The organism is Wolbachia endosymbiont (group B) of Philonthus cognatus (assembly GCF_947179345.1).
Taxonomy (GTDB): Bacteria; Pseudomonadota; Alphaproteobacteria; order Rickettsiales; family Anaplasmataceae; genus Wolbachia.
Window position 1 is genome coordinate 1,211,101 of the sequence record NZ_CAMXBG010000002.1, and the last position, 57,671, is coordinate 1,268,771.

Here is a 57,671-nt window from a genome sequence, read left to right on the forward strand (position 1 = left end):
GTAAGAGTGAAAATAGGAGATATTGTAACAGATTATCTGCCATGGATAACAAGCAAAGCAGGAAAAGATAGAGATTGGTCTCCTCCAGATATCGATGAACAAGTAATGGTATTTTCTCCTCTTGGTGAACTATCATTAGGAGTGGTATTAGGAGGAATATATCAGGAAAAATACTCTGCACCAGAGAATAAAAAAGAAATAAATAGTGTGAAGTTTCAGGATGGAACAAGATTGTTATATGATAAAGAGAAGCATCATTTAGAGATTGAAGTAGTAGACAAAATAACATTGAAAGCTGGAGGATCGAGTATAGAGATGACAAAGAGTGAAATAAAACTGAAAGCAGATAAAATAGAACTTAATTAATTGGAAAAATGAATAAATCAGTTGTGCGAGTAGGAGATTATTGTGCAGAAGCAACACCACATTTTTGCATTAGCGGCAGTAATAATGTTTTTGTGAATGGTAAGCCAGTTTGCCGTAAAGGAGATAATTTTACAGAAGGAAGAGTATTAACTGAAGGATCAAAAACAGTGTTTGCAAATGGTCTTGGTATAGGAAGAGTAGAAGATATAGTTTCATGTGGATTTAAAGTAATAAAAGGCAGTGAAACCGTGTTTGCAGGCTAAAAATGAAAGGAATGGATGCTAAAAGAGGGAAAGAATTAAAAGGAATAGAGCACTTGAAGCAATCAATAGTTGATATTTTGACTACTCCGAAAGGTAGTAGAATTATGAGAAGAGATTATGGCTCAAGATTATTTGAATTGGTGGATAAGCCAATAAATAGAGATTTAACTTTGGAAATCTATGCAGCAACAGCAGAAGCACTGGGGAAATTTGAGAAGAGATTTAAGTTAGAAAAAGTAAAGATTGCTGAAGCTAAAGAAGGAAAAATGACTCTTGTACTTGAAGGTATGTATCTTTCAGAAGGCAAATTCATAGGTATTAGTGGAGTAGTTGTTTAGAAATGCAGACATCTAATATTATTGAAAAACTAAGCTATGAGGAAATCTTTTCGAGAATGAAGGAAGAATTGGTCCGTAGAGATGAAACCTTTTCAGCGTTAGTAGAATCCGATCCAGCAATAAAGATTCTGGAGGTAGCAGCATGGCGAGAACTTCTGCTCAGAGAAAGAATAAACGAAGCAATAAAAAGTAATTTATTTAAATTTGCGACAGGAGAAGATCTTGATAATTTGGCTGAATTTTATGGAGTAGAGAGAGAAAAAGAAGAAGATGATGAACGATTTAGAAAAAGAATCAAAGCAAAAATAAAGGGGTGGTCAACAGGAGGAAATTATCGTTATCATGCACTTTCGGCAGATAGAAGAGTAAAGGATGCGCTAGTAGAATCACCTATACCAGGGAAAGTACAAATTTCAATCTTATCAACAGAATTATCCACAACTGGCATAGTGTTAGAAGAGCTACTAGAAATTGTAAAAAAGCAGGTTACTAGGGATGATATAAGTGTTTTAACAGATACGATAACAGTAATTGGTTGCAATATTACGGAAATAGATATTCACAGCAGAATGAGCATAAATCCTGTAATATCAGAGGAAGAAATCAAGAAGCAGTTTATTAAGAAGTTTGAAGCAAATAGAAGACTGGGATGGAATGTTACAAGATCATGGATAATAGCAAATCTATTTGTAGAGGGTGTAGAAAATGTGGAATTAATCGAGCCAAGAGAGGATGTTATGGTGCTAGGTAACGAGTGTGCAAATTTGAGAAATTTAAAGATTGAGTTGAATTAATGTTACTGCCACCAAACGCAACAAAGCAAGAGCAAGCATTGGTTGATGCAACAGATTATAAGGTTGATCCAAGCTGTATAAGAGGGTTTAAATTTAGATTAGAAGAAGAAACATTGCCGTGGTTGATTGAGGAATATGGTTTAGAAGAGATACTGCGTTGGGTAAAAGATAGAAGAAAAGCCGTAATAGAAGGAGTAAAATTTCAAAGACTGAGAGGAACTCCAGCATCACTAAAAATAGCACTAAAATGGGCAAATATAGAAGATATTAAAATTATCGAAGAACCACCTGGTAAACATTTTTTTGAGTTGCAAGTAGGGATAAAAGATGTTCCAAATGACTTCTTCGTAGATGCAGTAGTAGAGCTGGCAAAACTATCACTGCCTGTAAGATCCAGATTGATGAGGATTTTTAACGATTATTATAATGCGCAGAGATTTATATTGGATGAGAGTTTATTTGGAGATCTTCTTTCTGATTATTCAGGGGTAAAAATAGAAAAAGATGGACCAGTGTTATCATTTGGAAGAGTAAATTTTTTCAGGTCTAGTGGTCCAGTTATTAGGATTATAGAAAACTATCTACGCGATCATTATGAACGAGCTTTAAGCAATGATATATATCGCCTAGATGTAGCAATCCTTGGAGAAACCGAGCCTCACACAAAGAATTATAACGGTATTTATGAAAGAAATCATTTGTGGTACAACTTAAAAGCACTATATCCATTACCACAGAGTTTATTACCATCGATTAAATTTGCAAAAGCGCAGATAGTATTATCAGACAGTTGGGATTTAGGAGACATAAATACGTGCTTTCCAGTTAGTAGCGTAGAAGAAAGAGGAAATAAATTTGTATTGGGAAGCGATAAACTTTCAGGGCAATATTGGAATTTAAAACACAAGCCAATTTTAGAAAGATTTAGCGTTACTCACAACTATAAAGTAGAAAATTATACAGATCAGAAGGTCAGAAAATATGTTTTAGCAGAACACAACATTTACTATAAAAACGATTTAGAGCAAAAAGATTCAATACACGAATTAGAAAATTACATTTTAGTATTTTATCCAGGAGTACTGAAGTGGCACGAACATCGACATTTGCACAGAAGTTGGAAAAGTAGTCAAGTAATATCTCTAATAAGCTAAGCATTTATATTTAGATCCTCATATATTATATTAATAATAGGTAAAAGTGTATGAAATAAAAAGAAAAAGACTTGCTTTCTTATGCTAAAATAGACATGACTTGAATAGCAGCAGGTAAATATAAGAAATTTATCTGACGCTAGAAAAGCTAATTTTGTGAGGTATGAAATGAGTTTTAGCAAGAGTAAGTTTTTTAAAGAAGTATCAAGTAACGATATTAATAAAAGAAATGAAGAAGGAGAGACGATATTGCACCAAGCAGTAGAAATCTCCGATTACACAACAGTGAGGTTATTAATAAAAAAAGGGGCAGAGGTTAATGCAAGAGATAAAAATGGTTATACACCTCTGCACTGTGCAGTATTCGCAAAAAGTTTAGAAAATGTAAAAGTGCTGCTAAGAGAAGGAGCAGAAGTAAATGCCACTCAATATGTCACTGGATGTACGCCACTCCACTCTGCGTGCAAAGGAGCAGGAGTTGAAATAATAAAAGAGCTAGTAAAAGCAGGAGCTGAAGTTAATCAACTGAATAAGTACGGCGCAACGCCAATGTATTACATCTGGGAAAGTGAAAAGTATCGTCTATGTGATAGCAAAGAGAGTGAAAAGGCGAGTAAATTTTTGAGAGAAAAAGGAGGAATAACAAAAAGTAGAGAACTGACGTGCTATGGAATAGAGGGGCTAGTGGGAGAAATAGCAGACATGTTGAATGGAAGCTACATGCCGGAGCTAAAAATAATAGAGATAGGAGAAATAAGGAAGAGAGACAAATCGCTAATAAAGAAAGAATGTCAAAATTTAGCAAGCAAGATAATCAGCCAAGTGAATGCAATGATAGATGAGGTGGTAAAAAGGAAGGCTTAGGTTTAAAGAAAAGGTGGGGTAAGTTATGGTAAAGCTGGGTAAAAAAGATGAGTCACTATTAGAGAACTCGTTTAAAAATATTTATGAAAGAGACGAAAAAGGAAGAACAGCTCTACATTATGCAGTAGAGGTAAAAATAGTGAGGTTATTAATCGAAAAAGGAGTAGATGTGAATGCAGCAGATGTAAGAGGACATACAGCACTGCATCTAGCGATAACGGAGAAGCGTCTAGAAACAGTTAGAGAATTGATAAAATCAGGAGGGAATGTAAATGCTGAAGAGTATGGCAATAAATGCACTCCGCTGCATCTTGCATGTATGGTAGGAGAAAAAGAAATAGTGGAGGAGCTAGTAAAAGCAGGGGCTGAAATAGAGCAAGCAGATAAATTTGGAATAACAGCGATGGATTATGCAAAAAATAGCAAAGAAATAGCCGAGGTATTAAAGAAGGAAACAGAGAAAATGGAAAGTTTGTTAAAAAAATAAGAGTCGTATCAGAAAGCGCAACAGCAGTTGGCAAAGGAAGGGCTAGACCAAATTTGAAGGCTGTAGCTGATAAAAGTTGGTCTTTTTCATAAGAATAAATGGATTGATGGAAAAAAGGAGTGGTAAGGCTCCTTGCACTACAAAAACATTTGCAGGAGAAACTATGAGAAAAAGAACATTAACTTGCCGATACGAGCCAGATGAATTAGCGGAACAACATCTAGCAGACGCCTATGAGCTGTTACTAAGGTATGCGGTAAAAAGAAACAATGAAAAGGAGATAAAGAAAAATGATAACAGTGGCCTTATATGCAAGAGTTTCATCGAAGAGTCAAGCGCAGAACAATACAATAGAGAGTCAAATTGCCGAGCTCAAGCATAGAATTGCTGCAGATAAGCATGAGTTATTGAATGAGTATGAATTTAAGGATGATGGGCTTAGTGGGTGGAGTTTAGAACGTGAAGGTTTAGATGCATTACGTGATAAAGTAGGAGAAGATCAAATTGATAAAATTTATATTCATTCACCTGACCGACTATCAAGAAAATCTGCACATCAAATGATACTACTTGATGAATTTGAAAAAGCAGGAGTAGAAGTAATATTCTTAAATCATAAGACTGAAAATAATCCAGAGTCTAAATTGTTATTGGGAATGCAAGGATTAGTGGCAGAATATGAGTGTACAAAGATTATGGAACGTAGTCGTAGGGGAAAACTCCATAGAGCAAAAAAAGGCTGTGTAAGTGTAATTGGTATTGCACCTTTTGGTTATAATCGTATAAAGCATGTAGATAGAGAAAAGACAAAGTTTGAAATAAATGAAGAGGAAGCAAAAATAGTAAAGCAGATATTCATGTGGGTAGGGCAAGAGAGAATAAGTATAAGGGAAGTGATACGTAGACTAAGAGATAAGTCAATTAGAACAAGAACTGGAAAGAAGGTGTGGTGTCCAATAATAATTTGGAAGGTATTAAGAAATCCAGCATATAAAGGACAAGCAGCGTTTGGTAAATTAAAGAGGGTTGAAAAAAGAGAAAGAAATAAACAAAAGGTTTCTATCTGTCGCACAGATGAGGACAGCTGGATTTATATACCAGTACCAAAAATAGTTGATGAAGGGTTATTTAATAAAGTACAAAAGCAACTGGATGAAAATAGAAAAAGAGCAAGGATGCAGAGAGAGGGAGGAAAAAAGAAATATCTATTACAAGGTCTAGTTGTGTGTCAAAACTGTGGATATGCGTATAGTGGTGCACAATGTGGAGTTGAGGGAAAAAAGTTTAGCTATTATCGCTGTAGTAGTACTATACGTATTACTGATGGTAGGGAGAAGTGTACTAATAAATTGGTCCGTACAGATATGTTAGAAACAGCTATATGGGAAAAGGTGAAAAATTTACTAAAAAACCCAGAGATAATAAAAAATGAGTATCACCGTAGAATTGCAGAAAATAAAAATGATGAATCATCAGATAAGAAGCTTGCAAGAAGAGAAAATCAAATAAAACAAGGCATCGAAAAGTTAATGGAAGACTATTATAGTCAAGAAAATGTAGGAGATAAAGGATATATAAGTGAGGAAGAATTTAAACAGACGATGAAAAGAATGAGGGAACGCTTAAGAGGGATAGAAGAAGAGAAGAAAAAGGTAGTTGATCAAAAAGCGATAGAGAAGGGAATGAACCTTATCATCAACAGTATAAAGAGTCTTTATTCCAGTGTAAAATCTAATTTGGAACAGCTAGATTGGCAAACTAAGCGTGGCATCATTAAAGCATTAGTAGAACGAATTCAGATTGGTTATGATCAGGTAGAAGTGGCGTTTAGAATAGAAGAACCAGCACAGGATGGAGAGATTTTTAATTTGCAACATTGTACTGGACGTCATGGCAAGGGAGTTGGGACAATTTGTAAAGGAATTTCTGTTGTCAACAAGCTGCTAAATTTATTATATGGTTTCAAAGGAAACATATTGTCTATGGGAAATCTGCGTTTATTAGCGTATTATCTTAGAGTACTTAAAAATTAATTTCTTAATTTTAGTTAAAATTTTCATTGACATTAACATGCAGGAACAATCATAATAGCATTTTATTAAGATTTTAAATATAATCATGTCTATATTAAGTAGATTATTTGGAGTTAATACAACTATACTGAAAGTTAAAGAAGCGATAGGTTTTAACCCAGCAAATGTAGGGTTGATTGAAGGAAATGGAGTTGCTTATGGACTCAGCTATCAAGATAACGGCAATGGAAGCAGTAGAGTAAAGTTACTTATTAGTCCATTATATCAATCGAAAACATACGAGTGTGATACATGTGTCAACGTAGCAAATGAATTCAAGGGCCAATTATCTCCCACACTAATAGAAAATTCAGCTGAAATAGATAAAGTTGGAGTTATCTTTCCTACAGAAGAAACTAACAAAGAAAGAAAGTGCATCAAAGGCTTAACATTCAACACTTACGAAATCAAGCATTCAACTAATGCTCCCTTAGTTGAATACGTAGGAAAAGTAAAATTATACAAGAACATTGATATAAATAATCTTGCAAATGAAGACAATAGTTACTTTTTACCAAAAGCAGTAAAAGTTGATCATGGTAATATTGTTGTAATTGCTCATAACTTAAAGGATCAAGCTTTAGTTTCTTGGTACTTAGAATTAAAAGTAGATGGAAAGTTCAGAGTTTTACCTGGAGCAAACGGCATCATAGAAAGAAAATTATTCAAATTTGATAATCCAGGGCAATTGGCATTAGATGAAAATACGATGCTTTATGCACAGATGAGAAAAGAGATTATTGGGAAGCCAGAAGCAAGAACAAATATTTTTAAGTTCGATATGGCTAAAGTGGTTAAGGATCTAAAAAGTGGAAAGAAAGATGAATGTTTGCTTAAGAAAAATTGTCAAATAGATAGAGCATCATTTATTATCTCTAGTCCAGAAAAAATAAATTTTCTACAGTATGTGAAACGAACTGAAGGAGATGACCAGATTGCTTTTCTTGCAAAAAAACAATCTTCTAATACGCAAGAATTGCATTTAGCAAGTCTTGTTAAGAGTAGATCAAAATTGAACTTTCCTATTTGTGAATGTGAGGATCCTATAGAACAATTGTATGTTAAAGACAATGGCCAAGGAGGTTTTATCGTCACTGCGGTAAGTGGAGAGAGTATTATAACTTTTAATAGAGAGAGCTCTGGAAAATCTTCTGAAGCAACGATAATACCGACAAGCAGTATCAAAGCTCTCAGTGATTTTGTTAATATCATTAACGGCCAATTGATGCCTAGTATTATTTCCAGCAGTACTGTGGCTCCTATAACTGTTACAGAGACGGTTGTGACTTCTAAGAAAACGACGACTGCTGCAATTACTAGCACAACAGAAACCGACACTGTAAAGACTACCAAATTAACAACAGAAGCATCAACTATCATTGTACCAACTTCCACAATGAGTAAATCTTCAACAGAGTCAACAACTCAGGCAAGTACAGTAACAGTGGAGTCAACAACAGTAGCATCAACTACCACTGCACCTACTTCTACAACGAGTAGGCCTTCAACAGAGTCAACAATTCAAACAAGTACAGTAACAGTGGGGCCAACAACAGTAGCAAAAACAACTTCTACTTCACAAACGACCACGGTTGCTAAAACGTCAACTAGTGTGCCTTCGGAAACTGAGACAAGTACTGTAAAATCTACAGCAGCGACTGTTGAGTCAACTTTTACAGCAAGCAGTACTACGATGAGTAAGCCTTTAACAGAATTAACAACTAAGATGAGTACGTCATCAGAACCAACAACAGTAGCTGAAACTATTGCGACTTCACAAGCAACTATGATTACTACAATGCCAACTAATGCGCCAACAACAAACTCAGAGAAAACTATACAAACAGTGTCCACTATATCAAATACTGGAACAAAGGTAACAATTCCTCTGTTCACTACAACTTTACTTCCTCAAACTACTCCTTCACCACAGCCCACTCAGCTTGCTATAGAGTCTAATAGGGCAGGAATGATAGGTGGGTCTTTGGTTGGAGCGATAATAAGTATTGCTGGAATTATAGGATTCATAGCATACAAATATGTTAAGGGTCGTAATGCTGCTCCTGTGTTAGAACTAACTAATTTCAATGATAGAAGGCGATCATCTTCAAGTGGCAATAGCGATGAAGAAATTTTTATCGCTAATAACAGAATGAGACATATATCTATGCGAACTATGGATCAATCTGAAACAGTGCTAAACAGTATATCGGTGGAGAGTAGTAGTCGGTCAAGAAGTAGCTCATCGTCTTCAAGCGGTGGACCAGGATCTTGACTGACTGAGCTAGAGTCTAAAAGTGAAAAAAGCTTATCTTGGGATAGCGATGATGTACCGGAATATCACCTTTAGCTATTTGTCTGAATGTTTTTAGTATGTAGACTGTTAGGAAATTTTCTTTTGCTTTTGTGATTTTAATGTTAAAGTATAATTTCTAGGTGAAATAAGTAGCTGCTGTTGTGTGATAAACACAGCAGAGGAAAGTCCGAGCTCCAAGAAAAGTTAGTGACGGGTAACGCCCGCCGGAGGTAACTCCAGTTATAGGGCTACAGAAAATTACCGCCTAAAATATTATTAGGCAAGGGTGAAAAGGTGTGGTAAGAGCGCACCATAACAATGGCAACATTGGTAGTCAAGTAACCAACACTAGGAGCAAGATTAAATAGAAGTAGATTTTATGTTTTTCTCATATCTACTCGGGTAAATCGCATGAAGTAAATGGTAACATTTACTCCAGATAAATAGCTACATAAACAGAACTCGGCTTATATTTCACCTAGGCAATGCATGAATGTCAGCCATACTATGTAAATGTATCAAACATTTCACATATCCTGTACGCTCAATTTGACTACCTATATTCCTTTTACTTCTTGGCTTATCTCTTTTTTTATTTCCTTTTGAACTTAACAAAGCTTGAATTTTAACCGAGCTTTTCCTTTAACTCGTCATTCTCTATCTCTAAAGCCTTACTTTCTTACCTATAACTTTTTAGCTCCGCTTCCAACTTTTCTATTTTTTGCTGCAAGTCTTTGTAAAGTTCTAAAAGACTAACCATGTTACCTCACTTTTACGATTGGTTTTTATCTTATTTCATCTACCTATTTTGTTGCTTCAATGAATGGGTGAATAAAGCATTTCATGCGTTGTCCTTCACTTGTTCTGCTTGATAGTCACTACTGCTTTCGCTTATATTAACACTAGAGTATTCTTCATCGTCAACATACTCTTTTAGAACATATCCTCTACCCCAAACGGTTTCTATGTGGCTTATTCCATCATTTGCACTTTCAAGTTTTTTACGTAATTTACACATAAAAACATCAACTATTTTGTTGTCTGAAGGTTCGTCCAAGCCATTGTAAAGATGGTTTAAAAACATTTCTTTTGTCAACACTGCTCCTTTACGCAATGCCAGCAATTCTATCATGGAATACTCTTTGTTAGTAAGGTGAACTGTTTTGCCTTTTACCTCAACAATCCTGTGATCAAAATTGATATTCATATTACCAATCTTTATCACTGATTCGGGATGGCCTTTAGTACGTCGGACTATGGCCTTAATTCGAGCTAATAATTCGCTCTTGTGAAATGGCTTGGTTAAGTAATCGTCGGCACCATACCCAAGTCCTTTAGCTTTATGGTTGGCAGCGGAGATACACGAAAGTATTAAAACAGGAACTTTGATTTTTGCACTTCTTAATCTTAACAGTATATCATATCCATCAATATCACCAGGCAGGTGTATATCTAGAATAACTAGATCGTAACAGTCTCCACCCGAGGAAACCATATTATTGTTATAATCTTGTGCAGAAGTAACAACGTCGCAAAAATGTCCATCAGAAGTTAAGGCATTAACTACAGTCCTTGCACTTACTTGATCATCTTCAATTAATAATATACGCATATTTTACACCCCATAAATAATTTATAATTTTAGTAATATATATAACCAAGGAAAGTAACAAATCAAATTTTTATTAATGAATAATAGAAATTACACTTATTAATTAATAGTTAATGTGTCGTTCCAAAATTATACAAATAGATCTAAAATACAATAGATATACTATAATAATACTATTTTTAGTAAATATTGAATAGAAGCTATTTTTATTAAAAGAATACTTAGGTTAATAGATATTTAAACTATTTTATACTTTTATGTTATATTTTTAATTTACTTATTCTACAGTTTTAAATTATAAGTAATACTTTCAGGAATATTGAGTGGTAATATCAGTTTTAGGTGCTGGCGCATGGGGTACAGCAATTGCGATTTCATTAAGTAGTAAGAAAAATGTAATTTTGTGGACTCGCAATAAGGCCATATTTGAATCAATTAAAGAGAAAAGAGAAAGTGACAAGCTACCTGATTGTCCAATTTCTGATAATGTATCAGTAAAATTAGCTATTGAAGATGCAGTTAATGCTTCAGTAATAATTCTAGCTGTTCCCACTCAGTCTCTAAGGGAGATATGTCATCAATTGAATGATTGTAACCTAAAAAAAAATGTAGCAATAATTTTGGCTTGTAAGGGAATAGAAAAATCTACATTAAAATTACCTAGTGAAGTAGTCAATGAAGTTTTACCTAATAATCCTCTTGCTGTTTTTTCTGGTCCTAGCTTTGCTATAGAAGTTGCAAGAAAATTACCATATTCGATGGTTCTTGCATGTCAAAATGAAGTATTAGGTTTAAAATTAGTATCAGAGCTACAGCAAGAAAATATTAAATTGTACCTTAGTAGCGATGTTATAGGAATACAGGTTTGTGCAGCGTTAAAGAATGTTTTTGCTATAGCATGTGGGGTTGTTCTAGGTAGGTTTGGGTTTAATGCTCATGCAGCATTAATTACGAAAAGTATGAGTGAAATTAAGGCTTTATACTCAGCAAAAGTTGGTGACGGCAATGTAGATATAAATACACTACTTGGACCAGCATGCTTAGGCGATTTGGTTGTGACATGCACATCATTAAATTCAAGAAATCTATCTTTTGGATCTAAAGTAGCTAATAGTAATGGTTCTAGTGCTCAGCAGATTTTATCAGAAGGTAAGTCGGTAATTGAAGGTTTTAACACTGCTAAGTCTGCATTTGATTTAGCAGAAAAGCTAAAGATAAAAATGCCCATATGTGAAGCGATCTATAGATTGCTATATGAAAATACTTCTATAGAAGATACTATTTCTGTTCTTGTAAATTAGTTTTATATTTCGGTATATTGTGAAATTTTTATATAAATTAATATCAACATGGTGGCTATCTGGCACGGTAAAACACATGCCAGGTACTATAGGCAGCTTGGCTGCTTACCCAATTGTTCCTATATTACTCAATGACAGAATTTTAGGTACAGCAATTATTTTTTTTTTATTCTTAGTTGGATTATGGTCTACAGGCAATTATATACAACATTACAAAGCTCCGCATGATCCAAAAGAGGTAGTAATTGATGAAGTAGTTGGTCAATTGCTGACAGTACTTCTAGTTTCAATATTATTAGAACAAGAAATGAATAGCTCTGTATTGTTGGTGTGCTTTTTCTCCTTTAGGTTTTTTGATATAATAAAAGTGTGGCCTATAAATTTGATTGATAAAAATACAAAAGGTCCTTTAGGTATTATGCTAGATGATGTTGTAGCTGCAATTTTAGCCTTTGTTTTTATAGGAGCCTTTTATTGTTTATTGTTGGTTTATGCAGAATAAAAAAATTTGTTATTCAAGCTTAATTATTCAGAACCTAAAGGATTATATACTTTATGCAACGAATTTGTCCAAGTGGGAAATACATGACGAATTTGATAATGTTATATTTACAGTAAATGGTACCAGAGAATCGTTATTTAATTTTGTGTTTTGTGAAGATCAATGTACTGAGCTTTCCATATGCAGAACTCTAGATTATCTCAAAGCACGAAATATAGAAGCAACATGGATAATAAGTCCACGTATAAAAATAGGGGGTATTTTAGAAAAATGCGAAATAAAACACGTTAGCACACCAAAAAAAGTTTTACTCAATATAAAAGATTATTTTTTGCCTGATGATGCTGTTCCAAATTTGAAGTTCAATGTTGTAAATAGTAGTGAGCTCTTAGAGCAATTAGATTTACACACTTCTAAAATTTTTTATCATAGAATTAGTATTGTTAGCACATTTTTTCGCCAATTATCGAATTATGATGATAAGAGCTCAAGGTTAAGATTTTTTCTTGTAATGCTAAATAACGAAATTGTTGGAACATGCGGTCTTTATATTCAAGACAGCATAGCTGGTTTTTATAGCGATGGAGTTTTACCAATTTACAGGGGTCGTGGAATAGGAACTCAAATGGTTCTAGAAAGAATAAAGATAGCTAGGCAATTTGAGTGCAAATACATAGTAGCACATTGCATGAAACCTTCTGTAAACCTTTATAAGAAATTAGGCTTTAGGGTATTGGGCAATCTTCACTTATATACCTCTTCAGTACAATCTCTTTGCTGAGAGGTTGCAAATTTTTATATTTGTTTTAGAATACTATGTTTTTTTTGTATGAAATAGTTTTACTACTAATTCTAGTATTCTTCTTTTTCTCATATTCTAAATTAAAAATTAGTAATAAAATTAAGGACTTACAACATCAAAATGTTATCATAAATAATTTAATAGATACTGTGAATGATGGATTTTATATTTGGGACGCAAAAAAACGTATAGAAAAATTTTCTCCCAATTTACTAATTTTGCTTAATACTGTTTTTTATTCATTTAATGAGTTTGTAAATTTTTTTGAGCAATCAGAAAGCTTAATTAAAAGTTTTGCTGAGGCAAAGGAAATAAATAAATCTTTTACTCTAGATTTAAAGTCAAAAGACAGTGAGGTTTATTGCACATGTTATGGTAAAAGCATAATAGATTATTCTAATAATGTGATTGGTGTGTTGTTATGGATAAGGAATATCTCCGATTATAAGATAAAAGCTAATGAACTTGAGTTAGAAAATAGTAAGCTTATGCGAGAATTGGAGAGCTATAAAAAAATTTTTGACTCTTTACCATTTCCAATACTGAAGCACAATAAGAATAAAAAAGTAAGGTTTTATAACTTATTTTATGATAAATATATAGGCAGCTCTAAAAAATTTACTGTTGCGAGTGGCTCCTATAACGTAAAACCAGGAGAGTGTGTAATAACTTACAAGAACGAACCTAAGGTTTTTAATTTTGTTGAAGTTCCAGTGCAAAATTCTAATAGCATAGTAATGTATGGAAAAGATATTAGTGATGAAAAAAAATTACATACTGAGCTAAGCAATTGTTTAGCTGCACAAGAAAGTTTGCTTGAGAAGCTATCGATTGCTGTGGCGATATATAGTAAGAATCAAAAGCTAAAATTTTATAATAATGCTTTTATAAAAACTTTTCAGTTTGATCCAAAATTTTTGGAGTCTTATCCAACTTATCACGAGATTATGCTTCACCTATTTGAATCTAAAAAGCTTTTAGGAAAAAAGGATTTTCAAACTATTAATAATCAAAGACATGAGTTGTTCAAAAGATTACTGGAATCATATGGTGAAACAATACATTTCATGAATGGAAGAACGTTTAGAGTATTAACAATACCCTATGCTTCAGAGGGTCTACTATTTTCTTACGAAGAGTGCCAGAAATAACACTCAAATTCCTTCTCTCTCTACCATAAGCTGTTTTACTTTCGCTATCGCTTTTGCTGGGTTAAGCCCTTTCGGGCAGGTTTTTGTACAATTCATTATTGTATGACAACGATACAACTTAAATGGGTCGTTTAAAGAAGCAAGTCTTTCTTCTTTCTTATTATCACGACTGTCAGCAATCCATCTATAAGCTTGCAGTAATATCGCTGGCCCTAAAAATTTATCACTATTCCACCAATAGCTTGGGCAACCAGTCGAACAGCAAGCACATAGTATACAATCAGACAGACCATCCAATTTTTTTCTATCTTCAGGAGATTGAAAGTATTCTTTATTTTGTAAGGCAGATTTATCTGTTTGTAACCAAGGTTTAATCGATTTGTATTGCTCATAAAATTGGCTTAGATCTGGAACTAGATCCTTTACTATATACATATGAGGTAGTGGATATATTTTTACTTCACCTTTTATATCATGTATAGATTTAGTGCATGCAAGAGTGTTGGTACCATCAATATTCATTGCACAAGATCCGCATATTCCTTCTCTGCAAGAGCGTCTAAAAGTTAAGGTTGAATCTATTTCATCCTTTATTTTTATTAATACATCAAGTACCATAGGGCCACAATTATCCATATCGATAAAAAATGTGTCTATTCTTGGATTTTTATCATCATCAGCAGACCAACGATAAATTTGAAATCTTCTAATATTTTTTGCTCCAGTAGGAGTAGGATAAATCTTGCCCTTTTTATTAACTTTAGAATTTTTTGGTAAAGAAAACTGAACCATATTGCTTACCTTTTACAGCTAAAACCCCTTTTTTGTAAATAACATATTTTGGTATTATCTACCATACTTTTCCTTTTCAAATTCAAGCAAAGCTAAAATCTTGCTCTCTAAACTTTTCATTATAATTTCTTCATCTTCTTTTTGATGATCATAGCCAAGTAAATGCAGCAATCCATGAACTAACATGTGTGCAGTGTGAGTGAGGATAGATATACAGTACTCATGAGACTCTCTTTCTATTGTATCTACTGCAATTGCTATGTCTCCTAGATCACATTCACTAGATAACTGTTCGCATGGAAATGATAGTACATTAGTTGGCTTATCTATTTCTCTAAACTTAAGATTAAGTTGATGTAGCAAGTTATCATCAGCGAGAGCTATTGATATATTTGGTTTATAATGATCTATTTTTAATTCTTTTAGAGAAGCATTAATAATATTTAATACAAAACTCTGTGGGTCCTTCGTAATACTATGCCACCTCTTATCAAGAATATTTACTTCTAACATGAATAAAGCACCAGAAAGGACATTATCCCATCACTTGACATTGGAACCAAAAAAAGAAGAATTATAGACCATCGTATCATACACACAACTATACGAATATTGTACACTAGAAGTATGTCATCCCAGTCTGGGATCCAGGAATTCTGATTAGACATTAGGTGAGTGAATATAAAAGCTATATTAAAACACAACATTTTTAATGTGGTTGCATTACAGCTGGATTCCAGTGTCAAGCACTGCTTTGTGTTTGATGAAAAATCGGCTACTTCGAAACAAACACTCATACAGCTGTATGTTGTGTGCTGAGGTAATATTGTTTGGCAACAGGTATTACACATCACTCATCCTTATTATTTCATTCCACTCAGTCTCTAAAACTGGAGAAACTGATAAACGTGATTGTTTTAATATAACCATATTTTTCAAAAGTGGGTTTTGTTTTATACTGTTTAACGTCACTTGGTTACTTAAAGGTTTCAAAAATTTTACATTCACTAGTCCAAATTTGGAATTATAAACATGATAATACTCCTTTAATACTTCAACTATTCCAAGTATAACTCTCTCTTTACCTGTATGATAAAAAAATGCAAGATCGCCTAATTTCATAGCTCTCATGTAATTTTGAGCTTGATAATTGCATACACCATTCCACTGCGTCACCTGCTCCTTTCCCATTTTTTGCCACGAGTATTCGCTTGGCTCTGACTTGAGTAGCCAAAATTGCATTATTTTTTTCTTCTTAAATAAGCTGGTATATCATAAACATTGCTACCCCACTTAACTCTTTCGTTTGTTTGCTCAGTTGAAGCATATTCTTTTGTTTCTAATATTGGAATTTGATTATAAGGCCATTTAAAATTTTTTTCCTCTGCTGGGATCTTGTTTTGATTAACAGATGAATTGTCGTTACAGCTATCAATGCCAGTTGCAAGAACAGAAACTCTAACTCTTCCCTCCATCGCCTGATCAAAAGTGGCACCAAATATTATATTTGCATTTTCATCCACTTCTTCACGTACTCTATTTGCTGCAGAATCAACCTCAAATAGAGTCATATCTCCACCACCAGTAATATTAATCAATATTCCTTGTGCACCTTTCATTGATACATTATCAAGTAATGGATTAGATATCGCAGCCTCTGCAGCACTAATTGCCCTATCTTCTCCTTCTGCCTCTCCAGTACCAATCATTGCTTTACCCATCTCACTCATTACTGTTTCTATATCAGCAAAATCAAGATTAATCAGTCCTGGCATGATCATCAAATCAGTTACTCCTCTTATGCCAATATGCAGAACATTATCGGCGAGTTGAAATGCGTCAGCAAATGTAGTTTTCTCGTTAGCAATTCTAAATAAATTTTGATTGGGAATGACAATAAGTGTATCTACGTATTTTTGCAACTCTTCAAGTCCAAGCTCTGCAATGCGCATACGTCGCACACCTTCAAAACCGAACGGCTTAGTTACAACTCCAACAGTCAGTATCTTTTTTTCTTTTGCTCCTTTATCTTTAACTACCGCTCTTGCTTCTCTGGCTGCTTTTGCAATTACCGGTGCAGCACCTGTTCCAGTACCACCACCCATCCCTGCTGTGATAAAGAGCATATGGCTATCTTTTATATGCTCCATAATTTCATCAATTGATTCTTCTGCTGCACCTTTACCAACATCAGGCAAAGCACCAGCACCAAGGCCCTTAGTTAAGTTAATACCAAGCTGAATTTTTTTATCACATAATGACTTCTCTAACGCTTGAGCATCGGTATTTGCTACAACAAAATTTACTCCTTGTAAATTGGATTGAATCATGTTGTTCACAGCATTTCCACCAGCACCACCCACTCCCACAACGGTAATCCTTGGGTGTAATACAGGTAGCTCTGGTAAACTAAGGTCGATTGACATTTAAATTTTACTCAAATATTAGTGAATTCACTTGATAACAAGTTACTGCTTTTTTAACAATATGCAAACATTTTTCATTTTGACATACGCAAACAGTAAACAAGATTTACTTATTCTTAACATTGTTAATCAGTAGGTATAATAATTGCAGGCTTTCAAACAGCACTACTTAGAATGCAAAAAAAAATTGTGAAAAAGGGATAGAAGCCTATCCCTTTTTATTGAAAACTGCTACTAGCTTTTCGCAGTTCCTTTTTGTACCCCAAGTACTTGTTTGATCTCCTCTAATTGGGTTTCTGGTTGTTCACCATTAAGCAATTTACCTGCTTTCTCAATTTGATTTGCCTTACTACTGTTCATATATGCATACACAGGTGCAGTTATTAAAGCTGCTACTGCAGCAAGAACTACCAAACTAGCAACAAGTGGATGAGCAACTGCAAATGCAGACATTGCAGTAATCGCAGGACTAACGAGTGTTGCAGCTTTTGTTCCAACTGTACCAACAAAAGTTGCATAAGCTGGACTTAAGAAATAAGCAGCCGTAAGCGCCACCACTGAAAGTGTAACAAGAGCAATTGCACCTGTTCTCCCTTTATTATTCATAGCATATTGACCAGCTCCACTAGCAGCACCTAGAATTCCCCAGTATGCTTCAGCTTCTTTGTATCCTTGTGTAATAGCATAAGGAAGGCCATTCCCATTCTGATATTTATATTCTGTCCATTTCATAACTCTACCCCTAAAATATTAAAATTTCACTAATGGTAGTATATGGCAAAAAAAAGCTGCCCGTCAAGTAAATTAATTTATTTATACATTCTTATTCTGTAATTCAGCGCTTCTGAGATGTGTGCTCTTTTTATTTCCTCACTTTTCGCAAGATCTGCAATGGTTCTTGCGACTCTTAATACACGTGTATAGCCTCGATTGGAAATGTAATTTTCTTTCAGTACGTATTTTAGCAATTCTAACCCTTCCTGATCTGGTTCAGTGAATTTATTTAATGCTTCACCACTGACTTCTGCATTGCAACGAATATTAAATTTACTATAACGCTCAGTTTGAATTTTTCTCGCTGCTATCACCCTTCCTCTTATAACCTCGGTACTTTCTCCCTCCACAGAGATTTCAGGAGAAAGTATGCTAACGTTTGGCATTTCAATGCATATGTCTATTCTATCAAGCAATGGTCCTGATATTTTGTTTTTGTAATCTGTGCCGCATTTTGGAGCTTTGTTGCACGATCTACTTGCATCACCTAAGTAACCGCACCTGCAGGGATTCATTGCAGCTATAAGTTGAAAATTAGCTGGATAAGTAATGTGAGCATTTGCACGTGCAATAGTAACTTTTCTATCTTCAAGTGGTTGACGTAGAGAATCAAGCACAAGCCTTGGAAATTCAGGTAGCTCATCAAGAAATAACACACCATTGTGAGCCATGGTGATTTCCCCAGGCTTTGCATTTTTCCCTCCTCCTATCATCGCTGACATCGAGCATGAGTGATGAGGTTCACGAAAGGGACGAGTTACTTTAAATGTTTCGTTACCGGCTTTTGTTATGCTAGAGATAATATTAACATCAATCATCTCCTGCTCAGTCAAATCAGGTAATAGCCCTATAAATCGCTTAGCAAGCATTGACTTTCCAGTACCAGGAGGTCCAACAAGGAGCATATTGTGTCCACCTGCTGCTGCAATTTCAGCTGCTCTTTTTGCAACAACTTGACCTTTAATATCCTTTATATCTGGAACTGAATTTTTTTCTTTGGGTGCAGCGCTATAGTTAAAAGTTACCGGCTGAATTAACTGCTCACCCTTAAAATGTCTGATAATATCGGTTAATTTCTCTATAGCCAGAATAGAAACATTCTTTACCCATAAAGCTTCTACTCCATTTCCCCTTGGGCAAATTACTCCTTTATTTGCCTGTTTTGCATTGATTGCTGTTGGAAGTACTCCTGAGATTGGTATGACTCTGCTGTCTAGTGCAAGCTCGCCCATAATTATATAAGACTGAACTTTTTCAACTGGTATCACATTCATTACAACAAGTAATCCAACAGCAATAGCTAAATCATAATGACTACCTTCTTTAAGCAAATCCGCAGGGGAAAGATTAACCGTAATCCTTTTTGGAGGTAACAGAAGATTGATTGAATTTAACGCTGCTCTGATGCGCTCTCTGGATTCTGCAACAGTTTTATCCGGCAGTCCAACAATATTGACTGCTAGTACAACATTGCATAATTCTATTATGGCTATTTTGATCAAAATTTGCAAGACTTTTTATGCGAAATACTATATACAAGTGATTGTGATTGATTTCAATTTGATGAATTAACATTCTAATAATATTTTGCTTAGTCTGCCAATCCACTTGATCAAGCTTTGATTCAACACTTGAGGAAAAGTTTTTCAAGCTATCTGTAACAAGGCTCAATTCTTGTTGTAGTTTTTTTTGATCAAGCGTTCTTTCTTTCTCTTCTTCAATTTCTTTCAAATGCTGTTTCATTGTTGTGATTCTTGGTTCAAATTCTTCTTGGCTTATAAACCCTTTAGCATAGCTATCAATAAATTTTTTGATACTTAATCTTAACTTACTTTCTTGCTTTTCACGTGTTTGATTATGTAAAGGTTTTTTGTTCTCTGATAATCTACGTTGATATTCATTTGCAATCCTATCTGGCTCTTTCAAGATACTCTTGACTTCTTCCCATATAACTCCATCTAATATATCAGTGCGTATTGATTTATTATCGCAGATTTTATTGCCATTGAATTTGCTAGAGTTTGTACCAGAGCAACGATAGTAATAATATGTCGACTTTTTATGAACGTGGTTTGTACCACAATAAGTATATTGACAACGTTGACATACCATTAAACCTTGCAATAAATATGTTTCTCTTCTTTGTCGTACTCTTGCTCTTTGCCTATTTTCAGTTAGTTGTGCCTGCACTGAATCAAATAAATGCTCATTGATTATTTTTGGTACTGGAATATAAGTCCAATTCTCTTTATCACTATTAAAGCGACCACTTTTAAGTTTACCACAAGTTCCTTTTTTTGATTTTTTTACTTGTGGTTTTGAGCATGTCCTAGTTTTACCATAAGCTGCTTGTCCTATATAAGCAGGATTTTTTAACATGTTCCAAATAGTGCTCCTTTTCCAATACCTTTTTCCTGTTCGTGTTATTACCGGTATCTTATTCAGTTCATGTACAACTTCTCCTATACTTGCTCTTTCTTGGCCAACCCGAATAAATATTTTACGCACTATATTTGCCTCTTCTTCATCAACCTCAAATTGAGCACTTCCTTCACCTACATGTTTTGCTATGTAGCGATAACCGTAAGGCGCCCTACCCATCACACTTATACACCCAGCTTTGGCCGCATGAAGTTTACCTCTACGGTTTCGTTCCATAATCTTTGCACGTTCATACTCTGCTATTGCTCCCTGAATCTGTAGAAATAAATGGGAATCCGGATTATCATCAAACTTATGATTCAAAAATACTATTTCAGATCCAGCCTTTTTAAACTCTTCGAGTAAGATCATTTGATATGAAAATTTACGTGATAGCCGATCAGGTGAATGAATATATATCTTATCAATCTTACCTTCTGCTACTCTATCACGTAAATTTTCTAAGCCAGGACGTTCTAAATTTGATCCACTATAACCATTATCGACAAACTTATGCTCATCTAATAACTCATGTCCATCACTACCAATGCGACGCTCCAATTCTACAATCTGACTCTCTATCGTATTCTCCTGTGCCTGTTGTCTTGATGAAACTCTTGCATACAAGCTTACGGTTGTCATTTTCTTCTACCTCCTTTGTTTTACATTTCAATAATTGTTCATAAGCATCTGCTAGATATGTATCTGCCAATCGATTAGGCTTATAACCCCAATAAATAGCCAACTCTCCTTTTTGCATGTTTTTCTTCCTGTGAATTTTTTTATAGGTTAGGAGACTTCTATTAAACTAAACCAATGCACACCTTATGTCTCGTTTAAGAAAGCTATCTAGTTCACACAAATTCTCCCTAATAAATATACAAGATTTGAAGAAATTATGTCCAAAAAATCTTTGCCTAAATCATCATATTATGTATAACATGGCTTATTTAATATGTTATGGAGATTTATCCAAGTCATAAATTCTGGGAGAGCGACTTAGAAGTTCCTGTTAACCTTTTATTAGATCGTTTTCAGGATTCTAATATACGTCAGTCTTGGTTAGATTCCCTTTCTGGTAAACAACTGAGCATTATTTTTCAGCATTGCTTTAAAAATCATTTAAATGGACAACTTTTTCAAGACGGAGACTACGATGATAGATCCACTCAACAAAAACGTAAGATACTTGCCAGTTACTCTGACTCTCTTTTTAACTATTATCTCATTAGCTACTTTGATCGTACGAAACTTGAAGCTACAGTCAGTGAAGTAGCAAGATTTGCCCTCACTCAAGAGTTAATGAGATCGTACCTGATAAAAAATAATACTAAGTATGATAAAAGATCCTTGTTATTTTTACTGTTTCACATAAATTGTGAACTTCTAAAATCTGTCTATCACTTTGATAAAGTACAAAAGAGAGGTTTCGTATCATTTGCTCTACAGAAATCACCAAGACAAATAAACACTTCATTCAAGGAATTTATGTCACAAGAAGCTGTAGAGCAGATACTGAAGTTTGAAAACCAATTGCAGGGTTTTTTCCATCATCAAGATCGGATATATATGTTTGTACGTCGAGGAAGTGACATGGATTTACTGCTTAATTCAAACAAAGTTGTTCATGGCCATAAACCTGAGTGGATGATTTTAGATTTTTCGATTGATGGTACAAAGGTTAATCTCTGTGCTAAAAATACCAATAAAGCTGTGGAAATAGCAAATAGTATTGTAAGTGGTTATTTTAACTGCGAATGTACTTTTGTAAATATACAGGATAGGAACTTTCTACTACAAGTGCATAAATTCCTTCAAGCATGTATAGAGGGTTCTGACCCTAATATTTGTATATTTGAGTTAAATTTTAAGTCAGATTATTTTAAAAATAGTAATACATATCTTACTTTGAGTGTAAAGCCGTACGATCCTATTGCACCAGAGTTACATATTTTAAAGCCGTCTATTGGCAACATACTACAATCTATTCAATCAGCTAAAGTAATGTTCCAAAACAAAAAGGTAACATTTTCTTTCAAATCAAGTGGGGAAATTTATTATTCAGAGCATCCGCTCAATAAAAAAGAAAGGGAGGACCTGAAGAAACATATGGAACAATCTTATGGTCTTAAAATCCTTTCACGAGCAAATTGCTGATCTTTTAAGTTCAAATAGTTCTTGGGTTAATCCAAGTCAAAATCACATTAAAGCAGCAAGATACTTATTTGATCTTGGATTGATAAAAATGCAAGAAAGGTACTATATTGTTTGCTCTCGTGAAGAAGATCATCTTGATTGGCCAAATGTAATTGATCCAAGTTGTAGCAATGAGATTTTTATCGATCCAGACTTTGATGAAGCATGTGATGACGCTATTTGTGAAAACTGTTCTCGTCATATTTTGCCTAATACTTATAAAAAACAGAGATTTCATCTCTTATCCATATACTTAAATATAGAGAAAATCATAGACTGGTTTGAAACAAAGTTGAATGATTCAAGACTTATGTGGGAAAAAGTGGAAAAAGGAGTTTATTATATTTGTAATCAAGGTCGTATTGTAAATCTAATAATCCTTGATTTTTGTACTGATGCGATATTTTTAACTATAGATAAACTTAGAGTCCATCCGACAGTTCTCATCACTCTAAAAAAAGATATACCAAATCTATTGCTGAATCTATATGTAGTGCCAATGGTGAAACTGTTTTGTCAGCTTAAGACTGTAACTGAGATATTCCAAGAGGCAGATAAAAGAGGAGTACCAGAGGTGGTAGAAAATACTTCTTTGCAAGTTTTACCAGCTTCATATATTTCGCTTAAACGTGTTGAACCAATTATACCAACAAAACTTTTGGAGTTACAAGTAGTTAAAGGTATGGTATATGTTAATAGTATTGAAGTTATAAATAAAAAAGCTGCATCATGCCTTAATATTTTTCGAATATTGTTCAAGCAATTTTTACATGACTGTGAGAAAGAATTACCACCTGAAAAACATACACTTCTCAATATTAATCAGTTAGAAAAACTCTTGGGACTTAGTTTAGAAGCAGATTTAGAACATCAAATCAGAAAACCATTAAATAAAATGCAAAGAACAATCAAAGCTACGATTGCTGAGAAATTAGGATTAAGTATTGAACGTGATGATGTAATACAAACCCTTGGTTGGCAAAGATCATCATATGGTTATCGTATTAACCCTTTTACTTTGACTATAAAAAAATAGAGTTTTTTGTTATCAAAAATAGTTTTTTTCAGCTCCATGAATAAATTTTCCCACTCCACGTGCAAATGGTCCTGTTTTAATATCGAGCCATTTATCTTCTTTTGAACCATTAGCCATTCCTTTAACTATTTGCTTTGCCTGTAAAAGCTCTTGCACTATACGCTCTAATCTATCTCTTCCCATACTATGAAAAACTTCAGGCAGTCTATGTCGTTGTTTATGTATTCCTGCACTTCCTGTGTGAGTAAATGGATGTCCTGAAATAGCAGCTCGCGCAATTGAATCAATAAGATATATTTTAAGATCTTTATCGCTAATATTTTGAGCTTTTAATTGTTCATTGATGTCTTCCAATAGCCCTGTTTCTTCATTTCTTAGGTAAGTGCGTATGGTACGATCAGCCAGGCCATTTGCTTTAACAACAGCTCCATAAAATAGTGCATTTTGTCTTGGGATTTTTCCAATTGACCTAAAAATCATTGGTTTAGTCATATCTTCAACAGGCCAAAAAGCAAAAGAACACCTGACTCCATTTACGAGAGCAGAAGTGCCTCGAATAGCATCTCGTGCTTGCTCTACTGTTGATATAGGCTTTTCTCCCTTCAGCTTTCTCATATGATGTGCAGTAATTATTGAAGCTCCAGTGCTACATGCTAAATCAGATAATAAACACATGAGATAATCCCCTACTGCTGGATCAGCATTTAAATCTGCATGAATGAAAGAAGCAAGGGGATCAAATATAATGAGCTTTAAATCCTTTATCCTGCTCAGCTGCTTCATTACCGACTCAAATTCTGGAGAGATTTCTACAACTTTACCGCGAACGTTCTTAAGTATGGTAAGAGATCCTCCGATGTTTGGTAATGGTACAATAAATAGCCTACCTTTATATTTCAATCTCTCGCATTTTGGATCAAGTCGTTCTAAGCGACGATGTATTTCATTTGTATCATCCTCCGCAGAAAATACCACCACAGATCCATGTTCAGTAACAAGTGGACCAAATCCGCATACCTGATCTATGCTACCTGCAACCTTGAGGGCTAGGTCAAGAAGTAGCATACCTTTGCCTGTATCTCCCATTGCAGCCAAAATGGAGGTTACACCCAAAGGAAATAATCCTTCAACCAAGAATCTTTGCTTTGGTACTGGGCCTACAAAACGCTCTACGCTCCAGCTAAAAATATCAAGTGGTGGTTTAATAATTATTTTTCTTGAGTTTTTTTCGATAAATTCTTCAATATTTATTCCCTCTAACACACAATCAGCAGCATCCCAACTCTTTGGTTTATTCGGTGGAATCTTAAGCGTAGCAAGTGATGCAACACCAAGTTCTAAAAGTCTCTTTTCAGCGTTTTTGGTATATTTATTACCTGCTTCATCGTTGTCTGGCCAAATAATAATATGCTTGCCCTTAAGCGGAGTCCAATCTGTTTTATCAATAGGCGCATTTGCTCCAAACATTGCTGTTGTTGCAGTTATTCCTTTCTCTATAAGTGCTTCTGCGCATTTTTCTCCTTCAACCAGAACAACCTTATCAGATTTTAAAATACCTGGAATGTTGTAGAGTGGCCTTATTTCTGGCTCTTTGAATCTTTGTTTTTTAACATCAAATGGTTTAAACTGTTTTTTCTCTAAAGGAGGATCATAACGGTAGACTATTACAATCAATTGGTTATTTTCATCGTAGTAGTTCCAACTACAAGTTAAGTATTGTTCTAAATTTCTCTGTTCTTTGAAGTTGGTTTTTCCAAGCCATTCACTTATTGAGAGCATTACTTCAGGAAACTCTATTCTCGCATTCTTCCCGTGTACCGTTGCCCAAAGATCAATAATGTCACCACCTTCTCCAGTTGCAAAATCTTTCCATAATCCGGCTCTTTCGCCTGTTAACTCTATTACAGTACTTTTGCCCTTGTTACCCTGTACATCACCTACATAAAACTTATCACCACGAAATGTCCCTCTTGGTAAAAGATGAAAAAGACAAGATCTGATGTTTTGCAAAAGCTGAGTTTTTAGCTCTAGCATAGTGTCGGTTTTTGTGGATAAATTAAGCCGTAGCTATAACTTTAGAGTTCTGCCAACGCCCATTTACTCTGCTAATGAATTTTGCTGGTATTGATTTACCGTTTCTTAGCTCATATACTACTTGCAAGACATTTGCACGTTTATTTGGTTGAAACATTACCATACCAGATGTATAAAAACTTCTTAAAGCATTAGCACCAATTAAAGCTTGAAAAGGACTTTTTGCGAGTGTAGCTGTGGATACTTTTCTGGTATGACGTGTAATAATGATTCCAGCCATAGGATTAATTACAGAACGTAGTTTTTCTACTCTGCTTTGCAGGCCAGAAAACATATTTTCATAGTCAAGAGAATCCAAAACGATAAGATCTATCGTTTTAAATTTTTCTCCTATTATATCTTTTATTCTCTCTATACCTTCATCATTTAAAGTTAATCTCATCTTTGTAGTAACAATCAAGTTTTCCTCTGCTAGATTTGGCAGCCTTTGATTAGTTATGATTTGTTGTATGCGTTCCCTGATATAATTGTACTCCATCTCATTTTGCAGATAGATTATTTTTAGTGGCCTTGCTGACTTCATCTTAAGAAACGACACTCCTGCTGCAAGATGTGCAAGCAAAGAGAGAAGAAAATAACTTTTGCCAACCTTTGGCGTACCACCAATGACTAAAAGACCACCTGGAGTGAGAATTCGTGGAGCTATTATATCTTCTGGTATTGGTGATTGATCACTTAAGTACTGCTTTACAGAAAATATTTTTTCTTCTCTTTTCCGCCCTTTTTTTTCTCCACTCTTTGATTTTTTATTGAGCCACTTTCTAGCAGAATATATATCACCCTTAATTAAAATCCAAAGATCAATAATATCACCACCAGTTCCTTCAGTAAAATTACGCCAATCACCAGCTTCCTTACCTACTATTTTAACTGTAATTGTATTTCCATTTAAGTCTCCAATATAAGTTTTTTCTCGGTAAAACTCACCATTTGGAAGTAGGTAAGAAACACACTCCTTGATATTATCAATCAATAACATCTTTAACTCTTTTTGCTTTTTAGACATAAAATTCCCATACATATTTTTCATACGTGTAAAGTTGAGATTAGCTAGCTCACAAACAGTTTCAAAAGATTTTGAATTCAGCCAATTAATTGCTTCTTCTCTTAGCTTTGGGTTTTTTCCTATTGCGTCCTGAATACCTCTAGTAACGACAGCAGACCAAAGCTTTTCCTCGTCGTACTTCAAAATGGTACTCTGTCAATTTCATAATTTTTGCGGTATTCTGGAGTAACTACCGAGGCAATTTTGTTCTTCTCTCCATATTCATCAGTTATAACACCTACCTTTACTGTAAACTCTAAGCCATTTAATTCTGCAACTGAATTTAACTTACGAGCAAGGATTGCATTTTCTGAGTTATCATGTGGATGAATGTCACGTGCCGATTCCAAGATACTGCGAAGCATAGAACGACCCATTTCTCCCCAAGTATCTTCTGCTTTACTACTTTTAATACCAATTATTTGATAAATTTTGTGCTTTGCGTATGGGCCTTCAATAACGGTAAATTCTGTATTTAAATAAATGCTACCGGTAGTGGGGCTTTTAGGTAGGGTCGAGAACTGGCGCGCCTCTTTAGGGTTTGGTGGCTGATCCATTATTTTCATGTTGGTCCTCAATCCAAAATTCCCATGTTTACGTTTCCAATTCCCGCCTCATCAAACGCAGCATGCGGATTTCCCGCACTACGCTTTCCTAGTAGATTCTTACCAAAGTTTATAACATATTGTGCTGGTAAGGCTTTCGGAACGTAATATCTTATTCTATAGTCCGAATATAGACCAAGGGTCTCATATATACATTCGCTACTCCACCTTTTCCAACCAAATCCTTTTGCTTTTCTGGCTTGCATCATATTGCGTCTTGTTTTCTTCTCTACCCACTGTTTAACGTAGCTGAAGCTTCGACTTGAGTTTCCTATTCTAAAGTAGTTTACCCACCCTCTCAATATCGGATTGATGATCTGAATCACTCTCCGTATTGGTTGCGATTTATAGTTACTGAATACCTTCTTCAACTTTTGAAGTAGGCTTGTTCGTGTTTTCATCTGTGGTGTTATCTGTACTCTCCACTTTCCTTGTTTTGTAATTTTCTTTCGAAAGTCAAATCCTAGAAAGCCGAATGTTTCTCCTCTCTTTAGATTGGCAATTTTTGTCTTTTCTTCATTTACACTTACTTCTAGTTTTGCTAATTCTTCTTGTAACCTTTTGTACACTAATTTCTCGAGCCATTCCCATCTCTGGTGCCCATCTATCAGTATCACTAAATCGTCTGCCCATCTGGCGTATTCTATACGTTGATATTTTTCTTCCCTGGTCACCTCTTTTGCTCTCTCTAGCATTTTGTCTACCTCATTGAGGTATATATTGCTCAACAACGGTGAGATCGGCGACCCTTGCGCTATTCCTCGTTTTCCTCCTACCTTAAGGATTAGCTTGATCAAGTGCATGATTTCTTTATCATTTATTCTCTTGGCAATTTTCTCCATGAGAATATGATGTCGTACGTTATCAAAATAGGATTTCAGGTCTACATCAATACATTTTGTATTGCCTTTGATTGCTGCTTTCGCTACTCTGCTTACTGCTTCATGCGCTTTTCTCTTGGGTCTATATCCATATGATCCGTCCTGAAAGTCAGATTCATATATCGGTTCAATTATTAGCTTTAGTGCACTTTGCACTATTCTATCCCGGATGCAGGGTATGTTCAACGTTCTGAGTTTTCCCCCAACTTTTGGTATTTCCTTTCTCCGGTTCCTATTTGGGCTATAGGTTTTGGTTATTAGTTCATGTCTTATTTGCTGAAGATACTTTTCTAAGCCTTCTGCCTCTATCGATTTGAATGTTACCCCATCAATTCCTGGTGCCCCATTGCTTTTCTTTGTTAGCTTATATGCTTCTTCTAGTGTCTCCATCTTGCAGACGTGTACATAGATTCCCCAGAATCGCCATTCCGGTTCTGCTTTCGCTTTGATATATATCTTTCTTCTCAGGTCTTGTAATTTTATTGGCATTTTTGTCATTTTTACCTTTACCTTCCTTTTGTTAAAAGATCTCTACTAGTAGGGTGCCTTTGCTCCATGGGCGTTACCCCACTTCTTCGCTACTACACACCCATCCGCCACCCTTTCATCTTCGGTTCATTTCCTGTTTTCCAGTTATAGAACCTACCACTCCAAGGTTTTTCTCCTTGGGATGAGGAGGGTTTCTCCAGTTGCTTGATATGTCCTTATTACCATGCTGCCACTACCACCCCGCTAAAGTAGGTATGCTGTATCATTCGTGTTTCAGCCTCCTATATTGCTTTCGCCCTGGTTCAGTGGGCTCGGCCTTTAGTACTTAGATCTTTTCGGGGCCACCTATGTGTTCGTTTTCGCTGCGGCCTAGTAATTCGCCATTATCCTACGATAACGTTGTCGGTAGGCTTCAACATTTTGGTTTCCCTCCACATTGCTACCCTAGCTACAGGACTCCGACTTTTATCCTGGTGGGTCTGACTCCCACTGAACATCTTCACCTTCTCTGGACACACTAAACCAATGCTCATAACCTCCAGGCTTGATTGTCATTTTTACCTTTACTATTGTACCTTTTGGTATCAATCTACTTTGCGGTTTTACAGTGTTAAAATCAGTTAATAGGTTTTGTAACATATATCACTCTCCATGTTTAAATTTTAAAACTTGCTTTTAATCTTTGTAAGCAGCTTGCCTAAATGCGGTTCTTCAACCATACTCAGGCGTCCACTGCGGTCTTTAGCTGGGTATCCCCAAGGGTTTAAAGTGTGGCAAACAAAAGAGCGTTTCTCCGTTCCATCATCTCTCTTGATTCCAACCATACTGATTACTTCATCAACTATTCCAGGAATCTCACTAGCAGTTTTAGTCCCTTCGCATTGAGGTAGCCAAATTGGACGATTGAAATCATCGAGATATTGACCTAAAGTGCCAACTATGATGATGTCTTTGTCTCTGATGTGTTGAAATTGATTGAGCCAAGCCATCATTTCCTGAGCAAGTAATCCATATGCAGCTCTCATGTCCTGTTTTCCCGATCTCTCAGAAAAAGCCTCAGGTTGCATTTTTGCCCATAATAGACATAAACGTGAAGCAACGGTTATACTATCTACAAAGATGCATCGGTATTTAGAAAACTCAGGGAAAAGATCTTTGTACTTACCAGATACATGTTCATGGTGTCTTTGGCTATATGCTTGATCATACTTCAGCGCAGGATTAGGCCCCCCTATAAGACAAGCAATATCTCTAGCTTCATTCCAAGTGCGAAGACTAATTGAATCTCCTTGCCAATCTTGAACAGCAAGAAGCCCTGCTTCAAAATCAAGGCAAAGTGTTGGTTCATCTACGGTCTTTAGGAGACTTGTTTTACCAATACCATAAGGACCAAAGATGACCATTTTTACAGTTGATATTGTTTGCAATCTTTCATTATTATTCAAAATTTTAAGAACCATTATTTATCCATGCTACGATGTATATATATACAAGAAAGGCAAAAATTTTGTTCAATTTTTCTTTTTGCCTTCGTAGTAAATAGGAGAAAGTTTGGCACGTATCTTCTTGATAATATTGTTTAAAGTGGTTCTTGAAACGTTGTTCATTTTGGCAACTTCATGTAAGTTAAAAAATTTAAGTTGCTCACATATATTTTGCCATTCCTTTGGTAAAACCGAGATCATATAGTCTACATCAATGCGTTTTGTTATTTCACCCTCAAGTAGCTCTGTTACATCGATACTAATATAGTTATTGATATCGCGTTTTGCACATCGCTGTTTCTTTAGCAAGTTAATAGCTTTATTTTCAGTTAGTCTTGCTACAAAAGTGTTAAAGCTACTTTTATCTTCATCATACTGATCAAGACATGGCCAAATTTCACAGAAGAGTTCTTGCTCAAGGTCTTCGAGATTCTCATCAATAAAGCACTTAGCAAGTTTTAGTCTATAAGCTTGATATTTTACATTTTTAATAACTATATGGTAGTTTTGTAATTTCATAACTTTCCTTAAAAACAAATTGATGCTTTTAAGGATGGGAGTTATTAATGCCCTTATGTAGGACAGGAGCAAAAATAAATAATACTGATGCGATTTTTAATCTATTGATATTCTGTTATTTTTTTTTGAGAATAATACTTATACAATTTAAAATAATACAGTTCAGGTTTTTGGAACCTATTTTGAATGGATTTCAATATTTTTAAGAATGGGTAGCTCAGGCTTCCTAAAGTTATATTAAAAATATATAAGAATTTCATATTTTGAAATTCAATATCACCAATTTTTAAGAGGGAAAAATGTGCTCTCTATGATCTTAAGTTCCGTTCCTAATTACTGGCTTCCTAAATCAGGAATTAGGAATCAGGAATCTAGAATTAGCCTGTATGGAGGATTTTCACCATGCGTTCCTAAAACCGTTCCTAGGAACGGCATATCTGAAGTCCGCCAATATGGAGGATTCTAGCTTCCTAAAGCCCTTATATATAATATATATATATAATACATATATAAAAATATACACATATATAAAAACATATAAAATATAAGATTAGAATAATAAGAAAACCTCTAAAAGTAGAAAAATCATGTTTGGGATAAGTAAGGTTTTCAAATTCGAGAAAAATTTTTCAAAAATTGAAGATTTTTTGGACGAAAATTTTTCCAATCTTGTATATATATGTAACCAACAATTGAAAGGCTTAGCAAACAAACTGGCTGTAAAAGAGTTTTCATGTTAGTTGTTAAATTTCAAAGATTTTTTGGACATAATTTTTTCGAATCTTGTATATATATGTACACAACAACTGAAAGTAAATGCTCACCCTAGATCTTGGTAAACAAACTGGCTGGACTATTTTACATGATGGAATAGTACAAAGTGGAAGTAAGAGTTTTCATGTTAGCAGGTTTAGTGGTGGTGGAATGCAGTTTTTAAATTTTCGTAATTGGCTTAATGCACTTAAGTATAAATTTCCAGGTATTGAAGTTGTGTACTTTGAAGAAGTGAGAAGACACTTGGGAACTGATGCTGCACATATCTATGGAGGGTTTTTAGCACACCTTTCTGCTTGGTGTGAAGAACATCATGTGCCATACAAAGGTGTATCTGTGAAAACTATCAAACGCTTTATAACAGGCAAAGGCAATGCAAGTAAAGCTGATGTCATTGAGGCAGTACAGGAAAAGGGTTTTTGTCCAACAGATGATAATGAAGCAGATTCTTTAGCTTTAATGTTCTATGTTATGAATTTTAGTAAAGATTTTAGTGTATTAAAAATATCATAAAAAGTGGGTCCTTTCAGCCATACTGGCGGGTTTGGTGGTCCCAACCTCGGGCCTTCTTTAGCGTTAGACATATTTCAAATGTTAACTACTTACGAAATTATAGCTGAGCAGTGCTAAAATAAGGAGAAAAAAAAGGTGAGAATTACGCAAGCAGAATGGGCAAGGGAAAAAGGGTTTTCGAGGCAATATGTCTGTTCTTTAGTAAAAAAAGGAATAGTTGAGCTGGAAGATGGACTTATTGACCGAGAACAAGCAAATGAAGCGGTAGCAGCAATAAGAGATCCAAGTCAACCACTGAGAAGAAAAGAGCGCGGAGAAACACTTTCAACGATATTGCTAAAAACGCGAATAAAAAATGAAACCGAACGTGGTAAACTTTTGGAAGCTAAAGTGAAAGCTGAAATAGGCAAATTTGTGTCAATTGAAGAGGTAAAAACTGAAGCATTTAACGTAGCAAGAGTTGTCCGTAATAATTTGCTTAATATTCCAAATAGAGTTTCAGCACTGCTTGCATCACTGAGTGACACTGAAAAGATTCATATGGCGCTAACTGAAGAGATTACAAACTCATTACAAGAATTATCTAATACTAAATTTCAAATATAAAGAAGATTTTGAATATAAAATGGCTGATAACTTAAGTTTAGAGTTAATAAAGTGCCTCATTAATCAACCTGGATTAGATGTTAATGTTAGAGGGTTAAACGGAAAAACTCCACTGCATTGCGCTATAGAGTTTGATGAATTAAGAATGGTTGATTTGTTACTTACGAAGAAGAACATTAATCCTTTTGTAGAAGATAATGATGGCAAAACATCTCTTGATTACGCCAAAGAAGGGAAAAAAGCAGAAATATTGAAAGCGTTAATTAGTAACAAATACGGGTCAGAACAAGATAGTTTACTTCATTTAGCTGCAATGATAGGTGAAGTTAATGCAGTTAGATATTTGATAGGAAAAGGTATTGACGTTAATGTACGAAATGCTTTGCATCATACTCCATTACATCTAGCAGCAGGTATAGGACATGAGAATGTTGTTAAAATTTTAGTGGAAGAAGGAAGCGCTGAAATAGATGTCTTTGATGGACGAAATCAGACACCAATGCACTATGCAGTTAATAATAAAAAGTTAGAGATAGTAAAGTTACTGCTGAAACTTGGAGCAGATGTAAATAGTGCACGCATGGGACAAAACTCAATGAAATTGTCGCCTGTGCATATAGCTGTAAGTAATACTAATTACGATGAAAGAGACTTATGTCTTGATATTCTCAAATGCTTAATAAAGGAGCCTAATGCTCAAGTGAATCTACAAGACTACGAAAATAAAACACCACTACATTACGCTGAAAGACTTAAAACAATAGAAGTTTTACTAACGCGAGAAGATATAGACCCTCTGGTAAAAGACGATAGCGGCAAGACACCATTTGATTACGCTAAACCTGAGATAAAGAAGGCTTTGGTGAGTAATAAATACGGTTCTGAAAAGAATAGTCTACTCCATTTAGCTGCACAAATGGGAGAAATTGAGATTGTAGATGCAATTTTAAAAGAAGAAATCAATATTGATATTGTAAATAATAAAGGTCTATCACCGATTTACCTTGCTGCGGAAAAAGGGCATTTACATGTAGTAAAGTTATTGCTGAAAAAAGGAGCAAATTATACACCTGTTTTGCACTTAGCAATCAAGTCAAATAATTTAGAATTACTTAAAGTTTTATTTAATGAAAAAAATGGAGCGTTACTCTGCAGAGATACCGTTGTTAATTTTCCAACCCTTCATAATAAATATATAGCACAGAGAGAAATAGCAGATAAAAGGATGAAAAAACATAATAATATTGTCTGCATCTATGTTTCAATTAGTGCAATAGCAGTAGCGGCATATATAGGTTTAACAGCAACAACAATAAGCAGTGCAATCATTTTTGCAACAATAACAGGGGTATTTGCGCTTGTTATAGCAATAATCATAAGTCAGATGAACAAAAGATATATAGAAAACGAATTTCAGAAAAAGATGTTTATGGAACTGGAGGAATGTAGTTCTACTGTTAATGATGTTGAGATAGAGTCAATTGTGAGTAGATGCAGACAATGATATACGCCACATCTTTTTCTGAAGGTTTAAGACCAGATCCCCAGCTTAAAGTATCAGAGTGGGCAAATGAGTATCGAGTTTTAGCACCAACTGCAGCATCAGAGCCAGGAAAATGGAGAACGGAAAGAACTCCTTATTTAAAAGAAATCATGGATTCACTTTCTCCGTCCTCACCAGCAGAAAAAGTAGTATTTATGAAAGGAGCGCAGATTGGGGGAACAGAAGCTGGTAACAATTGGATTGGCTATATTATCGATCAAACACCAGGTCCAATGTTAGTAGTACAGCCAACAGTTGAAATGGGAAAACGTTGGTCAAAAGGAAGATTTGCTCCATTAATAGAGAGTACGCCATGTTTAAAAAGTAAAGTAAAAGACCCAAGGTCAAGAGATTCAGGCAATACTGTACAAAGTAAGGAATTTCCAGGTGGAATAGTAGTAATAACCGGAGCAAACAGCAGTGTAAGCCTCCGATCTATGCCAGTAAAATATCTCTTTCTTGATGAAATAGATGCCTATCCAGGAGATTCAGGAGGTGAAGGAGATCCGGTTTTACTCAGCATAGCTCGTACCAATACATTTGCACGGCGAAAGATTTTTTTAGTATCAACACCAACGACTCATGGAATAAGCAGAATTGAGAAGGAATTTGAAGCAACAGATAAGAGATACTTTTTTGTTCCATGTACGCATTGTAATTACTATCAAGTTTTAAAATGGTCACAAATAAAATGGGAAGATAAAAATCCAAATACAGCACACTATATATGTATAGAATGTGGTGAAAAGATAGAAAATCATCAAAAGACAGAGATGCTTGAACGTGGAGAATGGAGAGCTACTAATCCAATGAAAGGTGAGAAAAAAGGATTTCATCTTTCAAGTCTTTATAGTCCAGTTGGCTGGTATAGTTGGCAACAAGCAGTAGAAGATTTTCTCCATGCAAAAGAAAGTGAACAATTACTGAAGGTTTGGATAAATACTACGCTTGGAGAAACCTGGGTAGATAAAGGAGAAGTACCAGACTGGAAGCAATTATTCAACAGAAGAGAATTTTTTCCCGTAGGCACAGTACCTAAGAGAGAAGTGGTACTTACTGCAGGTGTTGATGTTCAAAAAGATCGGTTAGAAGTAGAAGTTGTAGCATGGGGAAAAAGCCGTGAAAGTTGGTCAATAGACTACCGAGTATTTGAAGGAGATACAGGAAGTGGAGAAGTATGGAAAAAGCTTTCAGAGCTGTTAAATCATCATTTTATCGGTGAAAATGGGCTTGAATATATGATAAGTATGATGGCAGTAGATGCTGGATATGCAACGCAAGAAGTATATAACTGGGTGAGGAGTCATCAGGGGTCTGGGAAAGTAATGGCAGTGAAAGGTGTAAATAAAGCTCTAGTACCACTTAGCAGTCCAAGCAGAGTAGATATAACAGTTGGTGGGCAAAAGCTGAAAAGAGGAATAAAGCTATGGCCAGTAGGAGTATCGATATTAAAGTCAGAACTTTTTCAATTACTTAATGTTTTAAAAGAAGAAGAGAAAGTGCCAGCAGGGTATTGTCATTTTCCCGAGTATGCACCTGAGTATTTTAAGCAGCTAACGGCAGAGCAATTAGTCAGCAAGGTAGTAAAAGGATACACCAAACAAGAGTGGCAAAAAGTAAGAGAAAGAAATGAAGTATTAGATTGCCGAATTTACGCAAGAGCAGCATCAATAGCACTGGGAGTAGACAGATGGCCAGAGAGTAAATGGAATAGTTTAAGTGAAAAACCAGAAAGTAAAAAATCAAAGAAAATAGTGAAAAGTAAGTGGATCAGCAAGTAGTAAATGTATAACGAAGAGTATTTAGTTCAAATTGAAGAAGCGATAAAGAAGCTGCAAAACGGAGAGCGAGTGGTATCAATTGCATATGGTGACCATGTGGTGAGATATGCAGAAGTAGATATAAATGATTTACTAAGCTTAAGACAACGTATTAAGGCTGAACTAAAGATTGTTGGAATGAAGCCGAAGAGGAAAATTATTTTTGCTACTAACAAGGGAGTTTTGTAATGTTACTAAAATCATTCAAACAACTATTTAGCAAGCCAAAAATCAAAAGCTCAGCCTGGGATGCATCTGGCTCAGGAAGAAGGGTAATGTATTGGCAAGGAGAAACGGGAAGCATAAATAATTTACTCTCTCAAAGCCTTGAGCACTTGCGTAGCCGCTCTCGTGATATGGTAAGAAAAAATCCATATGCAGCAAATATCATTGATACAATAGTAAGTAACTCGATTGGAACAGGAATAAAACCGCAATCAAAAGCAAGAGATGGAGAATTTCGAAAGAAAGTGCAAGAGTTATGGCTAAAATGGACAGATGAAGCAGATAGCTGTGGAATAAGTGATTTTTATGGATTACAAGCTCTAGTATGCAGAAGTATGATAGAGGGAGGAGAATGTTTTGTACGTTTAAGAACGAGAAAGCTGGAAGATAGATTTTCTGTGCCATTACAACTGCAAGTACTTGAGTCTGAACATTTAGATAATAAAACAAATCAAACTTTAGGAAATGGTAATATAATAAGAAACGGGATTGAGTTCAATAGACTTGGGCAGAGAGAAGCATATTACCTATTTAAAGAACACCCTGGTGAAGGCTCGTTTGGTGAATCAGTGAGAGTACCAGCAAACGATGTTTTACATATCTATAGACCACTAAGACCTGGGCAAATTAGGGGAGAGCCATGGCTTTCTAATATACTGCTAAAGCTCTATGAGCTTGATCAATACGATGATGCAGAGCTAGTGAGAAAAAAGACAGCGGCGATGTTTGCAGGATTTATTACGAGACTCGATCCAGAAGCAAATATTTTAGGAGAAGGTGAAAGTAATGAGCAAGGAGTAGCACTATCTGGTTTAGAGCCTGGAACAATGCAGCTTTTAGACCCAGGAGAAGATATAAAATTTTCAGAACCATCGGATGTTGGAGGAAGTTATGAAGCATTCATGAGACAGCAGCTGAGAGCAATAGCAATAGGTACAGGAATAACATATGAGCAACTAACTGGGGATCTAAGTGGCGTTAATTATTCATCAATCAGAGCAGGATTAATAGAGTTTCGCAGAAGGTGTGCAATGTTACAGCATAACGTGATAGTGTTCCAGTTTTGTAGACCTATTTGGAATAGATGGCTAGAATTAGCAGTGCTTTGTGGAGAACTGAGTATAGATGAAAAAGTAGTAAAAGCAGCAAAAGAAGAAGTAAAATGGATACCACAGGGATTTGATTGGGTGGATCCACTGAAAGATCAGCAAGCACAACAAATGGCAGTAAGAAATGGCTTCAAAAGTCGAGCAGAGGTAGTATCAGAAATGGGTTACGATGTTGAAGAAATTGACCAAGAAATAGCAGAAGATCAAAGACGTGCAAGCGAACTGGGCTTAAGTTTTGATTCTGAGGTTACTGCAAATCAAGAGGTGATATGAAACAACAATGGCTAAACAGATGTGTAATGGTAGAGCCAAGGAGTTTTGAGTTACTGTCACTACAAACAGGAAAGCAGCCTATCTTTAAAAATATAAAACATGCAGTAAGAAATAGTGAAAGAGGAATAATACCGATACATGGCATTTTAACTAAAAAACCTGGTGCATTTGATGAAATGCTCGGAATGACATCATATGAGCAAATAGAAGAACAAATTACACAAGCATTAGCAGATAGTAGCATAGAGACAATTATACTGGAAATAGATAGCCCCGGAGGAGAGGTAAACGGTATATTTGACCTAGCTGACTTTATTTATGAATCAAGAGCAAAAAAGAGGATAATAGCGATAGCAAATGATGATGCATATTCTGCTGCGTACGCTATAGCCTCTAGCGCTGAAAAGGTATTTGTGAGCAGAACCTCAGGAGTAGGAAGCATAGGGGTAATTGCAAGTCATATAGATCAAAGTGGATTTAATGAAAAATGTGGAATAAAATATACCACAGTATTTGCAGGAAGTAGAAAAAATGATTTAAATCCACATAAACCGATAACATCAGAAAGTGTGGAAAGCTTACAAAAGGAAGTAGATCGTCTATATGAAATATTTTTGCAGCTTATAGCAAGGAACAGAGGTCTTTCAATTGAAAAGATTAGATCAACAGAAGCAGGGCTTTACTTTGGTGAAAATGCAGTAGAAATAGGCCTTGCAGACGGAATGACAATTCTTTCATCTATTAATAAAAACAGGAGTATTACTATGAATGAACAAACTACAAATGACCTAGAAACTGATAATTTAACCAAGTATCGTACTGAAGTTCTTGAATTAATACGTTTATGTAATTTATCGAAGATGCCAGAAAAGATAGGAGAATTTATTGAGCAAAGTGTAAGTGTTGAGCAAGCTAGGGAAGTTTTAATGGAATTACTTGCAGAGAGAACGAAAAAGACAGAGATACTGAGTGCAATACCGCAGAATTCAGGAGAAGAGTTGATGATGGAGGTAGCAAGGACTAGAGCGCAATCAAGTATTTAAGTTTTTTTATAACCGCCGCGTACAACAATTACAAACATGGCGGTAAAACTAAAGGGGAAAATAAATGAGGAAATTTTATGAGTTGTATAAGCGAACAAAATAATCTGGGTGACTTATTAAAGTATGAAGCATCAAGTCTATATTCAAGAGATCAGATAACAGTAGCAAAAGGGCAGAACCTAAAGCTTGGTACAGTAGTGGCTCTCGATAAAGATAGCATGGTTAAGATAATAAATCCAACTGCCACAGATGGTACACAAACAGCGATAGGTGCAGTAGTAAGTGATGTAAATGCGACAGAAAATGCTAAAGCAGTAATTATTACTCGTGTTGCAATGCTAGCTGATCATGCGGTTGTGTGGCCAGCAAATATCACTGAAGAGCAGAAAGCTGCAGCAATAAAGCAACTTGAAGCACGAGGGATCATTGTCCGCAAGGGAGTGTAACTTAAATTAATAAGGGGGAAAAAGAATGCAAAATCCATTTACGAATACAGCATTTAGCATGACGGCACTAACAAATGCGATGAATATATTGCCGATAAATTATGGACGTGTTGAAAATTTAAATTTGTTTCCAAGTAGGTCAGTAAGATTTAGACATATTACCATAGAAGAGCAAAATGGAGTATTAAGTTTACTACCAACGCAAGTACCCGGAGCACCAGCAACAGTAGGAAAAAGAGGAAAAAGAAAGGTAAGAACATTTACGATTCCACATATTCCGCATGATGATGTAGTGTTACCAGAAGAAGTACAGGGAATAAGAGCATTTGGATCAGAAAGTGAACTTAAAGCGCTGGCAGATGTAATAACTGACCATTTGCAGCTAATGAGAAATAAACATGCAATAACGTTGGAGCATTTGCGTATGGGAGCGCTGAAAGGAATAATTCTGGACGCAGATGGCAGTGAATTGTTAAATCTGTACAACGAATTTGAAATAACACCAAAAGTAGTAAATTTTGCACTGGGAGCAGCGATAACTGATGTAAAACGTAAGTGTCTGGAAGTATTGAGGCACATAGAAGATAATCTAAGTGGTGAATATATGACAGGAATTCATGCTTTAGTAAGCCCTGAGTTTTTTGATGCACTTACTTCTCATGCTAAAGTGAAAGAAGCATATGAGAGATGGCAAGAAGGAGCAGCGCTAAGAAATGATATGAGGTCAGGATTTACGTTCTGTGGAATAACGTTTGAGGAATATAGAGGACAAGCAACTGATCCTGAAGGAACCGTGAGAAGATTTATAGAAAGGGATACGGGGCACTGTTTTCCAGTAGGAACAGCAAGCACATTTACAACATATTTTGCACCAGCAGATTTTAATGAAACAGTGAATACTCTTGGACAGCCACTCTATGCAAAACAAGAGCCAAGAAGATTTGATAGAGGGACTGATTTGCATACGCAGTCAAACCCTCTGCCAATGTGCCACCGTCCAGCAATACTAGTCAAGATCGTTGCAACATAGGTAGAGCAAATATAAAGCGGTGTGAGGCAGAAGAATGCTTTACCTCTTCTTAGCATATAAATGTTAGTATATAGCGGAGAAATGTGCAAGAGAATATTAAGAGATTATTTAAAGATTGTTTTGCTCATTTAGGAAAAGTAGCTTTGTATGAATCAAAGGATAAGTCATATATGGTACAAGTACTAAAGCAACAGCCAGATAAATTATACGAGATTGGTGAAGGACAATTTGTGGGAGAGATGCTTTTTCTTGAGGTAAGCGTTTTTGATGTACTCAGGCCAATGGTGGGAGATATTTTTGTTATTGATGGTTGTAAATATAAAGTATATTCTCCGCCACTGCGAGGTAATTCAGGAATAGTTTGGAATATAAACTGTACAGTACTTGGAGAGAAAGATGTTTAAAATTGAAGTTAATGAAAACATTGAGAGAATTACTCACGACATTGATGCTAACAAAGCTAAAGTAGAGTTGGCAGCGGTAAGAGCGCTAAACAAAACGGCACTATGGTTAAAATCTCAGGCTGTCCGAGAAATCAGTGAAGAAAAGCAAATTAGGCTGAAAGTAATTAGAAAAAGACTAAGAATCATCAAGTCAAGAAAAAGCACTTTGAAAGTTTTAATTAGAGCATATCTGTATGATATAAATATAAAACAAGCAAAAATAAGAACAGCATTTAATGATGAATTTATGGCAACAATGCCAAGAGGCTATCGTGGTATTTTTAAACGTGTAGGAAGAACAGCACTACCGATACAGGAGGTTAAACTACCACTTGAACCTGAGGCTTCAAGGATAATATTGTTAATTATGAAGTTGAAAGGATATTTGAAAAATATTTTACACATGAGTTATTTTATGACGGCATTTTGGACTAATTTACATGAGGCAATTTGTAATACGCTAAAGGCAGAGATACCAGCAATTCAAACTTGTGAGGTTTATCCAGCAATCAGGAAAGAATTGATAGCACCAGCAGTATTTATAGAACTTAGTGGCTTTGAAAAAGGACATGATCCAGGAACAGAAGAATTAGCGCTGAGAGCAAAATTTGAAGCACGAATTGTGATTGATAGCACAATAGAAAATGCACCTATTATTGTCAGAGCATTGGCGGCAGAAGTAGCAAGAGTGGTAAATAAAAACACTTGGAAAGTGGAGAAAATTTCACCAGGAGAATTTATCTCAGGAGGAGGAGATGATTTTAGGCCAGAGCTCGATGCATATTTAGTGTGGATGGTAGAGTGGGTGCATGAAGTACATCTTGGTGATTCAGTATGGGCAGAGAGTAGTATTCCGCCGAGTACTATTTACATTGGGTTTACGCCTGATATTGGAGTTGCTAATAAGCATAAATATGTAAAGGTTGGCAAAAATGATGAATAGTTTTGAAGATGCGAACTTACTAATAAAACTTAATAACTTGATTAGAGTTGGCACAGTCGAAGAAGTAGGCTGTGGAACGGCTAAGGTACGTGTAAAAATGATAGGTAATATATTAACAGACTGGTTGCCATGGGTAACAGCAAGAGCTGGAGAAGACAGAAGTTGGTCTGCACCAAGTATTGGAGAACAGGTGATAGTACTTTCGCCATCTGGTGAAATTGCCAAAGGGATTGTCTTACCTGCAATTTATTATAAAAAATATCCTATTCCAGAAGGAAGTAAGGAAGAAGTAAGCGGTTTTGTTTTTAAAGATGGAACAGTTATTTACTATGACCGAAATGGTCATAAGTTTACAATTTCTGTCAAAGAAGAAGGAGCTCTTGTTTTTGCAGTGAAAGAAACGCAAATGGAAGTAACTAGTAAGGAAGTTATTTTAAAAACGGGAAAATCAAGTTCAAATATAACTGATGAAAAGATTGTCTTACAGGTTGGGAACTCAAGTCTAGAGATTACTGAGAGTGGCATTAAGTTAAATGCGAAAAAAATAGATTTAAACTAGCCGGAGAAAAATGTTAGAGCTAATAATGATAAGGGTATTATGATTGGTGATATTGAGTATACCTCTCAAACATCAGAATTAAGTGGATATGAATCAGGATGTGAAGATGAGTCAAGAAGAGAGGAGGAAACAAGAGGTTCATTGTTAGGGCAAAAACGACTTTCAGAATCAGACAAAGATTTAAGTTTGGCAAAACAGGGAAAAGTTGTTCGTTTTGGTGATATGTGTAACCAACATGGAGATTATTTACAAAGCCCTGGCATAGGAGGAAGCAGTAATGTGTTTGTAAATGGTAGGCCTGTGCATCGTCAAGGAGATGAATGGTCACAACATGCATCAACAGACCCTTATAAACCACCACATACTAGTCAATCCCTTCTTGAGGGGTCAGATTCAGTGTTTGTAAATGGCAAAGCCATTGCTCGTACTGGTGACCTAATTTCCTGTGGAGCAGTGGCAGAACAAGGAAGCAATGATGTCTTTGCAGGGTAAGTGATATGCGTGGTATGAATTCTGAAACTGGTAAAACAATAAGTGGTATAGAGCATTTAAAACAATCAATAGTTGATATTTTAACTACGCCAATTGGCACTCGTGTTATGCGCCGAGATTACGGATCAAGGTTATTTGAGCTGATAGATCATCCAATTGTACCTGGTTTTGCACAAGAACTTTATGCAGCAGTTGCAGAAGCATTAGAAAAGTGGGAGCGTCGATTTAAGCTTAAACGTGTACAAATAACAGAAATAAAAGAAGGTAAAGTAACTCTCATTTTAGAGGGAATCTATCTGCCAAATGGAAAGCTGATCCGCCTTGATGGTATTATAGTATAAGGTAGTAGGATGAAAACACCAAATATTGTCGAAACATTAAAATTTGAGGAAATCTTTTCGCGAATGAAAGAAGGGTTAGTGCGTCGGAATGCAAGTTTTTCTGCACTAACTGAGAGTGATCCAGCAATAAAGATACTGGAAGTAGCAGCCTGGCGTGAACTTTTGCTTAGGCAAAGGATTAATGATGCAGCACAGGCAAATTTACTTGCTTTTGCAAGAGGTAATGACCTTGATCACTTGGCTGAATTTTATGGTGTGCTGAGAAAGGAGTCAGAGAATGATGAATCCTTAAGGAAGCGGGTAAAAGCCAAAATTGTTGGTTGGTCAACAGCAGGGAGTAAAGAGCATTATCGCTATCATGCATTATCTGCTGACACGAGAGTAAAAGATGCGCAAGTGGTATCACCTATACCAGGAAGTGTACAGATTTCAATACTTTCCACAGAAAATGATGGAGTACCTTCAGAAGAATTGCTAGAGATCGTCAGAAATCACGTTATTCGTGATGATATTCGTGTATTAACAGATACGCTTACAGTTATTGGCTGTGGTATTATTCCCATTACTATTCATGCTAAAGTGCATATTTACCCTACTGCATCAAAAGATGTTATCGAAGCTGTAAAGGAACAATTTATCAAAGATCTTGAATCTGCTAAAGGTTTAGGGTGGAATGTTACCAGATCATGGATTATTGCCCACCTCTTTATAGAAGGTATGCAGAATATAGAGCTTACAGAGCCGATAGAAGACATCGTCGTGCAAGATAATGAATGCGTTACTTTAAATAATTTAAGTGTTAGGTAAAAATTGGTGATACTTCCTCCAAATGCTTCAAAGCAAGAGCAAATACTTACAGACATAATTAATTATTCTCTTGATGCAAATTCTCTACGGGGATTTAAATTTAACCCACAGACTGAAATGTTGCCGTGGCTAGTAGCGGAATACGGCTTGGGAGAAATTTTATCCTGGGGTAAGAAAGCTACTAAGAGTGCATTAAAAGAATGGGTCTTAGCTAAACAAAACGGAATAAGATTTCAACGTTTGCGCGGTACACCACAGTCACTGAAGATGGCGCTGAAATGGGCAAACATTGATAATATTACCATTCAAGAAGAACCACCAGGAGAGCATTTTGCTGAATTTCAAATTGGCATCTCTGATGTTCCTAATGACTTTTTTGTCGATAGTGTAATTGCTCTGGCAAAACTTTCTGCACCGGCAAGATCTCGATTAATGCGAATATTCAATGACTATTACAATGCTCAGCGGTTTATGTTAGATGAAAGTATTTTTGGAGATCTTCTTTCAGACTACTCAGGTGTAAAAATAGCAAAAGAAGGACCAGTATTATCGTTTGGAAGAAAAAACTCATTTGAGCTGAAAATAGGAAATCCAAGATTTAAATTTGGCACTTTTAGATCACATTATGATAGAAGTTACAGTAATGATTTATATAGGTTAGATGTTGCAACATTAGGAGAGACAGAGCCTCACACGAAGAATTACAACGGTACATATGAAAGAAATCATGAGTGGTACAACTTAGAAGCACTATATCCTCTACCACAGAGTTTATTGCCAGAAATTAAGTTTGCTAAAGCATTGATAGTATTGTCAGATAGTTGGAATTTAGGGGATATCAATGCTTGTTTTGCATCAACTACTTATGAAGAAATAGAGCATACATTTCACTTAAGTGAAGATAAACTTTCTGAGCAGATTTGGAATTTTCAACGTACACCAATTTTAGAGCGATTTAGTATAACTTATTACTATGAAGCGAAGAATTTTACTGATCAAAAAATAATAGAGTCTAATTTAGTGGAATATCACGTTGATTGTAAAAATGATTCAGATTCAAAACAGAAAGATCCCATTCATGAGCTAGAAAATTACGTAGCAGCATTCTATCCAGGTATGGTTACTTGGCATGAACATCGCCACTTAAATCGCCCTTGGAAAGATTTTGATCCTATTATTGCAAAAAAATTGGACGTTTTTTCTACGGATCTTGTATATACATAATATCAACTGCACAATCAACTATGTCAGTACTCACACAATCAGGCAGAGCAGCTATTGCTGCGAGCATAAAAGAGCAACCGATACATCTTGCTTGGGGATCTGGAGATTCTACCTGGGAAAGCAGCTACAAAGTTGAAAAAACTTTTGCAGCAGGCGGCAAGATAAGTTTAGATCACCACACTATTAAAGATGTAAAAGTTTATACAGGGCAAACAATTTATCAGTCAAGCATAGATTATATAGTTGATAGTAGCTCAGGCACTATTGAGCGTGTAGAAAATGGTGCAATTATAGCAGATAGCGTAATCACTATAGAGTACACTCAAGACACACCACCGGAACTAATTACTTCTGCAACATTAATTAAGGAAGTTGGACGTCGTGTTGTTGATGAGATACTCTTTTGTACTGGTGATGATGATGGAGAGCTTCTAACTCCCACAGGTAGGTTTAAACCCTCTAATGTACCAACTAATAATCTCTATCTTAAATTTACTTTCGATTTCACGGACGCAGCAAATCAAGTAATAAGGGAGCTCGGGGTTATGGTTGGTACAAAGGTAAAGGAAAAAGTGTCATCTGGGCAGAGATATTTTGAGCCAAAAGACGTGGAAAATCCCGGAATTTTGTTAGTTTTAGAACACACCGTGCCACTTATCAGAACATCTGCAACTCGGGAAACTTTTTCATTTGTTGTAACTTTTTGAAATAAAATGACCTTAAATAGTTATTATAACCGCTTTAATCCTGACAAAGAATACGAAAAAAGTTTGTTTCTTGCTGGAAGAGGTCTACAGTCAGCAGAATTAAACGAGACTCAGGAGTATGCTCTCTCTAAGCTTAAAGGTATAGGCGATGCAATATTTCGTGATGGTGATGTTATAACAGGAAGCAATTGTATTATAGATAGAGAAACTGGTAAAGTTACACTTGAAGGAGGAAAAATCTATCTTCGTGGAGCAGTTAGAAAAGTAGAAGCAAAAGAGTTTGTTATTCCACTGAGTACCACAGTGCGTATAGGTGTTTATTATCTAGAATCTACGATTACAGAACTTGAGGACGAAAATCTTCGTGATCCTGCAGTTGGTACAAGAAACTATCAGGAAGTAGGAGCTGCAAGGCTTAAAGTTTCCATCATTTGGGGATACCAAGTAGAAAGTGTTACTGTTAACTCTACAAATGGCGAATTTTACCCAATTTACAACATTGAAAATGGAGTATTAATAGAACACTCACCGCCACCACAAGCAAATATAGTAACTACAGCTCTTGCTCGTTATGACAAAGAGGCAAATGGTTCCTACGTTGTAAATGGCCTTGAAGTGATGTTCCTCCACAAAGAAGAAAAGGGAGAAGAAGGGGTAAAAAAAGGTAAAAAAGAAATATTTGTGATTAATGAGGGCAAAGCTCATGTTGATGGCTATGAGATTGAGTTACCTCACAGTATTCGCATTTCTTTTGATGAAGATCCAGATATAAAATCAGTTGAATCAGAGCCACATACTTTTCAGCCAAATAGCCAAAGAGTAATGGAACTGAAGGTTAATGATTTTCCAATAAGTGAAATTAAAAAAGTAGATATAACTGTTCAGAAAACTATTACTGTTACTCACGGTTCATATTCTGGAGCTATTGATCCGATACCTGACTCTGCAGTACTTGAGATTATTCAAGTTAAACAAGGCAATGTTATTTATGAAAATAGTATAGATTACAAATTAAACGCAGGAAACGTTGATTGGTCATTACCAGGTAAAGAACCAGCTCCTGGAAGTAGTTATCAAATAACTTACCGCTGTCGTACTCATGTAAGCCCTGAAGATATAAGTGAACAGGGATGCAAAGTAAAAGGAGCAGTTGATAACAGCTTGGTTCTGATTGATTACACCTGGAAAATGCCACGCTATGATTTAATTACTATCGATAGCAAAGGAGTGGTAAGAAGAATAAAAGGTATAGCTCACCCTTGGAGACCATCAATGCCTAAAGCTCCCTCTGGACAGCTTTTACTCTGCTACATTCATCAGACGTGGAAAAACGGAGAAAAAGAAGGGGTGAAAATAGTGAATAATGCTATTCATGCTGTGCCAATGAATGAACTTGAAGCAATGAAAAAAGGAATAAATGATCTTTATGCGCTGGTTGCACAGGAGCGTTTACGCAATGATGCAAATTCAAGAGAACCTACTACCAAAAAAGGAGTATTTGTTGACCCATTCTTTGATGATGATATGCGTGATCAAGGAATTTCGCAGTCTGCAGCGATAGTAAACAAGGAACTAATTTTACCAATAGATGTAACTATTGCTGATATTGATGGAGGAGAAAAAACTTATTTGTTGCCGTATGAACTTGAACCGGTACTGGAGCAGCTTTTACAGACTAAAGGAGAAAAGATTAATCCATATCAAGCCTTTGATCCAGTCCCGGCTCAAATTACTCTAAATAAAAATATAGATCACTGGACAGAGGTGACCACGAATTGGAAAAGCCCAGTAACAAGAGTATTTAATGTTAAAGAAACGACAGAGCTGCTGTCAAGTACTTCATACGAAACTGAATTTATGAGAGAAGCAACTCAAAATTTTGAGATTGAAGGTTTTGCAACTGGTGAAAAGCTTAAGGAATTAAAGTTTGATGGAATTTTTATTCAACCTCAAGCATAGAAAATATTTGAAAGAAAAACATGATCGCAACATTTATTGCTGATAACAGAGGAAAAATAAAAGGAAGATTTACTGTACCAAGAAACATTCCTGCTGGGACTAAGTTAGTGCAGTTCTTCGGGGATAAAGGAAGCTATGGAGAGGCAACTTATACTGGTAAAAAAACAATTACCATAGAAGGAAGAAGAGTTATCGCAGCAAGAAGAGTTGATCCTTTAGCCCAAACATTTACTCTAAATGAAAGCAGACACATAGGAGGTCTAGACTTATGGTTTATAAATAGCGGCAAAAAACGTGTTGTTGTGCAGATTAGAGAAACAGCAGTGGGAATGCCCTCGCAGACTGTCATTGCTGAAAGCTATATTGAGCCAAAAGATATAAAGATAGATGGCACAGCAACACGTATAGAGTGGTCACCAGTGTTTTGCCATGCAGGACAAGAGTATGCAATAGTGCTACTCACTGATGATGCAGATACTGCAGTAAAAATAGCAGAACTTGGCAAATATGATGCAGTAAATAGCCGTTGGGTAACAAGTCAGCCATATCAAGTAGGAGTATTACTTTCATCTAGCAATGCAAGCACCTGGACACCGCATCAGAATTTAGATTTAACGTTTCGGCTTTTAGCTGCAAAATTTAGCGAAAATTCTCATGTTATTGATCTTGGCAAAGTTACAGCAACCAATACTTCAGATTTAATTGTTTTGACGAACGTCGAAAAAGTAGCATTTGATACCAATGTGGAATTTATCTTAACAGATGAAGAGGGAAAAGAGAACTTTTTGTCTGATAATTTGCCACTTGCACTGCGTGAAAGACTATCTGGAGAGCTAACAGTAAAGGCAAGCCTAAAAGGAGGGCGAGAAAAAAGTCCAGTGCTATATCCTGGGTTACAGCTAGTTATGGGTAATATAGGGGAAAAAGGAGATTATGTTACAAGAAGTATTACAGCAGGAGCTAATACTAAAATCACCATAACGTACGATGCGCTGATACCTGGCACTGCAGATGTTAAAGCTTATGTACAAAAAAGCAACAGTGATTGGCAATTAGTAAATTTAACATCAGGAAAACCAATTGGAGAAAATTGGGTAGAGAGAACTCATGTGCTGACAAATTTTAATGCTAATGAGACAAGGATAAAATTAGTTTTAAGTGGAACGGTTATTTATCGTCCTAAAGTCAAAAATCTCAGAGTAATAGTAACATAAAATTTAAATGACTTTTGATCAAACCAAACGAGGATATCCTTTGCCGCATCCAGAGAACATAGCTGTAGAAGATGTAGTACGTATTCGCAGAGCCATAGAAAAGATAGATGAAGATATGAGTGAAAGAGAAGATGAACTTAAAAATAATTTTGAACGATTTAGATTTGAAACTTTTTTGAATTTTTGGGAATGAAAGAAGCAATAGAAGCATTACAGCAAAGGATAAAGGATTTAGCAGCAAATAGCACGGCTGATCAACTGGCATATCTTGCAAAATCGCTGGAATTGATAGCAGATAAAAAAGCTATTGCTGACATTGTACAAATAACTGAAGTAAAAGAGATAATTGATGCACTACAGAGAAGGCTTAAAGATTTAGCAGGAAGTAGTACACCAGATCAACTAGCATATCTTGCTAAAGCACTGGAATCAATAATCGACAAAAGTGCGGTTTCTGAAATTGTACAGATGACAGATGGTAAGTTAAAAGAACTCTTGAGCGCTGCAAGGACGCACTTAAGTGACATAAATAGCAATAAGGAAAATTCAATATCTGCAATAACTGAAGCGAAAACAGATTCTGTCAATGAAATTAACAAGCTTAGGGATAATTCCTTAAATACTTTAAAAGCATCATCAGATTCGCATATATCGCTACTTGATACGAGAAAGAATGCCAATATTGCAGCAATAAATAGCATTAGTAACAGTCATAAAGATGGTCTTAAAGGTTTAGTAGAAGATTTTCGTGCTGTTAATAATGTACCATCTGGCTCATCAATTATTAGGGAAATAGAAACTCGTGATAACCAATTAAAAACATCCCTGATAAATGAGGTAAAAACTCGGGATGAACAGTTAAAAGTGTCTCTTATAAATGAAATAAGAAAGCGCAACATGGTTGAACCAGGGTCATTACCTTTCTTATTTGGTGTACTTGGCAGAAAAAATAATTATTTTGGCCACGGAACTTTTACGACAGAGCTTGGAAAGTGGAGTAGTGATATAACAAAAACTGACTATATGTTACAACTACTAGCAGGTAGCCATACGTACAATACAGATTACGTTAGTTTTTATCGGCCAAGACAACTAAGTTTTATAGAGGGAAGCAAGGGAACATTTATTTACGGAGAGTTATGCACAAAAAGCTTTTCGGGTAGTTATGATGAGATATACTATTACCCATATGCTGCACTTGGAGTAGTATTTGTAAAAAATACAACCAATGTGAACATAAATAAAACAATAGAATTTGTTGGATCATCATATTCTAGTACGGAGTATGGGGGAGCAGGATTATTTGTGGGAACTCCTGATAATACTAATTCTAATAAATCAAGTATTTCAAGAATAATATGGAAAAATGTTTACCAATACACGAGTTCTGATAGCAAATTAGCTGGATCTGGTAATGTAGAGATTCCAGCAGGAAAAACAGTTGCAATATTACTTTACACATCATCTTACCTATGTTCCAGAACACAAGTCAGTCAAGGTATGCTTGCATCAAATTATGTACACAACTATGGTCAATTTATTCAGTGGGGGATTTATAACATACGTAGCAACTTTTTGACTGTAGGACTTGAGGTGGACGTAGAGAGAACGCTAAAAGCTTGGCAATGTCCAGGATTATCTAACACGTATGAGATTTGGAGGTAACAAACAATGTCTATCTACATTAGATTTGAAAATGATAAACAAGTAGAAACAACAACACTTGAAAGCAAGCCAACTGAAAATGATTGGTATGAAGCACCAGAAGATTTTGATTGGCAAAAAAGCTATTGTTTAACAGAAGGAGGCAAAATTGCTCAGCGGAATCAAGAAGATATTGAATTGGAGTTACTACAAAATGCGAAGTTTTCTGCACTTTCTAATCTTCATGCTTATTATGATAACTATACTCACCAATACGCAGGATATTCTCATCAGAAGTCTAAGTCGTACGAAATACAAGCAAAAGCCGCAGAGAACATTTTAGCAGCACCAGAATCTATAGACAAAAAAGATGCAGAAATTATAGAGCCATTAGCAAAAGTCCGAGGAATTTCAGTAGTAGAAATGGCAAGAATAATTCAGGAAAAAGCAAAAAGAGCGAAAAAAGCAATAATCAAGTGCGAAGAATTGGTGGATATAGCTGAAAGGGAAATCGGTGAAGCTAAAAGTAAGGAAGAGCTGCAAACTTTGCTAGATGATTGTAAACAAAAAATGCAAGAAAGTTGAAAAGGGGAAAAAGAAATGACAGAACAGTTTCTACATGGAGTAAATGTTATCGAGGTTACCTCAGGAGCGAGGACAGTACGAACAGCTAAATCATCGGTAATTGGAGTAATTGGTACTGCACCTGATGCTGACGGGCAAAAGTTTCCACTAAATAAACCAATATTAATAGCAGGAAGCTTAAAAGAAGCAGCAAAACTTGGTCAATCTGGGACTTTGCCTTCAGCTATTAATGCAATTTTTTCCCAAATTGGTGCAACAGTAGTAGTTATTCGAGTTGAGGAGAAAGTAGAAGAGACGCTCAGCAATGTCATTGGTGGAGTTAACGAAGAAACTGGAGAATATCAGGGAATTCAAGCGTTCTTAAGCAGTGAAAGCATAGTTCATGTTGCGCCAAGAATACTAATTGCACCTCAGTTTACTCATCAATTATCTGGAGATGCTGGAAATCCAGTGGTTAGCGCTTTAATTCCTATAGCAGAAAAGCTAAGAGCAATAATAGTAGCAGATGGACCAAATACCAATGATGAAGAAGCAATAAAATGGAGAAAAAGTGTAGGCAGCTCAAGAGTTTATGTTGTTGATCCGTGGGTTAAGGTTTTTATTGAAGGAAAAGAAGAAATTCTCCCTCCAAGTTCATTTGTAGCTGGTTTAATAGCTAAGATAGATAGCGAGCAAGGCTTCTGGCACTCACCTTCAAATAAAGAGATAAATGGTATTGTTGGAACAAGCAGGCCTATTGATTTTACGCTCGGTAATATAAATTGTAGAGCAAACCACTTGAATGAAAATGAAGTAACAACGATAATTCATCAAAATGGCTATAGGCTTTGGGGAAATAGAACATGTTCAAATGACTCAAAATGGGCTTTTTTGTCAGTGAGAAGGACTGCAGATTTAATCAACGATAGTCTACTTCGAGCTCATTTATGGGCAGTTGATCGCAATATTACCAAAACTTATATAGATGATGTGATTGAGGGGGTAAATTCTTATCTTGCAAATTTAAAAGCGCAAGGGGCGATTATTAGCGGAAAATGTTATGCAACTCCAGAGCTCAATACACCAACAAATATTGCAAGCGGAAAAGTGTCTTTTGATTTTGAGTTCACGCCACCATATCCAGCTGAACAGATTACTTTCAGGTCACACCTTGTGAGTGGCGCAATATTGTAAAAGGAGAAAGAGAGATGTTACCAAAGATCCTAAAGAATTTTAACGTATTTGTTGATGGTCGTGGCTATGCAGGAAAAATAGATGAAGTAACCTTGCCAAAACTTACCATAAAAACAGAAGAATACAGAGCTGGTGGTATGGATATTCCAATAAATATTGATATGGGCATGGAAAAGCTTGAAGCAGATTTCACTTTTTCTGAATATGACTCTGAGCTCTTTAGACTTTTCGGATTGATAAACAATAATGCTGTTTCTCTTACTTTAAGAGGAGGTTTGCAGGGAAGTAGTGATGCCGAATCAGTAGTAATTAACTTAAGAGGGCTCTTTAAGGAACTTGATTTTGGTAACTGGAAGGCTGCTGAAAAAGCAACACTAAAATGTATAATTGCTGCCAACTATTATAAGCTTACCATTGATGGCAGAGAATTGATTGAAATTGACGCTGAGAATATGATTCGCAAGATCGATGGTGTTGATCAAATGACTTCTATGCGCACAGCTTTAGGAATTTAACTAAAAGGGTAAAACAATGCAAAAAATTAAATTAACTGAACCAATAAAAATCGATGGAATTTTAGTTTCAGAGCTAACTCTACGCCGTCCAAAAGTTCGAGATCGTTTAGCTGTTGAACGTATGGGTAATAGCGATGCAGAGAAAGAAGTAGCACTGATTGCAAATCTTGCAAGTATTTCAAGAGAAGCAGTAGAAGAATTTGATTTAGCAGACTACAATAAGATTCAAGAAACGTTACAAGGTTTTTTGTCTCAGCAGAAGAATTGAGGTTGAGCATATTATCACTTAGCTCAATGGTTGGTGGTGGAATCAATCAGTGGCTTGATATGGATATTGAAGAATTTATTACTTGGTTTGAAAGTAGCGGAAAATTATACAAATGAAGGCAATTTCTATAGTAATTGGAGCAACACTGCAAAGCAGTTTTAATAGTACGATAGCAGGTAGCACGAAGCAACTTTCTCGTATTGGTAGTACGATAAAACAACTTGAATCATCAAGTAAATCAGTATTCAAGTTTAAACAATTAAGCCACGATGCTCTGCTTGCTAGGCGTTCTTGGAATGAACTGGAAATAAAAACAAAATCTCTGGCTAAACAGATAAAAAATGTAGAAGCACCAAGTAAGAGCCTGCAAAATGAATTTACAAGATCCAAAGCTGCAGCACTGAAAGCTAAAACGGCTTATTTACAAAAAAGAAGTGCTCTCCACCTACTACGCACTGAGTTCAGTAAAAGTGGTAGAGATATAAAATCTCTTATTGGAGATCAAGTTAAACTTGGCTCTTCTATTGAAAAGCTTAAAAATAACTATACAGCTTTAAATTCCGTAATGCAAAAACGTAAAGGAGTTTTAGCGCAAAGAGCAAATTTCAAAGCTCAAATGATGGATGCTGTGGCACTTGGCCTCACCCTTGCAGCACCACTTAAGGCTGCAATTAGTTTTGAGAGTGCCATGGCTGATGTAAAGAAAGTTGTAAAGTTTGAAGATACAGATGTAAATGGCTTGACAAAACTTGGTGAAACATTAAAGGGGATGTCACGAACAATTCCGCTATCTGCAGCAGAACTTGCGCAAATTACTGCAAGTGGTGGGCAGCTTGGTATTGAAGCTAAGGATCTTACGGTTTTCACAGACACTGTGGCCAAGATGGTAACTGCATTTGATATGTCAGCAGAAGAGGCAGGAGATGCTATTGCTAAGCTCTCTAATATTTACCAAATTAAAATTGGTGAAATGAAAAGCGTTGGTGATGCGATAAATCATATCTCTGATAACACTGCCGCAAAAGCTAAGGACATTGTTCCTGCACTAAACAGAATTGGTGGTACGGCAAGGCAATTTGGCTTAACTGTAGCGGAAGCAGGAGCTCTGGCAAGTAGCTTCATTAGTCTTGGCAAAACTCCTGAAAAAGCAGGTACGGCAATCAATGCAATGCTTAGCAAGCTGCAAACAGCAAGTAAACAGGGTGGAAACTTTCAAAAAGCTTTTCAGCAGCTAAAAATAAATGCTAAGGAATTTGAGAAAGCAATTGGCAAGAATGCACAAGGCACATTAGTTAAGTTTTTAGAAACAATTGCAAAACTAGATAAGCAAGAACGTTCTAGCGTTCTCTTTGATCTCTTTGGCCTTGAATATCAAGATGATATAGCACTACTTATTGGTAGTCTTGATGAATACAAAAAATCTTTACGATTAATAAACGGGGAATATAAGGGCTCAATGCAAAGGGAGTTTGAAAATAGAGCAAATACTACAGCAAACAACCTTCAGTTACTTAAAAACTCAATAGCAGAAGTAGGAATGAATCTTGGTTCTGTACTATTACCACCTTTAAATTTTACTGTTAATCTTCTGAGGTCAGCAACTACACAAGTAGCACTTTGTGCCAAGGAATATCCAGTACTGACTACAGTGATCATAAGTACGATTGCAACATTGATTAGTATTAAAATAGCAGCCATATCTCTTGGATATGCTTGGACTTTTGTAAAAGGTTCCTTATTTGCTCTTTTATCTACTTGGAAAATGTTTGGATCTGTTGTTACTTTGGTAAAAATAGGTCTTTCTGCAGTTTTTCCAGCAATAATTGCTGGATTTAAAGCATTGACAATTGCCGTAATGAGCAACCCTATGGGGCTGATTATTGGTGGTCTTGCTGTTGCTGCAACTTTGATAATTACCAAATGGCAAGTGGTAAAGAACTTTTTTGTTACTATCTGGGAATCGGTAAAAATTGTATGGAAATCTTTTTCTGATTGGGTAGGAAAGTTTTGGAATAATATTACTCAGCCTTTTAAAACAATCAATAATCTATGGAGCAAAAAAAATGAGGCTAAACTAGAAGTTAGATCTGTAAGTAATACTATAAGCGACGCCCTTAAGCACCCAATTGCAGCGCACAATAAGACTATAGAGAATAAAACACACAATAATCACTTTAATGTTAATATTCACCCAAGCTCTGGACAAGACGTACGTAGTATTGCTGATGAAGTAATGGAGCGAATTAGAGAGCAATTTAGTGGCGCACTTTATGATATAAATTAAATTATGCTGTCTCTTGGTCCATATAGATTTTCATTAACTGAGCGAGGTTTCACACGCAGGAATGAATATCGCTGGCCTGCACTTGAGCGTATTGGAGAAAAGCCATTACTTCAAAGTATTGGTCCTGGAGAGGACGTTATTGAGCTTGCGGGAGTAATCTATTCAGGAGGACTGGGGCAAATAAATAATATGCGAAATTTATCGAAACCTCTTTTACTCATTGATGGCCAAGGTAACATTTTAGGCCATTTTGTTATTGTGAAAATAGAAGAAACGCAGAGATATTTTTTTCCAAATGGTGAAGCAAGAAAGATTGAGTTTCACTTAAGTTTGAAGCACTATGATAACGTGTTGTCAGACGGATCACTAAATAATCCAGTTGATGATATACAACTTGATAATGATATATTACAAAACTAAGGAAAATGATATGTTAGATTTAATCTGCTGGAACTACTATGGATTCAGCTCAGGAGCAGTTGAGATTGTGTTAAGAGCTAATCCTGGGCTTTCAGAGTACGAACTTCTTCCTGCAGGATTAATCATTAAACTTCCTGTTATTCAAAAAGAGACACAAAAGCAAGTAGTAAAACTATGGGATTAAAATGACACCAGACTTTAGTATTTCAGTAGAGGGAATTTTAATCACTGAGTTGATAAAAAGTCAGTTAGTATCAATGCATATTACTGATGAAGCTGGAGTAATAAGTGATACTGCTGTAATTCATCTTGATGACCGTGATTCATTATTTGAAATTCCTAGAACTGGGGCAAAGCTAAATATTTTACTTGGGTATAAAGAAACTGGCATTGTGCCGATGGGAGATTACATAGTGAATGAAATTACGCTACAAGGCCCGCCACAAGGACTAAAAATCAAGAGTCATGCAGCGGATCTAAAAGAGTCATTAAAGGAACAAGTGTTTAATGAGTGGCATCAAATCACCTTAAATGATTTGGTAAAAAAGATTGCAGACAAACATGGCTATCAAGCTAAGGTTGCTGCAGAGTTTGCAAATATCATGATATCACATATTGATCAGACTGCAGAGAGCGATATGCATTTTTTAACCAGGCTTGCTCAAATTTATGGAGCAATAGCAAAACCTGCTGGAGGGTATTTACTGTTTGTTTCAAAAGGAAAAGCAAAGTCAGTTACCGGAAAAACTTTAAGCACTATTACTTTAACACCTAGAGATATTACAAATTGGAAAGTAAAATTTAATGAGCGTAATCAATATGGCTCGGTTATTGCTTACTGGTATGATTATGAAAAAGCAGAGACAATAACGGAAAAAGTAGGTGATCAAGAACCAAGCTATATTTTGCGAGATATTTATGCAAGTAGTGATTTGGCACAAAGTGCAGCATCTGCGAAGTTGAATCAGCTGATGAGTAATGCAGCAACACTCAATGTCACAATGCCAGGAAATCCTGAATTATTTGCTGAAGCAAAGATTAATCTTTCTGGATTTCGCAAAGGAGTTTATGGTAAATGGATAATAAATAGGGCTGAGCATGTAATTGATAACCTTGGCTATCGTACTATATTAACAGCAGTTATGGGAAAATAAATTGATAATTTCCTCATAAATATCTTTTTTTTCTTTATTATTGTTTAATTCCTCTACAGCAAGATCTAAAGGAGTTTTTTTATCTTTGTTTTTAGCAAGAGGATTTGCTCCATTTTTCAGTAGAAATTTAACAATTTCCAAGCGTCCTTCCTGTGCAGCATAGTGCAAAGCTGTCCAGCCAAAAGCATCAGTAGTGTTTACATTAATGCCTTCTTCAATTAGAAATTTTACAACTTCCAAACAGCCTCCGCTTGTAGCATAGTGTAATGATGTTGCACCAAAATGATGAGTAGCATTGATATCTACTACATTTTTTATTAAGGATCTTACAGTATCTAAATTACATTTTTCAGCTGCAGTAGATAATGTTTCCAGATCATTGCCACTTGCCTTACTTTTTATTGGCACATCTTTTGATAATTGGTCTGTACTAAAGTGCTGATACAGAACAATAACGCATATCATCGGTATTATTGAACTTGTTAACAATTTCCAAAAAAGGCTAGATTTCATGTTGATTATATTATTTACATCGCTTGTTTAGTGCAACTAATTAACTTTATTTTAGAAAAGATTTTTTGGACGTATTTTTGATGAATCTTGTATATGTATATATACAACTTTTCCTTTAAAAAAGATGACAAACACAGGAAAGATTCCTATGGCAGTAATTGCTACTATGGTGATACAAACAATAGCATTGATCTGGTGGCTAGCTAAGCTCGACTTAAGAGTGCATATGCATGATAAATTTATAGAGCAAAATCAAAGGACTACAGAAATCATCTATCGC

At 35.6% G+C, this 57,671-nt stretch carries 62 protein-coding genes, 1 other RNA gene and 1 pseudogene (2 of these 64 only partly in view); 48 read left to right on the top strand and 16 right to left on the bottom strand.

Annotation, left to right across the window (positions count from 1 at the left end):
* The 11 genes from ONG78_RS07540 to rnpB form a co-directional block, all read left to right on the top strand.
* Positions 1-366, top strand: the 3' portion of a protein-coding gene (locus ONG78_RS07540; RefSeq protein ID WP_019236395.1) for a phage baseplate assembly protein V. The gene continues 99 nt to the left of window position 1, outside the view; the window shows 366 of its 465 coding nt (coding positions 100-465); the start codon falls outside the window, past its left edge; its stop codon occupies positions 364-366.
* Between the two features lie 8 nt (positions 367-374).
* Positions 375-629, top strand: a complete 255-nt coding sequence (locus ONG78_RS07545) for a PAAR domain-containing protein (RefSeq protein WP_019236394.1) — start codon at positions 375-377, stop codon at positions 627-629.
* Positions 630-631: 2 nt separating this feature from the next.
* A complete protein-coding gene (locus ONG78_RS07550; RefSeq protein ID WP_019236393.1) occupies positions 632-967 on the top strand; it encodes a GPW/gp25 family protein in 336 nt (111 codons plus the stop codon).
* Between the two features lie 2 nt (positions 968-969).
* On the top strand, positions 970-1,761 hold the full coding sequence (locus ONG78_RS07555; RefSeq protein WP_019236392.1) for a baseplate assembly protein: 792 nt from the start codon (positions 970-972) through the stop codon (positions 1,759-1,761).
* Positions 1,761-2,915: a phage tail protein gene (locus ONG78_RS07560; protein ID WP_262986670.1), complete on the top strand. Its 1,155-nt coding sequence runs from the start codon at positions 1,761-1,763 to the stop codon at positions 2,913-2,915. The genes ONG78_RS07555 and ONG78_RS07560 overlap by 1 nt, the downstream gene beginning before the upstream one ends.
* Before the next feature lie 168 nt (positions 2,916-3,083).
* Complete coding sequence (locus tag ONG78_RS07565; RefSeq protein ID WP_019236389.1) at positions 3,084-3,779, top strand: ankyrin repeat domain-containing protein; 696 nt, start codon at positions 3,084-3,086, stop codon at positions 3,777-3,779.
* A gap of 25 nt (positions 3,780-3,804) precedes the next feature.
* The gene (locus tag ONG78_RS07570; RefSeq protein ID WP_262986671.1) at positions 3,805-4,266 is read left to right on the top strand and encodes an ankyrin repeat domain-containing protein; all 462 of its coding nucleotides are present in this window, start codon (positions 3,805-3,807) and stop codon (positions 4,264-4,266) included.
* Between the two features lie 106 nt (positions 4,267-4,372).
* Positions 4,373-4,648 (top strand): hypothetical protein, encoded by a 276-nt coding sequence (locus ONG78_RS07575; protein WP_017532679.1) that lies wholly within the window; start codon positions 4,373-4,375, stop codon positions 4,646-4,648.
* Positions 4,557-6,299, top strand: a complete 1,743-nt coding sequence (locus ONG78_RS07580; RefSeq protein WP_264378031.1) for a recombinase family protein — start codon at positions 4,557-4,559, stop codon at positions 6,297-6,299. Before ONG78_RS07575 ends, ONG78_RS07580 begins: the two co-directional genes overlap by 92 nt.
* An 85-nt stretch (positions 6,300-6,384) precedes the next feature.
* Entirely contained in the window at positions 6,385-8,613 is a 2,229-nt protein-coding gene (locus ONG78_RS07585) for a hypothetical protein (protein WP_264378032.1), read from the top strand.
* Between the two features lie 157 nt (positions 8,614-8,770).
* Positions 8,771-9,120, top strand: an RNA gene (gene rnpB, locus ONG78_RS07590) — RNase P RNA component class A.
* 355 nt (positions 9,121-9,475) lie between these two features.
* Here the strand turns inward: rnpB and ONG78_RS07595 are convergent.
* Positions 9,476-10,246 (bottom strand): response regulator transcription factor, encoded by a 771-nt coding sequence (locus ONG78_RS07595; protein WP_010406882.1) that lies wholly within the window; start codon positions 10,244-10,246, stop codon positions 9,476-9,478.
* Positions 10,247-10,569: 323 nt separating this feature from the next.
* Between ONG78_RS07595 and ONG78_RS07600 the strand changes: the two genes are divergently transcribed.
* Genes ONG78_RS07600 through ONG78_RS07615 form a run of 4 tightly spaced genes read left to right on the top strand, consistent with a single transcriptional unit; the run spans position 10,570 to position 14,002 of the window.
* Positions 10,570-11,547, top strand: a complete 978-nt coding sequence (locus ONG78_RS07600; RefSeq protein ID WP_064085646.1) for an NAD(P)H-dependent glycerol-3-phosphate dehydrogenase — start codon at positions 10,570-10,572, stop codon at positions 11,545-11,547.
* 19 nt (positions 11,548-11,566) lie between these two features.
* On the top strand, positions 11,567-12,049 hold the full coding sequence (locus ONG78_RS07605; RefSeq protein WP_029237689.1) for a phosphatidylglycerophosphatase A family protein: 483 nt from the start codon (positions 11,567-11,569) through the stop codon (positions 12,047-12,049).
* Positions 12,039-12,830, top strand: a complete 792-nt coding sequence (locus tag ONG78_RS07610) for a GNAT family N-acetyltransferase (protein ID WP_264378033.1) — start codon at positions 12,039-12,041, stop codon at positions 12,828-12,830. Before ONG78_RS07605 ends, ONG78_RS07610 begins: the two co-directional genes overlap by 11 nt.
* A gap of 35 nt (positions 12,831-12,865) precedes the next feature.
* On the top strand, positions 12,866-14,002 hold the full coding sequence (locus tag ONG78_RS07615; protein WP_007302010.1) for a hypothetical protein: 1,137 nt from the start codon (positions 12,866-12,868) through the stop codon (positions 14,000-14,002).
* Between the two features lie 3 nt (positions 14,003-14,005).
* Here ONG78_RS07615 and ONG78_RS07620 read toward each other — a convergent pair whose 3' ends face one another.
* The 7 genes from ONG78_RS07620 to ONG78_RS07650 form a co-directional block, all read right to left on the bottom strand.
* Positions 14,006-14,794 (bottom strand): succinate dehydrogenase iron-sulfur subunit, encoded by a 789-nt coding sequence (locus ONG78_RS07620; RefSeq protein WP_264378034.1) that lies wholly within the window; start codon positions 14,792-14,794, stop codon positions 14,006-14,008.
* Positions 14,795-14,848: 54 nt separating this feature from the next.
* On the bottom strand, positions 14,849-15,307 hold the full coding sequence (gene ybeY / locus ONG78_RS07625) for an rRNA maturation RNase YbeY (RefSeq protein ID WP_015587883.1): 459 nt from the start codon (positions 15,305-15,307) through the stop codon (positions 14,849-14,851).
* Positions 15,308-15,637: 330 nt separating this feature from the next.
* Positions 15,638-16,036 (bottom strand): EVE domain-containing protein, encoded by a 399-nt coding sequence (locus ONG78_RS07630; protein ID WP_064085650.1) that lies wholly within the window; start codon positions 16,034-16,036, stop codon positions 15,638-15,640.
* Positions 16,036-17,220 carry a cell division protein FtsZ gene (ftsZ, locus tag ONG78_RS07635; protein WP_012481860.1) on the bottom strand — a complete coding sequence of 395 codons (1,185 nt, stop codon included), beginning with the start codon at positions 17,218-17,220 and terminating at the stop codon, positions 16,036-16,038. Before ftsZ ends, ONG78_RS07630 begins: the two co-directional genes overlap by 1 nt.
* A gap of 234 nt (positions 17,221-17,454) precedes the next feature.
* A complete protein-coding gene (locus ONG78_RS07640) occupies positions 17,455-17,952 on the bottom strand; it encodes a hypothetical protein (protein WP_264378035.1) in 498 nt (165 codons plus the stop codon).
* A gap of 77 nt (positions 17,953-18,029) precedes the next feature.
* Positions 18,030-19,496 carry a YifB family Mg chelatase-like AAA ATPase gene (locus ONG78_RS07645; RefSeq protein WP_264378036.1) on the bottom strand — a complete coding sequence of 489 codons (1,467 nt, stop codon included), beginning with the start codon at positions 19,494-19,496 and terminating at the stop codon, positions 18,030-18,032.
* On the bottom strand, positions 19,426-21,057 hold the full coding sequence (locus ONG78_RS07650; protein WP_264378037.1) for a recombinase family protein: 1,632 nt from the start codon (positions 21,055-21,057) through the stop codon (positions 19,426-19,428). Before ONG78_RS07650 ends, ONG78_RS07645 begins: the two co-directional genes overlap by 71 nt.
* Before the next feature lie 318 nt (positions 21,058-21,375).
* Here ONG78_RS07650 and ONG78_RS07655 point away from each other — a divergent pair, with 318 nt between their 5' ends.
* Together ONG78_RS07655 and ONG78_RS07660 are read left to right on the top strand one after the other, a co-directional pair.
* Positions 21,376-22,572 carry a hypothetical protein gene (locus tag ONG78_RS07655; RefSeq protein WP_264378038.1) on the top strand — a complete coding sequence of 399 codons (1,197 nt, stop codon included), beginning with the start codon at positions 21,376-21,378 and terminating at the stop codon, positions 22,570-22,572.
* On the top strand, positions 22,538-23,647 hold the full coding sequence (locus tag ONG78_RS07660) for a hypothetical protein (protein WP_264378039.1): 1,110 nt from the start codon (positions 22,538-22,540) through the stop codon (positions 23,645-23,647). Before ONG78_RS07655 ends, ONG78_RS07660 begins: the two co-directional genes overlap by 35 nt.
* Positions 23,648-23,659: 12 nt before the next feature.
* Here ONG78_RS07660 and ONG78_RS07665 read toward each other — a convergent pair whose 3' ends face one another.
* The 7 genes from ONG78_RS07665 to ONG78_RS07695 all read right to left on the bottom strand — a co-directional run bounded on the left by ONG78_RS07665 (position 23,660) and on the right by ONG78_RS07695 (position 30,764).
* Positions 23,660-25,681 (bottom strand): AAA family ATPase, encoded by a 2,022-nt coding sequence (locus ONG78_RS07665; protein WP_264378040.1) that lies wholly within the window; start codon positions 25,679-25,681, stop codon positions 23,660-23,662.
* Between the two features lie 22 nt (positions 25,682-25,703).
* Positions 25,704-26,930, bottom strand: coding sequence for an AAA family ATPase (locus ONG78_RS07670; protein ID WP_264378041.1), 1,227 nt, complete (start codon positions 26,928-26,930; stop codon positions 25,704-25,706).
* A complete protein-coding gene (locus ONG78_RS07675) occupies positions 26,927-27,352 on the bottom strand; it encodes a hypothetical protein (protein WP_264378042.1) in 426 nt (141 codons plus the stop codon). Before ONG78_RS07675 ends, ONG78_RS07670 begins: the two co-directional genes overlap by 4 nt.
* Before the next feature lie 8 nt (positions 27,353-27,360).
* A complete protein-coding gene (ltrA, locus tag ONG78_RS07680) occupies positions 27,361-28,770 on the bottom strand; it encodes a group II intron reverse transcriptase/maturase (RefSeq protein ID WP_264377711.1) in 1,410 nt (469 codons plus the stop codon).
* A gap of 456 nt (positions 28,771-29,226) precedes the next feature.
* Positions 29,227-29,400, bottom strand: coding sequence for a hypothetical protein (locus ONG78_RS07685; RefSeq protein WP_264378082.1), 174 nt, complete (start codon positions 29,398-29,400; stop codon positions 29,227-29,229).
* A 23-nt stretch (positions 29,401-29,423) separates the two neighbouring features.
* Positions 29,424-30,221 (bottom strand): ATP-binding protein, encoded by a 798-nt coding sequence (locus ONG78_RS07690; RefSeq protein ID WP_077188248.1) that lies wholly within the window; start codon positions 30,219-30,221, stop codon positions 29,424-29,426.
* A 51-nt stretch (positions 30,222-30,272) separates the two neighbouring features.
* On the bottom strand, positions 30,273-30,764 hold the full coding sequence (locus ONG78_RS07695) for a sigma-70 family RNA polymerase sigma factor (RefSeq protein WP_264378043.1): 492 nt from the start codon (positions 30,762-30,764) through the stop codon (positions 30,273-30,275).
* Positions 30,765-31,580: 816 nt separating this feature from the next.
* Here ONG78_RS07695 and ONG78_RS07700 point away from each other — a divergent pair.
* From ONG78_RS07700 to ONG78_RS07845, 30 genes and pseudogenes are all read left to right on the top strand, one after another.
* Positions 31,581-32,051, top strand: a complete 471-nt coding sequence (locus ONG78_RS07700) for a RuvC family protein (protein ID WP_264376793.1) — start codon at positions 31,581-31,583, stop codon at positions 32,049-32,051.
* Between the two features lie 135 nt (positions 32,052-32,186).
* Positions 32,187-32,657 (top strand): hypothetical protein, encoded by a 471-nt coding sequence (locus ONG78_RS07705; RefSeq protein WP_226079475.1) that lies wholly within the window; start codon positions 32,187-32,189, stop codon positions 32,655-32,657.
* A gap of 19 nt (positions 32,658-32,676) precedes the next feature.
* A complete protein-coding gene (locus tag ONG78_RS07710) occupies positions 32,677-34,161 on the top strand; it encodes an ankyrin repeat domain-containing protein (protein ID WP_264378044.1) in 1,485 nt (494 codons plus the stop codon).
* Positions 34,158-35,981 (top strand): phage terminase large subunit family protein, encoded by a 1,824-nt coding sequence (locus tag ONG78_RS07715; RefSeq protein WP_264378080.1) that lies wholly within the window; start codon positions 34,158-34,160, stop codon positions 35,979-35,981. The genes ONG78_RS07710 and ONG78_RS07715 overlap by 4 nt, the downstream gene beginning before the upstream one ends.
* A 3-nt stretch (positions 35,982-35,984) precedes the next feature.
* Positions 35,985-36,209, top strand: coding sequence for a gpW family head-tail joining protein (locus ONG78_RS07720; RefSeq protein WP_187297528.1), 225 nt, complete (start codon positions 35,985-35,987; stop codon positions 36,207-36,209).
* A complete protein-coding gene (locus ONG78_RS07725) occupies positions 36,209-37,627 on the top strand; it encodes a phage portal protein (RefSeq protein WP_264378045.1) in 1,419 nt (472 codons plus the stop codon). The genes ONG78_RS07720 and ONG78_RS07725 overlap by 1 nt, the downstream gene beginning before the upstream one ends.
* Positions 37,624-38,670, top strand: coding sequence for a S49 family peptidase (locus ONG78_RS07730; protein WP_264378046.1), 1,047 nt, complete (start codon positions 37,624-37,626; stop codon positions 38,668-38,670). The genes ONG78_RS07725 and ONG78_RS07730 overlap by 4 nt, the downstream gene beginning before the upstream one ends.
* 77 nt (positions 38,671-38,747) lie before the next feature.
* A complete protein-coding gene (locus ONG78_RS07735) occupies positions 38,748-39,116 on the top strand; it encodes a head decoration protein (RefSeq protein ID WP_264378047.1) in 369 nt (122 codons plus the stop codon).
* 25 nt (positions 39,117-39,141) lie between these two features.
* A complete protein-coding gene (locus tag ONG78_RS07740; protein WP_164224824.1) occupies positions 39,142-40,146 on the top strand; it encodes a major capsid protein in 1,005 nt (334 codons plus the stop codon).
* 83 nt (positions 40,147-40,229) lie between these two features.
* Positions 40,230-40,550 (top strand): head-tail joining protein, encoded by a 321-nt coding sequence (locus ONG78_RS07745; RefSeq protein ID WP_174516711.1) that lies wholly within the window; start codon positions 40,230-40,232, stop codon positions 40,548-40,550.
* Positions 40,543-41,024, top strand: a pseudogene (locus ONG78_RS07750) (phage tail protein). The gene ONG78_RS07745 and the pseudogene ONG78_RS07750 overlap by 8 nt, the downstream one beginning before the upstream one ends.
* Entirely contained in the window at positions 41,005-41,532 is a 528-nt protein-coding gene (locus ONG78_RS07755) for a hypothetical protein (protein WP_264378048.1), read from the top strand. Before ONG78_RS07750 ends, ONG78_RS07755 begins: the two are co-directional and overlap by 20 nt.
* A complete protein-coding gene (locus tag ONG78_RS07760; RefSeq protein WP_205517798.1) occupies positions 41,522-42,091 on the top strand; it encodes a phage baseplate assembly protein V in 570 nt (189 codons plus the stop codon). Before ONG78_RS07755 ends, ONG78_RS07760 begins: the two co-directional genes overlap by 11 nt.
* A 39-nt stretch (positions 42,092-42,130) precedes the next feature.
* On the top strand, positions 42,131-42,583 hold the full coding sequence (locus tag ONG78_RS07975; protein ID WP_318010167.1) for a PAAR domain-containing protein: 453 nt from the start codon (positions 42,131-42,133) through the stop codon (positions 42,581-42,583).
* 5 nt (positions 42,584-42,588) lie between these two features.
* Positions 42,589-42,924: a GPW/gp25 family protein gene (locus ONG78_RS07770; protein ID WP_191110937.1), complete on the top strand. Its 336-nt coding sequence runs from the start codon at positions 42,589-42,591 to the stop codon at positions 42,922-42,924.
* Between the two features lie 9 nt (positions 42,925-42,933).
* Positions 42,934-43,731 (top strand): baseplate assembly protein, encoded by a 798-nt coding sequence (locus ONG78_RS07775; RefSeq protein WP_264378049.1) that lies wholly within the window; start codon positions 42,934-42,936, stop codon positions 43,729-43,731.
* 6 nt (positions 43,732-43,737) lie between these two features.
* Positions 43,738-44,955, top strand: a complete 1,218-nt coding sequence (locus ONG78_RS07780) for a phage tail protein (protein ID WP_264337888.1) — start codon at positions 43,738-43,740, stop codon at positions 44,953-44,955.
* 20 nt (positions 44,956-44,975) lie between these two features.
* On the top strand, positions 44,976-45,662 hold the full coding sequence (locus ONG78_RS07785) for a hypothetical protein (RefSeq protein ID WP_264378050.1): 687 nt from the start codon (positions 44,976-44,978) through the stop codon (positions 45,660-45,662).
* 6 nt (positions 45,663-45,668) lie between these two features.
* Complete coding sequence (locus tag ONG78_RS07790; protein WP_264378051.1) at positions 45,669-47,621, top strand: DUF4815 domain-containing protein; 1,953 nt, start codon at positions 45,669-45,671, stop codon at positions 47,619-47,621.
* Between the two features lie 20 nt (positions 47,622-47,641).
* Positions 47,642-48,835, top strand: coding sequence for a hypothetical protein (locus tag ONG78_RS07795; RefSeq protein WP_264378052.1), 1,194 nt, complete (start codon positions 47,642-47,644; stop codon positions 48,833-48,835).
* 7 nt (positions 48,836-48,842) lie between these two features.
* Complete coding sequence (locus tag ONG78_RS07800; RefSeq protein ID WP_174517025.1) at positions 48,843-49,028, top strand: hypothetical protein; 186 nt, start codon at positions 48,843-48,845, stop codon at positions 49,026-49,028.
* Positions 49,025-50,500 (top strand): coiled-coil domain-containing protein, encoded by a 1,476-nt coding sequence (locus ONG78_RS07805; RefSeq protein WP_264378053.1) that lies wholly within the window; start codon positions 49,025-49,027, stop codon positions 50,498-50,500. Before ONG78_RS07800 ends, ONG78_RS07805 begins: the two co-directional genes overlap by 4 nt.
* 6 nt (positions 50,501-50,506) lie before the next feature.
* Positions 50,507-51,064: a hypothetical protein gene (locus tag ONG78_RS07810; protein WP_264330657.1), complete on the top strand. Its 558-nt coding sequence runs from the start codon at positions 50,507-50,509 to the stop codon at positions 51,062-51,064.
* A gap of 15 nt (positions 51,065-51,079) precedes the next feature.
* Positions 51,080-52,237 (top strand): phage tail sheath subtilisin-like domain-containing protein, encoded by a 1,158-nt coding sequence (locus ONG78_RS07815; RefSeq protein ID WP_208571641.1) that lies wholly within the window; start codon positions 51,080-51,082, stop codon positions 52,235-52,237.
* 14 nt (positions 52,238-52,251) lie between these two features.
* Positions 52,252-52,752, top strand: a complete 501-nt coding sequence (locus tag ONG78_RS07820) for a phage major tail tube protein (RefSeq protein ID WP_065094343.1) — start codon at positions 52,252-52,254, stop codon at positions 52,750-52,752.
* Between the two features lie 16 nt (positions 52,753-52,768).
* Complete coding sequence (locus tag ONG78_RS07825) at positions 52,769-53,020, top strand: phage tail assembly protein (protein ID WP_015588509.1); 252 nt, start codon at positions 52,769-52,771, stop codon at positions 53,018-53,020.
* 112 nt (positions 53,021-53,132) lie between these two features.
* Positions 53,133-55,304, top strand: coding sequence for a phage tail tape measure protein (locus ONG78_RS07830; protein ID WP_264378054.1), 2,172 nt, complete (start codon positions 53,133-53,135; stop codon positions 55,302-55,304).
* A 3-nt stretch (positions 55,305-55,307) separates the two neighbouring features.
* A complete protein-coding gene (locus tag ONG78_RS07835; RefSeq protein ID WP_191110947.1) occupies positions 55,308-55,724 on the top strand; it encodes a phage tail protein in 417 nt (138 codons plus the stop codon).
* Between the two features lie 10 nt (positions 55,725-55,734).
* Positions 55,735-55,908, top strand: a complete 174-nt coding sequence (locus tag ONG78_RS07840) for a tail protein X (RefSeq protein ID WP_255586148.1) — start codon at positions 55,735-55,737, stop codon at positions 55,906-55,908.
* 1 nt (position 55,909) lies between these two features.
* A complete protein-coding gene (locus tag ONG78_RS07845; RefSeq protein ID WP_264378055.1) occupies positions 55,910-56,878 on the top strand; it encodes a phage late control D family protein in 969 nt (322 codons plus the stop codon).
* On the opposite strand, the gene ONG78_RS07850 is transcribed toward ONG78_RS07845, so the two are convergent.
* Entirely contained in the window at positions 56,855-57,391 is a 537-nt protein-coding gene (locus tag ONG78_RS07850; protein WP_191110949.1) for an ankyrin repeat domain-containing protein, read from the bottom strand. The two genes, ONG78_RS07845 and ONG78_RS07850, sit on opposite strands and share 24 nt — an antisense overlap.
* 124 nt (positions 57,392-57,515) lie before the next feature.
* On the opposite strand from ONG78_RS07850, the gene ONG78_RS07855 reads away from it, so the two are divergent.
* Positions 57,516-57,671: the 5' portion of a hypothetical protein gene (locus tag ONG78_RS07855; RefSeq protein ID WP_191110950.1), read on the top strand. Its footprint extends 63 nt past the window's final position; only the first 156 of its 219 coding nucleotides appear in the window; its start codon is at positions 57,516-57,518; its stop codon lies beyond the right edge, outside the window.

Bases quoted from the DNA above. Each gene is read 5' to 3' on its own strand.
- ONG78_RS07840 (WP_255586148.1), top strand. From the start codon at position 55,735: ATGTTAGATTTAATCTGCTGGAACTACTATGGATTCAGCTCAGGAGCA.
- ONG78_RS07785 (WP_264378050.1), top strand. From the start codon at position 44,976: ATGTCAGTACTCACACAATCAGGCAGAGCAGCTATTGCTGCGAGCATA.
- ONG78_RS07715 (WP_264378080.1), top strand. From the start codon at position 34,158: ATGATATACGCCACATCTTTTTCTGAAGGTTTAAGACCAGATCCCCAG.
- ONG78_RS07850 (WP_191110949.1), bottom strand. From the start codon at position 57,391: ATGAAATCTAGCCTTTTTTGGAAATTGTTAACAAGTTCAATAATACCG.
- ONG78_RS07845 (WP_264378055.1), top strand. From the start codon at position 55,910: ATGACACCAGACTTTAGTATTTCAGTAGAGGGAATTTTAATCACTGAG.
- ONG78_RS07830 (WP_264378054.1), top strand. From the start codon at position 53,133: ATGAAGGCAATTTCTATAGTAATTGGAGCAACACTGCAAAGCAGTTTT.
- ONG78_RS07580 (WP_264378031.1), top strand. From the start codon at position 4,557: ATGATAACAGTGGCCTTATATGCAAGAGTTTCATCGAAGAGTCAAGCG.
- ONG78_RS07650 (WP_264378037.1), bottom strand. From the start codon at position 21,057: ATGACAACCGTAAGCTTGTATGCAAGAGTTTCATCAAGACAACAGGCA.
- ONG78_RS07730 (WP_264378046.1), top strand. From the start codon at position 37,624: ATGAAACAACAATGGCTAAACAGATGTGTAATGGTAGAGCCAAGGAGT.
- ONG78_RS07565 (WP_019236389.1), top strand. From the start codon at position 3,084: ATGAGTTTTAGCAAGAGTAAGTTTTTTAAAGAAGTATCAAGTAACGAT.
- ONG78_RS07655 (WP_264378038.1), top strand. From the start codon at position 21,376: ATGGAGATTTATCCAAGTCATAAATTCTGGGAGAGCGACTTAGAAGTT.
- ONG78_RS07610 (WP_264378033.1), top strand. From the start codon at position 12,039: ATGCAGAATAAAAAAATTTGTTATTCAAGCTTAATTATTCAGAACCTA.
- ONG78_RS07775 (WP_264378049.1), top strand. From the start codon at position 42,934: ATGAAAACACCAAATATTGTCGAAACATTAAAATTTGAGGAAATCTTT.
- ONG78_RS07825 (WP_015588509.1), top strand. From the start codon at position 52,769: ATGCAAAAAATTAAATTAACTGAACCAATAAAAATCGATGGAATTTTA.
- ONG78_RS07700 (WP_264376793.1), top strand. From the start codon at position 31,581: ATGCTCACCCTAGATCTTGGTAAACAAACTGGCTGGACTATTTTACAT.
- ONG78_RS07805 (WP_264378053.1), top strand. From the start codon at position 49,025: ATGAAAGAAGCAATAGAAGCATTACAGCAAAGGATAAAGGATTTAGCA.
- ftsZ (WP_012481860.1), bottom strand. From the start codon at position 17,220: ATGTCAATCGACCTTAGTTTACCAGAGCTACCTGTATTACACCCAAGG.
- ONG78_RS07665 (WP_264378040.1), bottom strand. From the start codon at position 25,681: ATGCTAGAGCTAAAAACTCAGCTTTTGCAAAACATCAGATCTTGTCTT.
- ONG78_RS07660 (WP_264378039.1), top strand. From the start codon at position 22,538: ATGGTCTTAAAATCCTTTCACGAGCAAATTGCTGATCTTTTAAGTTCA.
- ONG78_RS07760 (WP_205517798.1), top strand. From the start codon at position 41,522: ATGATGAATAGTTTTGAAGATGCGAACTTACTAATAAAACTTAATAAC.
- ONG78_RS07740 (WP_164224824.1), top strand. From the start codon at position 39,142: ATGCAAAATCCATTTACGAATACAGCATTTAGCATGACGGCACTAACA.
- ONG78_RS07735 (WP_264378047.1), top strand. From the start codon at position 38,748: ATGAGTTGTATAAGCGAACAAAATAATCTGGGTGACTTATTAAAGTAT.
- ONG78_RS07545 (WP_019236394.1), top strand. From the start codon at position 375: ATGAATAAATCAGTTGTGCGAGTAGGAGATTATTGTGCAGAAGCAACA.
- ONG78_RS07690 (WP_077188248.1), bottom strand. From the start codon at position 30,221: ATGGTTCTTAAAATTTTGAATAATAATGAAAGATTGCAAACAATATCA.
- ONG78_RS07695 (WP_264378043.1), bottom strand. From the start codon at position 30,764: ATGAAATTACAAAACTACCATATAGTTATTAAAAATGTAAAATATCAA.
- ONG78_RS07615 (WP_007302010.1), top strand. From the start codon at position 12,866: ATGTTTTTTTTGTATGAAATAGTTTTACTACTAATTCTAGTATTCTTC.
- ONG78_RS07770 (WP_191110937.1), top strand. From the start codon at position 42,589: ATGCGTGGTATGAATTCTGAAACTGGTAAAACAATAAGTGGTATAGAG.
- ONG78_RS07595 (WP_010406882.1), bottom strand. From the start codon at position 10,246: ATGCGTATATTATTAATTGAAGATGATCAAGTAAGTGCAAGGACTGTA.
- ONG78_RS07800 (WP_174517025.1), top strand. From the start codon at position 48,843: ATGACTTTTGATCAAACCAAACGAGGATATCCTTTGCCGCATCCAGAG.
- ONG78_RS07810 (WP_264330657.1), top strand. From the start codon at position 50,507: ATGTCTATCTACATTAGATTTGAAAATGATAAACAAGTAGAAACAACA.
- ONG78_RS07685 (WP_264378082.1), bottom strand. From the start codon at position 29,400: ATGTTACAAAACCTATTAACTGATTTTAACACTGTAAAACCGCAAAGT.
- ONG78_RS07640 (WP_264378035.1), bottom strand. From the start codon at position 17,952: ATGAAATGGACAGAATATAAATATCAGAATGGGAATGGCCTTCCTTAT.
- ONG78_RS07560 (WP_262986670.1), top strand. From the start codon at position 1,761: ATGTTACTGCCACCAAACGCAACAAAGCAAGAGCAAGCATTGGTTGAT.
- ONG78_RS07570 (WP_262986671.1), top strand. From the start codon at position 3,805: ATGGTAAAGCTGGGTAAAAAAGATGAGTCACTATTAGAGAACTCGTTT.
- ONG78_RS07815 (WP_208571641.1), top strand. From the start codon at position 51,080: ATGACAGAACAGTTTCTACATGGAGTAAATGTTATCGAGGTTACCTCA.
- ONG78_RS07575 (WP_017532679.1), top strand. From the start codon at position 4,373: ATGGAAAAAAGGAGTGGTAAGGCTCCTTGCACTACAAAAACATTTGCA.
- ONG78_RS07585 (WP_264378032.1), top strand. From the start codon at position 6,385: ATGTCTATATTAAGTAGATTATTTGGAGTTAATACAACTATACTGAAA.
- ONG78_RS07795 (WP_264378052.1), top strand. From the start codon at position 47,642: ATGATCGCAACATTTATTGCTGATAACAGAGGAAAAATAAAAGGAAGA.
- ONG78_RS07710 (WP_264378044.1), top strand. From the start codon at position 32,677: ATGGCTGATAACTTAAGTTTAGAGTTAATAAAGTGCCTCATTAATCAA.
- ONG78_RS07555 (WP_019236392.1), top strand. From the start codon at position 970: ATGCAGACATCTAATATTATTGAAAAACTAAGCTATGAGGAAATCTTT.
- ONG78_RS07620 (WP_264378034.1), bottom strand. From the start codon at position 14,794: ATGGTTCAGTTTTCTTTACCAAAAAATTCTAAAGTTAATAAAAAGGGC.
- ONG78_RS07675 (WP_264378042.1), bottom strand. From the start codon at position 27,352: ATGAAAATAATGGATCAGCCACCAAACCCTAAAGAGGCGCGCCAGTTC.
- ONG78_RS07550 (WP_019236393.1), top strand. From the start codon at position 632: ATGAAAGGAATGGATGCTAAAAGAGGGAAAGAATTAAAAGGAATAGAG.
- ybeY (WP_015587883.1), bottom strand. From the start codon at position 15,307: ATGTTAGAAGTAAATATTCTTGATAAGAGGTGGCATAGTATTACGAAG.
- ONG78_RS07755 (WP_264378048.1), top strand. From the start codon at position 41,005: ATGACGGCATTTTGGACTAATTTACATGAGGCAATTTGTAATACGCTA.
- ltrA (WP_264377711.1), bottom strand. From the start codon at position 28,770: ATGACAAAAATGCCAATAAAATTACAAGACCTGAGAAGAAAGATATAT.
- ONG78_RS07835 (WP_191110947.1), top strand. From the start codon at position 55,308: ATGCTGTCTCTTGGTCCATATAGATTTTCATTAACTGAGCGAGGTTTC.
- ONG78_RS07630 (WP_064085650.1), bottom strand. From the start codon at position 16,036: ATGCAATTTTGGCTACTCAAGTCAGAGCCAAGCGAATACTCGTGGCAA.
- ONG78_RS07720 (WP_187297528.1), top strand. From the start codon at position 35,985: ATGTATAACGAAGAGTATTTAGTTCAAATTGAAGAAGCGATAAAGAAG.
- ONG78_RS07820 (WP_065094343.1), top strand. From the start codon at position 52,252: ATGTTACCAAAGATCCTAAAGAATTTTAACGTATTTGTTGATGGTCGT.
- ONG78_RS07975 (WP_318010167.1), top strand. From the start codon at position 42,131: ATGATTGGTGATATTGAGTATACCTCTCAAACATCAGAATTAAGTGGA.
- ONG78_RS07725 (WP_264378045.1), top strand. From the start codon at position 36,209: ATGTTACTAAAATCATTCAAACAACTATTTAGCAAGCCAAAAATCAAA.
- ONG78_RS07790 (WP_264378051.1), top strand. From the start codon at position 45,669: ATGACCTTAAATAGTTATTATAACCGCTTTAATCCTGACAAAGAATAC.